At 48.3% G+C, this 57,671-nt stretch carries 50 protein-coding genes and 1 pseudogene (1 of these 51 running past the window's edge); 22 read left to right on the plus strand and 29 right to left on the minus strand.

The features are described from left to right. Nucleotides 1-405: 405 nt before the first annotated feature. Nucleotides 406-636 (plus strand): annotated as a pseudogene (locus ACWIP2_RS05060) (transposase); the annotation flags it as partial. Between the two features lie 134 nt (nucleotides 637-770). Here ACWIP2_RS05060 and trhO read toward each other — a convergent pair. The 7 genes from trhO to fumC all read right to left on the minus strand — a co-directional run bounded on the left by trhO (nucleotide 771) and on the right by fumC (nucleotide 5,519). Continuing rightward, a complete protein-coding gene (trhO, locus tag ACWIP2_RS05065; protein WP_448518820.1) occupies nucleotides 771-1,751 on the minus strand; it encodes an oxygen-dependent tRNA uridine(34) hydroxylase TrhO in 981 nt (326 codons plus the stop codon). 82 nt (nucleotides 1,752-1,833) lie between these two features. Then, complete coding sequence (locus ACWIP2_RS05070; protein ID WP_448518821.1) at nucleotides 1,834-1,962, minus strand: hypothetical protein; 129 nt, start codon at nucleotides 1,960-1,962, stop codon at nucleotides 1,834-1,836. Beyond that, nucleotides 1,950-2,567: a hypothetical protein gene (locus ACWIP2_RS05075; RefSeq protein WP_448518822.1), complete on the minus strand. Its 618-nt coding sequence runs from the start codon at nucleotides 2,565-2,567 to the stop codon at nucleotides 1,950-1,952. The genes ACWIP2_RS05070 and ACWIP2_RS05075 overlap by 13 nt, the downstream gene beginning before the upstream one ends. Further along, nucleotides 2,564-2,695, minus strand: coding sequence for a hypothetical protein (locus ACWIP2_RS05080; RefSeq protein WP_448518823.1), 132 nt, complete (start codon nucleotides 2,693-2,695; stop codon nucleotides 2,564-2,566). The genes ACWIP2_RS05075 and ACWIP2_RS05080 overlap by 4 nt, the downstream gene beginning before the upstream one ends. A 13-nt stretch (nucleotides 2,696-2,708) precedes the next feature. Then, complete coding sequence (locus tag ACWIP2_RS05085; RefSeq protein WP_448518824.1) at nucleotides 2,709-3,383, minus strand: ABC transporter ATP-binding protein; 675 nt, start codon at nucleotides 3,381-3,383, stop codon at nucleotides 2,709-2,711. Between the two features lie 9 nt (nucleotides 3,384-3,392). After that, nucleotides 3,393-4,046 carry an Ezrin/radixin/moesin family protein gene (locus tag ACWIP2_RS05090; protein ID WP_448518825.1) on the minus strand — a complete coding sequence of 218 codons (654 nt, stop codon included), beginning with the start codon at nucleotides 4,044-4,046 and terminating at the stop codon, nucleotides 3,393-3,395. Between the two features lie 75 nt (nucleotides 4,047-4,121). Then, nucleotides 4,122-5,519: a class II fumarate hydratase gene (gene fumC / locus ACWIP2_RS05095; protein WP_448518826.1), complete on the minus strand. Its 1,398-nt coding sequence runs from the start codon at nucleotides 5,517-5,519 to the stop codon at nucleotides 4,122-4,124. 79 nt (nucleotides 5,520-5,598) lie between these two features. Here fumC and ACWIP2_RS05100 point away from each other — a divergent pair, with 79 nt between their 5' ends. The 4 genes from ACWIP2_RS05100 (at nucleotide 5,599) to ftcD (ending at nucleotide 12,364) form a co-directional block, all read left to right on the plus strand. Beyond that, nucleotides 5,599-7,272 carry a VRR-NUC domain-containing protein gene (locus tag ACWIP2_RS05100; RefSeq protein WP_448518827.1) on the plus strand — a complete coding sequence of 558 codons (1,674 nt, stop codon included), beginning with the start codon at nucleotides 5,599-5,601 and terminating at the stop codon, nucleotides 7,270-7,272. Beyond that, nucleotides 7,269-11,054, plus strand: a complete 3,786-nt coding sequence (locus ACWIP2_RS05105; protein ID WP_448518828.1) for a hydantoinase B/oxoprolinase family protein — start codon at nucleotides 7,269-7,271, stop codon at nucleotides 11,052-11,054. Before ACWIP2_RS05100 ends, ACWIP2_RS05105 begins: the two co-directional genes overlap by 4 nt. A 143-nt stretch (nucleotides 11,055-11,197) precedes the next feature. Next, nucleotides 11,198-11,326, plus strand: a complete 129-nt coding sequence (locus tag ACWIP2_RS05110; protein WP_448518829.1) for a hypothetical protein — start codon at nucleotides 11,198-11,200, stop codon at nucleotides 11,324-11,326. Between the two features lie 21 nt (nucleotides 11,327-11,347). Further along, nucleotides 11,348-12,364 carry a glutamate formimidoyltransferase gene (gene ftcD / locus ACWIP2_RS05115; RefSeq protein WP_448518830.1) on the plus strand — a complete coding sequence of 339 codons (1,017 nt, stop codon included), beginning with the start codon at nucleotides 11,348-11,350 and terminating at the stop codon, nucleotides 12,362-12,364. 11 nt (nucleotides 12,365-12,375) lie between these two features. Here the strand turns inward: ftcD and ACWIP2_RS05120 are convergent, their stop codons facing one another. After that, nucleotides 12,376-13,818: a sensor histidine kinase gene (locus ACWIP2_RS05120; protein ID WP_448518831.1), complete on the minus strand. Its 1,443-nt coding sequence runs from the start codon at nucleotides 13,816-13,818 to the stop codon at nucleotides 12,376-12,378. 1 nt (nucleotide 13,819) lies between these two features. Continuing rightward, nucleotides 13,820-14,863: an endolytic transglycosylase MltG gene (gene mltG / locus ACWIP2_RS05125; RefSeq protein WP_448518832.1), complete on the minus strand. Its 1,044-nt coding sequence runs from the start codon at nucleotides 14,861-14,863 to the stop codon at nucleotides 13,820-13,822. Between the two features lie 362 nt (nucleotides 14,864-15,225). Here mltG and atpD point away from each other — a divergent pair, with 362 nt between their 5' ends. The 3 genes from atpD to carA all read left to right on the plus strand — a co-directional run bounded on the left by atpD (nucleotide 15,226) and on the right by carA (nucleotide 18,206). Further along, a complete protein-coding gene (gene atpD, locus ACWIP2_RS05130) occupies nucleotides 15,226-16,740 on the plus strand; it encodes a F0F1 ATP synthase subunit beta (RefSeq protein WP_448518833.1) in 1,515 nt (504 codons plus the stop codon). Nucleotides 16,741-16,751: 11 nt separating this feature from the next. Beyond that, on the plus strand, nucleotides 16,752-17,003 hold the full coding sequence (gene atpC / locus ACWIP2_RS05135; protein WP_448518834.1) for an ATP synthase F1 subunit epsilon: 252 nt from the start codon (nucleotides 16,752-16,754) through the stop codon (nucleotides 17,001-17,003). A 96-nt stretch (nucleotides 17,004-17,099) separates the two neighbouring features. Next, the gene (carA, locus tag ACWIP2_RS05140) at nucleotides 17,100-18,206 is read left to right on the plus strand and encodes a glutamine-hydrolyzing carbamoyl-phosphate synthase small subunit (protein WP_448518835.1); all 1,107 of its coding nucleotides are present in this window, start codon (nucleotides 17,100-17,102) and stop codon (nucleotides 18,204-18,206) included. Between the two features lie 5 nt (nucleotides 18,207-18,211). Here carA and ACWIP2_RS05145 read toward each other — a convergent pair whose 3' ends face one another. From ACWIP2_RS05145 to ACWIP2_RS05155, 3 genes are all read right to left on the minus strand, one after another. Beyond that, nucleotides 18,212-18,880 (minus strand): tRNA1(Val) (adenine(37)-N6)-methyltransferase, encoded by a 669-nt coding sequence (locus ACWIP2_RS05145; RefSeq protein WP_448518836.1) that lies wholly within the window; start codon nucleotides 18,878-18,880, stop codon nucleotides 18,212-18,214. Nucleotides 18,881-18,978: 98 nt separating this feature from the next. Beyond that, nucleotides 18,979-20,559: a hypothetical protein gene (locus ACWIP2_RS05150; protein ID WP_448518837.1), complete on the minus strand. Its 1,581-nt coding sequence runs from the start codon at nucleotides 20,557-20,559 to the stop codon at nucleotides 18,979-18,981. A 32-nt stretch (nucleotides 20,560-20,591) separates the two neighbouring features. After that, the gene (locus ACWIP2_RS05155) at nucleotides 20,592-20,993 is read right to left on the minus strand and encodes a hypothetical protein (RefSeq protein WP_448518838.1); all 402 of its coding nucleotides are present in this window, start codon (nucleotides 20,991-20,993) and stop codon (nucleotides 20,592-20,594) included. Nucleotides 20,994-21,138: 145 nt separating this feature from the next. Here ACWIP2_RS05155 and lysA point away from each other — a divergent pair, with 145 nt between their 5' ends. Beyond that, nucleotides 21,139-22,293: a diaminopimelate decarboxylase gene (gene lysA, locus ACWIP2_RS05160; RefSeq protein WP_448518839.1), complete on the plus strand. Its 1,155-nt coding sequence runs from the start codon at nucleotides 21,139-21,141 to the stop codon at nucleotides 22,291-22,293. Here the strand turns inward: lysA and ACWIP2_RS05165 are convergent. The 8 genes from ACWIP2_RS05165 to ACWIP2_RS05200 form a co-directional block, all read right to left on the minus strand. Continuing rightward, nucleotides 22,278-22,748 (minus strand): hypothetical protein, encoded by a 471-nt coding sequence (locus ACWIP2_RS05165; protein ID WP_448518840.1) that lies wholly within the window; start codon nucleotides 22,746-22,748, stop codon nucleotides 22,278-22,280. The genes lysA and ACWIP2_RS05165 overlap by 16 nt on opposite strands. Nucleotides 22,749-22,843: 95 nt before the next feature. Further along, nucleotides 22,844-23,569: an RDD family protein gene (locus tag ACWIP2_RS05170; protein ID WP_448518841.1), complete on the minus strand. Its 726-nt coding sequence runs from the start codon at nucleotides 23,567-23,569 to the stop codon at nucleotides 22,844-22,846. A gap of 4 nt (nucleotides 23,570-23,573) precedes the next feature. Continuing rightward, nucleotides 23,574-24,086 carry a YcxB family protein gene (locus ACWIP2_RS05175; RefSeq protein ID WP_448518842.1) on the minus strand — a complete coding sequence of 171 codons (513 nt, stop codon included), beginning with the start codon at nucleotides 24,084-24,086 and terminating at the stop codon, nucleotides 23,574-23,576. Nucleotides 24,087-24,121: 35 nt separating this feature from the next. Further along, on the minus strand, nucleotides 24,122-24,988 hold the full coding sequence (nadC, locus tag ACWIP2_RS05180) for a carboxylating nicotinate-nucleotide diphosphorylase (protein WP_448518843.1): 867 nt from the start codon (nucleotides 24,986-24,988) through the stop codon (nucleotides 24,122-24,124). Nucleotides 24,989-25,012: 24 nt separating this feature from the next. Then, nucleotides 25,013-25,483, minus strand: a complete 471-nt coding sequence (locus ACWIP2_RS05185; RefSeq protein WP_448518844.1) for a DUF4783 domain-containing protein — start codon at nucleotides 25,481-25,483, stop codon at nucleotides 25,013-25,015. A 144-nt stretch (nucleotides 25,484-25,627) separates the two neighbouring features. Then, nucleotides 25,628-26,539: an L-serine ammonia-lyase, iron-sulfur-dependent, subunit alpha gene (sdaAA, locus tag ACWIP2_RS05190; RefSeq protein WP_448518845.1), complete on the minus strand. Its 912-nt coding sequence runs from the start codon at nucleotides 26,537-26,539 to the stop codon at nucleotides 25,628-25,630. An 8-nt stretch (nucleotides 26,540-26,547) separates the two neighbouring features. Further along, the gene (locus ACWIP2_RS05195) at nucleotides 26,548-28,218 is read right to left on the minus strand and encodes an ArnT family glycosyltransferase (protein WP_448518846.1); all 1,671 of its coding nucleotides are present in this window, start codon (nucleotides 28,216-28,218) and stop codon (nucleotides 26,548-26,550) included. Then, nucleotides 28,208-28,546: a hypothetical protein gene (locus ACWIP2_RS05200; protein WP_448518847.1), complete on the minus strand. Its 339-nt coding sequence runs from the start codon at nucleotides 28,544-28,546 to the stop codon at nucleotides 28,208-28,210. The genes ACWIP2_RS05195 and ACWIP2_RS05200 overlap by 11 nt, the downstream gene beginning before the upstream one ends. Before the next feature lie 35 nt (nucleotides 28,547-28,581). On the opposite strand from ACWIP2_RS05200, the gene ACWIP2_RS05205 reads away from it, so the two are divergent. Continuing rightward, nucleotides 28,582-29,271: a LytR/AlgR family response regulator transcription factor gene (locus ACWIP2_RS05205; protein WP_448518848.1), complete on the plus strand. Its 690-nt coding sequence runs from the start codon at nucleotides 28,582-28,584 to the stop codon at nucleotides 29,269-29,271. On the opposite strand, the gene ACWIP2_RS05210 is transcribed toward ACWIP2_RS05205, so the two are convergent. Beyond that, nucleotides 29,268-30,242, minus strand: coding sequence for a zinc-dependent alcohol dehydrogenase family protein (locus tag ACWIP2_RS05210; RefSeq protein ID WP_448518849.1), 975 nt, complete (start codon nucleotides 30,240-30,242; stop codon nucleotides 29,268-29,270). The two genes, ACWIP2_RS05205 and ACWIP2_RS05210, sit on opposite strands and share 4 nt — an antisense overlap. Before the next feature lie 98 nt (nucleotides 30,243-30,340). Here ACWIP2_RS05210 and ACWIP2_RS05215 point away from each other — a divergent pair, with 98 nt between their 5' ends. Together ACWIP2_RS05215 and ACWIP2_RS05220 are read left to right on the plus strand one after the other, a co-directional pair. Further along, complete coding sequence (locus ACWIP2_RS05215; protein WP_448518850.1) at nucleotides 30,341-32,119, plus strand: DUF885 family protein; 1,779 nt, start codon at nucleotides 30,341-30,343, stop codon at nucleotides 32,117-32,119. Further along, nucleotides 32,116-33,447, plus strand: a complete 1,332-nt coding sequence (locus ACWIP2_RS05220) for a serine hydrolase domain-containing protein (RefSeq protein ID WP_448518851.1) — start codon at nucleotides 32,116-32,118, stop codon at nucleotides 33,445-33,447. Before ACWIP2_RS05215 ends, ACWIP2_RS05220 begins: the two co-directional genes overlap by 4 nt. Here ACWIP2_RS05220 and ACWIP2_RS05225 read toward each other — a convergent pair. Continuing rightward, a complete protein-coding gene (locus ACWIP2_RS05225) occupies nucleotides 33,401-34,210 on the minus strand; it encodes a patatin-like phospholipase family protein (RefSeq protein WP_448518852.1) in 810 nt (269 codons plus the stop codon). The genes ACWIP2_RS05220 and ACWIP2_RS05225 overlap by 47 nt on opposite strands. A gap of 82 nt (nucleotides 34,211-34,292) precedes the next feature. On the opposite strand from ACWIP2_RS05225, the gene ACWIP2_RS05230 reads away from it, so the two are divergent. The 5 genes from ACWIP2_RS05230 to ACWIP2_RS05250 all read left to right on the plus strand — a co-directional run bounded on the left by ACWIP2_RS05230 (nucleotide 34,293) and on the right by ACWIP2_RS05250 (nucleotide 40,330). Continuing rightward, nucleotides 34,293-34,508: a hypothetical protein gene (locus tag ACWIP2_RS05230; RefSeq protein ID WP_448518853.1), complete on the plus strand. Its 216-nt coding sequence runs from the start codon at nucleotides 34,293-34,295 to the stop codon at nucleotides 34,506-34,508. Nucleotides 34,509-34,864: 356 nt separating this feature from the next. Beyond that, a complete protein-coding gene (gene metF / locus ACWIP2_RS05235) occupies nucleotides 34,865-35,818 on the plus strand; it encodes a methylenetetrahydrofolate reductase [NAD(P)H] (protein ID WP_448518854.1) in 954 nt (317 codons plus the stop codon). A gap of 3 nt (nucleotides 35,819-35,821) precedes the next feature. Further along, on the plus strand, nucleotides 35,822-37,759 hold the full coding sequence (locus ACWIP2_RS05240; RefSeq protein WP_448518855.1) for a DNA methyltransferase: 1,938 nt from the start codon (nucleotides 35,822-35,824) through the stop codon (nucleotides 37,757-37,759). A gap of 25 nt (nucleotides 37,760-37,784) precedes the next feature. Next, nucleotides 37,785-38,378 carry a hypothetical protein gene (locus tag ACWIP2_RS05245; RefSeq protein WP_448518856.1) on the plus strand — a complete coding sequence of 198 codons (594 nt, stop codon included), beginning with the start codon at nucleotides 37,785-37,787 and terminating at the stop codon, nucleotides 38,376-38,378. A gap of 2 nt (nucleotides 38,379-38,380) precedes the next feature. Then, nucleotides 38,381-40,330, plus strand: a complete 1,950-nt coding sequence (locus ACWIP2_RS05250; protein WP_448518857.1) for a DEAD/DEAH box helicase family protein — start codon at nucleotides 38,381-38,383, stop codon at nucleotides 40,328-40,330. A 231-nt stretch (nucleotides 40,331-40,561) separates the two neighbouring features. Here ACWIP2_RS05250 and ACWIP2_RS05255 read toward each other — a convergent pair whose 3' ends face one another. From ACWIP2_RS05255 to ACWIP2_RS05280, 6 genes are all read right to left on the minus strand, one after another. Beyond that, nucleotides 40,562-43,414 (minus strand): triple tyrosine motif-containing protein, encoded by a 2,853-nt coding sequence (locus tag ACWIP2_RS05255; RefSeq protein WP_448518858.1) that lies wholly within the window; start codon nucleotides 43,412-43,414, stop codon nucleotides 40,562-40,564. A 187-nt stretch (nucleotides 43,415-43,601) separates the two neighbouring features. Next, entirely contained in the window at nucleotides 43,602-44,966 is a 1,365-nt protein-coding gene (locus ACWIP2_RS05260; RefSeq protein WP_448518859.1) for a glucoamylase family protein, read from the minus strand. A gap of 122 nt (nucleotides 44,967-45,088) precedes the next feature. After that, a complete protein-coding gene (locus ACWIP2_RS05265) occupies nucleotides 45,089-45,214 on the minus strand; it encodes a glucoamylase family protein (RefSeq protein ID WP_448518875.1) in 126 nt (41 codons plus the stop codon). A 210-nt stretch (nucleotides 45,215-45,424) separates the two neighbouring features. Beyond that, nucleotides 45,425-46,504, minus strand: a complete 1,080-nt coding sequence (locus tag ACWIP2_RS05270; RefSeq protein WP_448518860.1) for a LamG-like jellyroll fold domain-containing protein — start codon at nucleotides 46,502-46,504, stop codon at nucleotides 45,425-45,427. A 31-nt stretch (nucleotides 46,505-46,535) separates the two neighbouring features. After that, nucleotides 46,536-48,068, minus strand: a complete 1,533-nt coding sequence (locus ACWIP2_RS05275) for a RagB/SusD family nutrient uptake outer membrane protein (protein ID WP_448518861.1) — start codon at nucleotides 48,066-48,068, stop codon at nucleotides 46,536-46,538. Between the two features lie 12 nt (nucleotides 48,069-48,080). Further along, nucleotides 48,081-51,119, minus strand: a complete 3,039-nt coding sequence (locus ACWIP2_RS05280) for a SusC/RagA family TonB-linked outer membrane protein (protein WP_448518862.1) — start codon at nucleotides 51,117-51,119, stop codon at nucleotides 48,081-48,083. A 730-nt stretch (nucleotides 51,120-51,849) separates the two neighbouring features. Here ACWIP2_RS05280 and ACWIP2_RS05285 point away from each other — a divergent pair. From ACWIP2_RS05285 to fahA, 4 genes are all read left to right on the plus strand, one after another. Then, nucleotides 51,850-52,296, plus strand: a complete 447-nt coding sequence (locus ACWIP2_RS05285) for an A1S_2505 family phage non-structural protein (protein WP_448518863.1) — start codon at nucleotides 51,850-51,852, stop codon at nucleotides 52,294-52,296. Nucleotides 52,297-52,808: 512 nt separating this feature from the next. Then, nucleotides 52,809-53,447, plus strand: coding sequence for a GNAT family N-acetyltransferase (locus tag ACWIP2_RS05290; protein WP_448518864.1), 639 nt, complete (start codon nucleotides 52,809-52,811; stop codon nucleotides 53,445-53,447). Nucleotides 53,448-53,478: 31 nt separating this feature from the next. Next, nucleotides 53,479-54,807, plus strand: a complete 1,329-nt coding sequence (gene xylA / locus ACWIP2_RS05295; protein ID WP_448518865.1) for a xylose isomerase — start codon at nucleotides 53,479-53,481, stop codon at nucleotides 54,805-54,807. A 5-nt stretch (nucleotides 54,808-54,812) separates the two neighbouring features. After that, nucleotides 54,813-56,054 carry a fumarylacetoacetase gene (gene fahA, locus ACWIP2_RS05300; protein WP_448518866.1) on the plus strand — a complete coding sequence of 414 codons (1,242 nt, stop codon included), beginning with the start codon at nucleotides 54,813-54,815 and terminating at the stop codon, nucleotides 56,052-56,054. A gap of 3 nt (nucleotides 56,055-56,057) precedes the next feature. Here fahA and ACWIP2_RS05305 read toward each other — a convergent pair whose 3' ends face one another. Beyond that, on the minus strand, nucleotides 56,058-56,831 hold the full coding sequence (locus ACWIP2_RS05305) for a hypothetical protein (protein ID WP_448518867.1): 774 nt from the start codon (nucleotides 56,829-56,831) through the stop codon (nucleotides 56,058-56,060). A gap of 90 nt (nucleotides 56,832-56,921) precedes the next feature. Between ACWIP2_RS05305 and ACWIP2_RS05310 the strand changes: the two genes are divergently transcribed. After that, on the plus strand, nucleotides 56,922-57,671 hold the 5' portion of the coding sequence (locus tag ACWIP2_RS05310) for a tetratricopeptide repeat protein (protein ID WP_448518868.1). Its footprint extends 621 nt past the window's final position; 750 of the gene's 1,371 nt are visible here — the first part of the coding sequence; its start codon is at nucleotides 56,922-56,924; its stop codon lies beyond the right edge, outside the window.

The following is a 57,671-nucleotide window of genomic DNA, read 5'->3' on the forward strand; positions in this document are numbered from 1 at the left end:
TTGTTGGGCTTTTTGCATACAAACATGCCTCAAAGGTATGAATCCAACCTCTGGGACACCCAAAATACAAATTGAAAAATTGCAAATGTCTAATTATCAAATAGTTGTAAATTAGCGTCGTTTTTTCTGCGGAAGTCAGGAAAAGTGTAAATCCAAAGCTATCCGTTTTTCGCTAATCCTTACTTTTTTCCTCTCTTGATTCGTAAGCAACTAATTCAAGCTATCTCAAAACTCAATTTTGCGTGCTGACGTTATAGGGTGAGAACTTCAGGTGTTGGTTATGCATGGCTCTAACAAATATGCAGTTATAAGCTCCCCCAAAAGTAGTACGTTTGAGAAGTAGGCAAAAAAGCAGTACCTTTAAAACGTTATCAGATGAAAAAGAGCAAATTTTCCCCTGCATAGATTGCCGCGATTCTCAAGGAGTTCGACGGTGGCAAGACAGTTGAAGAGCTTACCCGTACCTACGGGATAAGCAAGGATTGTCTGTGCAAATGGCGACGGCACTACGGTGGTATGAAGGCCGGTGAATTGAAGCGAATCAAGGAACTGGAAGAAGAAAATGCGCGTCTCAAACGCATGTACGCCAATTTAGCTATGGAACTCGATGTGGCTAAGTACATCATCGAAAAAAAGCTTTAAAGTGCAAATCCAAAGTTAGCCGTTTTTCGCTAATCCTTAATTTTTCCTCTCTTGATTCGCAAGTAGTTGATTATCAAGTTATTCGCAAATAACTCGCGTTAGTAGAGTAAAGACGCTTTGGTCTGCCGTTACTCGGTAAGGCAATCTGCTCCTGAAACCTTCTTTTTAGCGCGTTTGGCGTTCAGGTACGGGTTGTAGCCGTTGGTTGCTTTTGCATAATAGCCTGTACCGTCGTAGGGGCGTTTTCTCGGATGCGCTTTGCATGCAGTCGAGCAGGCACCCTCCATTTCCCAACCGCATTTTTCACAAATCGGGACGTGGATGTTGCAATCCGCATTAGCACAGTTGACCATGCGGTCGCATTCGATGCCGCAAATATAGCACTTGGAAATAATCTTCGGGTTTACTTTGTTAACATCTGCAACTACGCGACCGTCAAAGACATAACATTTGCCTTCGAAATCCTCGCCGCCTTCTTCGATAGCGTATTTGATGATCCCGCCGTGTAACTGATATACATTATCGAACCCTTGTTCGAGTAGGTAAGCGCTTGCTTTTTCGCACTTGATTCCGCCTGTGCAGTAAGTAATAATCTTTTTGCCTTTGAACTGCTCTAATTCGCTGATCTTTTTAGGAAAATCGCGGAAGTTTTCGATGTCTAAGGTAACTGCATTCTTGAATTTGCCGACGGCATGCTCGTAGTTAGAGCGCACGTCCAGAATCACAACATCCTCTGCGTCTTTGAGTTGTTTGAATTCTGAAGGGGAAAGATGTACCCCTGTTTTTTGCATAGGGTTGATGTGGTGCAGGTCAGAATGGACAATTTCAGGTTTGACGCGCACGTGCAATTTGGCAAACGCATGCTTGTGGTAAGGCTCTACCTTAAAGTCAATGCCAGCAAAGCGAGGATCTGCCTTCACTGCCTCCATGTAACGCTCTGTGTCTGCCTTCAGCCCGGAAACTGTGCCGTTCAGTCCTTCAGCAGCAACAATAATGCGCCCGCGCAGATTCAGCGACAGGCACAGTTCGTGATGCTCGTCGCGAAAGAGTTCAGGGTCAGCTATCTGCGTATAGCAATAGTACAAAAGGATATTATAGGCGTGCTCCATACGGCAAAATTACGAAAAAATGAGGTCTGCAAATGAATCATGCAAACTTTTGAAAGATAAAGTTATGCAATAACGGATACTTTTACTTTGTCAGCCAGTTAATTTCGCTTTTGACATCGCCTGTAAGAGAGTCTGCCTGATAAAGGAATTTATAGGCAGTCATAATGGTGGTTTTTCGGTTAGAGATTTGCCCTTCTTTCAGCAGATCCATAGCATTTTGTCTGACCTCTTATCAGGCTGTCCGATTTTTAGGTAGCTTTCTGCCAAATTACCGTAGATACGAGGGAAAGTGAATTTAAAATTTAAATCATCGCGCTTCAGGTAAAGCGCTTTCTCACCTGTAGCAATCGCCTTTGCGTAGTTTCCTTGTAACAAATAAATATTAGACAACTCATCCGGCGGATAGATCGCCATGATAGGATTCCCCGCGGTTTCGTAGTTTAATGCTGCACCCTCGAGCACGGCAGTAGCTTCTGCTATTCTACCTTGCTTACTGAGCAAAATTCCTATTTGAGTGATCAGATTGGCCTCTTCAATCGCTAATTTGGCCGATTTGCTGAGAGCCATAGCTTCTTTGAGGTACGTCATTGCCTCTTCATAGATCTGCATCCTCATCAGGTAAGTATTGCGACTGTAGGCCATTCCTATGATTTGCGAGGTATCGCAGAGTTGTGTAGCAATCCGAAAGGCACGCGAGTATAAACTGTCCAATACTACTGTCTTTGTATCGCCTATTTGTTGTTTCAGGTTGGCAATGTTGATCATCAGAGCAGCCATAGAGCGCTTCGGCTGCTTGAGACGCTCAAAGGTATTCAATGCCTCAAGATAGATCTGCGAGGCTGGAACCAGTTCATCGCTCCGCCGGGCTTATCGCCTTTGCTGCGGGTAATGGATAAACTGCTGACGAAAAGTTGATAAGCCTGTTCTGTATCGGTTTCGTGCAAATGATTTTGATAATCAGATCAGTTTACCGTCTTTGAGCAACAGTTTGTTGTCAATAATCGGATGTTGCTGCACCAGTGGATCATGTGAGGTGATAATGATGGTTTTGCCTGCTGTTTTAAGTGCCTGCAATACATCCAACACCGCAGCAGCGGTACGGCTGTCTAAGTGCGCAGTAGGCTCATCGGCAAACAGAATAGACGGATCAGCAACCAAAGCCCGTGCAATAGCGGTTCTTTGTTGCTCCCCGCCTGATAGCTTTTCTATGGGGAAGTCTAATTTATGTGCAATGCCTGCATTTTCGGCTGCCTTTTCTACGGCTTGCTTGAGTCTGCCATGTTCGATGCCTCTGGGAACGAGGGGCACTGCAATATTGGCACGAACTGTCAGCCCGCGTATGAGGTGAAACTGCTGAAAGATCATACCGATATGCCGGCGGCGAAAGCGCGTCAGAAATTTCTCCGACCAGCGAGAGACCTGTTTGTCTAAGCAATAATAAGCACCTTCTGTAGGTTTGGCAAGGCAGGCAAGGATAGAAAGCAGCGTGCTCTTGCCCGAACCCGAAGGGCCGGATAAGAGCACACATTCACCTGCTTCAATCGTTAAGCTAATGTCGGTCAGGGCTTTGACTTCATTAGTTGCGCCGCTGTTGAAAACCTTGCTAATGCCTACGGTTTGTATGACAGGCATAGGCAGGGGTTATTGTTTGTTGGCATTTTGTATTTTCTCGATGTCTTTGGCCTCCAACACATCTCTGATGTTCATGCGTTGGTTGTCTTTATAGGCAACGATCCACGCATCTTTTACCCCCATTTTGCGCAGGTATCTTTTGAAGTTATCAGCTTCCCAGTAGTCGCGGAAATGACCAAGAGTGTATTTGAATGCGCCGTCGGCATCTTGTTCTACAGCAAAGTTCTTGTTGTTGTCTTTGAACATGCTTGCGTCTATTTTGCTGTAAACACCTACTTGCACACGATACCACACGCCTTTGGTGTATTCTGAATAAGAGCCTTCTACCTCGTTTTCGTCGCGGCTGATGCTGCCGTTGCTACCGCCGCTTCGTGCAGCTTCCAGTTCGTTGCGAAGCGCTTCTATTTCTGCATCTTTATCGGCAATAATTTTACCCATGTTGACCAACTGACGCTTCATGCCTTCATTTTCGCCTATCAGTTCAGCCTTGCTGTTGACTAAGTCGCGGTAGGCAAGCGGATCTAGCTCGTTCTTTTTCTTCTTCCACTTTTTCACTTCTTCCTTGCTTTTTTTATCGTTATTTTTTTTCTGCTGCGCCGCAGCGGGTAGCACAATTATCGAACTTAAAAAAGCAAACAGAAAAAAGACGTAAACCGGTTTCATAACTTGGGCTTTGGTTGGTGTGAATCAATACTTTGCTGCCGGATAAAGTAGCATATATTAAGCCAAAAACAAAATTTATTGCAGACTGCCTACCATATCGCGGGGTACTACCCACTGGTCGTACTGCTCGTTGGTGAGCAAACCCAGCGCAAGGGCAGCTTCGCGGAGCGAGATGCCTTCTTTATGTGCTTTTTTGGCAATTTTAGCCGCGTTGTCGTAGCCTATGTGCGGGTTGAGTGCAGTAACAAGCATCAACGAGTTTTCCAGATGGCGGGCAATGACCTCGTGGTTAGGCTCGATGCCGTCTGCGCACTTCTCAGCAAAGGAAACGCAGGCATCACCCAGCAAGCGGGCAGATTGCAATACGTTGGCTGCAATTAGCGGCTTGAATACGTTAAGTTCGAAATGTCCCATAGAGCCGCCTACGCTTACGGCTACGTCGTTGCCGATAACTTGGGCGCAAACCATGGTCAGTGCTTCGGGCTGTGTAGGGTTTACCTTGCCCGGCATGATAGACGAGCCCGGCTCGTTGTCGGGAATGATGATTTCGCCGATGCCGCAGCGCGGGCCTGAAGACAACATCCGAATATCGTTGGCTACTTTCATCAGGGCTACTGCCGCGCGCTTCAGTGCGCCGCTTAGTTCTACCATTGCATCGTGGGCTGCCAGCGCTTCGAATTTATTGGGTGCTGTTATAAAAGGATAACCTGTCAAATCAGCGATTTTTTGAGCAACCAATACGTCATAGCCTTTGGGCGTATTCAGCCCTGTGCCAACGGCAGTTCCGCCGAGTGCCAATTCGCGCACCGCTTCCAGCGCATTTTTAATGGCGCGGATGCTCATGTCAATTTGTTGTACATAGCCGCTAAACTCTTGACCCAGTGTAAGCGGAGTTGCGTCCATGAAGTGCGTGCGACCTGTTTTAACGATCGGCATAAAGGCTTGTGCTTTAGCTGCAAGGCTGTCGCGGAGGCGCTGCATACCCGGAATAGTTACTTCCATCACCTGCTTATAGGCTGCAATGTGCATAGCGGTCGGGAAAGTATCGTTAGACGACTGCGACTTGTTGACGTCGTCGTTGGGGTGTAGCACTTTCTTTTCATCGTTGAGGCTGCCGCCGCTGATCACGTGTCCGCGATAGGCAATCACTTCGTTGACGTTCATATTACTTTGGGTGCCCGAGCCTGTCTGCCAGATCACAAGCGGAAACTCATCATCTAACTTACCTTCCAAAATTTCGTCGCAGACTTTACCAATCAAATCGCACTTATCTTTGGAAAGTACACCCAATTCATAATTGGCGAGGGCAGCGGCTTTTTTCAGATAGGCAAAAGCATAAATCACCTCCTTGGGCATACTGCCTTCCGGTCCGATTTTAAAATTATTGCGCGAGCGCTCGGTTTGTGCACCCCAGTATTTATCGGCAGGTACTTGTACCTCGCCCATCGTATCGCGTTCTATGCGGTAGCTCATCGGTCAAACGGATTTTAATTCAGTCCAACAAATTTAGTGTAAGAAATTGGTATATAGATATGTTCTATTTTTGCCTGTAATGGGTACGCCGAAAAATACACTGGAACTGCCGCCCGACTATTACCTGCACTATTTCCGCTACATATTGGATTTTGCAGGGCAGCGCTATGCGGATTTTGCCGATGCGGAGGCGCGGCGCTTCGAGGCTACTTTTCGGGCGCTTTCCTACGAGGCGCAATGTATGTATATCCGGATCGCGAACCGCAAACCTGTTTTCTTTTTACCCGAAGAACTTCAATATGCCGAAATTACCGCACCGGCGGCGGCCTTAGACGAATTGTGCCAAAGCAAGTTGATCGAGCGCATCATGCCGCTTGCTATCAGCAATGAGTTGCTGCGAGCCGAAGCATTACAAAGCCTGACCAAAGTGCGATTGGAGCAGTTGTGCGCCGCCCTCGATGAGCCGCCGCCTTTTGCGCCTAAGAAAGTTCGCAAAAGCGATTTAATGATCTTTTTACAGAACTATCGAGGCTGTTTCCGTCCGCATTTTGAACTGATCCGGCAACTTGCAGAGCGGGAGCTTGCTTTTTGGACGTTCCTGTTTTTCGGAAACTTAGAGCAGAAAAATATGTCGCAGTTTGTTATCCGCGACTTGGGAAACGCGCAGTTTCACGATTGGGACGAAACCCAGCTTACCCCGCTGGCACATTCGGCGCAGGAAGCGCAGGAGCATTTTGCCGTCCATTGGAACTACCGCCATTTTAAGCAATTGGTACAATATGGTGTAGCTCCACAAGCCATTTTCGCATGGTTCGACGAGTTGCCAAAACCGGCTTTTGCCTTTCCTATATTCGATAAATTTTGCCTGCGGCTGGGCGAATGGTTAGAAAAAAACAAATTGCCCAACGAGGCGCTTTCCGTTTACAGAAATACCGAAAAGCCACCTGCCCGCGAGCGCTGCGTGCGTATCCTGCATCGCCAAGGAGCTACTGAAGAGGCGCTGGCGCTTTGTATGGCAATAGCCGCGCATCCGCAAACGGCAGATGAGCAACTGTTTGCAGAGGATTTTATCCGTCGTCATACGCAAGTCAAAGCTACTTTCCGCAAAACTGTAACTGAGCAACTGCTCAATGCGCCTGCCATCACAATAGAGGCAAGCCATAAAAACTATGTGGAGGGCGGAGTAATACGGCATTATCGGGCGCAAGGCTTTAATGCCATTCATTGTGAAAACTATGTTTGGCGCGGGCTTTTTGGTTTGATGCTGTGGGAGGTGTTGTACGACAGCCCGCAGTTTATCCACCACCCGCTGCAACGCCACCCGACCGATCTTTTTCACGGCGATTTTTACCGCCATCGGCAGGAGGCGATTCATGTACAGCTCAATCGGTTTGCTGACAGCGCCGCTGCGTGGGACTATGCGCAGCAATGCTATCGGCAGCAGGAGGGGATGGTAAACGCATTTATTGGCTGGCACGAGGCTTTTCTTCCCTTAGCAGAATTGTACTTTTCCCGCCTGAATTGGGAGCAAATCCGCGAGGTGCTGCTGCAAATCGCTCGCCATCCGAAGGAAAACGCACGAGGCTTTCCCGATTTGCTCGTGTGGAATGAAAGCGATTTTTTCTTTGTGGAAGTCAAATCGGAAAATGATCATCTGGCAGCGCAGCAGTATTTCTGGCTGCAATTTTTCAATCGCATAGGCATCGCCGCACAAATTCTGCGGGTATATTATGCGCCAAATACAAGCATATGAGCAATCACTGGCATCTTTGGGCAGATACGGGCGGCACTTTCACCGACTGCGTGGCGCTTTCCCCGCAAAATGAATGGCACACCTGCAAAGTATTGAGCAGCGGTGTGCTGCGCGGTACTGTTTTGCAAGCCGATGGCAACATCTGGCAAGTGCGGTTTCCTTTTTCCCAAGATATTTTTGAGGGATATACATTGCGACTGCTGCCTGGCGGAAGCGCGTACGCCATCGCGGGCAGTCGGCTTGCCGAAGGGCTTTTGTTCGTGCAGGCGAATTTGAGCGAAACCACGCCTGTAGCTGCCGGAACGCTGTTTGAACTCACTGCCCACGAAGAAGCGCCCCTGCTGGCAGCGCGTTTGCTGACACATACGCCTTTGGACAAGCCGTTGCCGCCAATTGCCATGCGATTGGGAACAACGAAAGGCACAAATGCACTGCTGGAAGCCAAAACCCCACCTGCTGCACTTATAGTTACCAAAGGCTTTGCCGATTTGCTGCGGATTGGCAGCCAGCAACGCCCCGATATTTTTGCACTGCGCATCCAAAAACCTGCCCTGCCGCCGCATGTCGTGCTGGAAATTGAAGAGCGGATAGATGCCGAAGGAAATATTATTCACCCACTTACCGAAACTGAAATCAAACGAGTGATTGATGAATTGCGGCATGTGGGAGTGCAGTCTGTCGCGGTTTCGCTGATGCACAGCTACCTGAACCCGCAACACGAGCAGCAACTTACAGCAGCATTGACAGCAGCAGGATTTACCTATGTTTCTTCGGGGGCGGCGCTTTTGCCTTTGATTAAATACGAGTGGCGGACGCAAACTGCCCTTGCCAATGCGGCGCTTGCCCCTGTGCTGATGTCTTATCTGGAATCAATCGGCAAACAAATGGCAGCGTTGCGCCTGATGAGCAGCAACGGCAATTTGAGCCGTTATCGCGAATTTCAGCCTAAGGACAGCCTTTTGAGCGGGCCTGCGGGAGGTGTAATCGGCGCGTGGAAGCACACACAGGGCAGTGCCTTTGCCAAACACATTACCTTTGATATGGGCGGCACAAGCACCGACGTAGCCCGCGTGAACGGCGCTCCCGAATGGACAAACGAGGTGCAGGTTGGCGGACTTTTGCTGATGAGCCGCGCCGTAGCGATTGAAACTGTAGCCGCAGGCGGTGGCTCTATCTGCTCTTTTGACGGACACAGACTGGCCGTTGGGCCGCACAGCGCGGGCGCATTCCCCGGACCGGCTTGCTATGGCAACGGCGGCCCGCTCACCATTACTGACGTAAATCTGCTATCGGGCAGGCTGTTGCCGCAAAATTTTTCTATTCCCATCAGCGAAACCGCCGCTGAACAGGCACTGGCGCAGCTACAACATCAGATAGCCGACGCAACAGGGCAGCACATCAACCGCGAAACCCTGCTTGCAACGCTGCTGCAATTAGCCAATGAAAAAATGGCAGAAGCCATTCGCTTGATTACTACGCGCAAGGGCGAAAATCCTGCCGACTATACACTGCTCGCCTTCGGAGGCGCGGGCGGGCAGCACGTTTGCGAAGTAGCAGACCTGCTGGGCATTCGCCGCATCCTTGTTCCGCGCTATGCGGGGCTGTTTTGCGCTTATGGCATCGGGCAGACGGACATTGCTCACACGCAGGCGCAGCAAGTCATGGAGCCGCTGCCGCAATTTTTCGCCCGTTGGCATCAGGTTTTTACACATATCAAAGAAGAGGCAATGCAGCCGCTGCTTGCCCAAAATTTGAGCAAAGAACTTATTCACATACGGGAAATCAGCGTCGAAATGCGGCTCAAAGGGCAGGAAAGCGCCATTTCCATTGATTTACAGGCAGACGAAACGCAGCATTCGGCAGGGCAAAAGTTCCGGCAAGCCTACACGAAACTCTACGGCTATTTCCCCGAACACACCGCCGATGAGCAAATAGAAGTTGTTGCTTTGTGGCTCACAGCAGCCGTTCCGCAGCATCGCTCCCTGCCTTCGCCGCAAGCAAATGAGCAGCGGCGGGAAGTTTCTGCCTCAGCATATTACCGCGAGGCTGCCGTTTTTCGCACCGATGAGCTGCCCGCAGGCACAACGGCAAAAGGCAGCGCCATTCTTTTGAGCGATTATCACACCGTTTTTGTGCCTGCACATTGGCAAATGGAAGTGTTGAACAACGGCGATGTTGCGCTGTATGCTTCGGATAATCAGCCGACTCATCAGGCGCAAGCACCCGAAGCTGCTGCGCTGGAACTGTTTTCTAACCGATTTACGGCAGTTGCCAATGAAATGGGAGCCTTGCTGCAACGCACTGCCTTTTCGGTGAATGTGAAAGAGCGATTGGATTTTTCCTGCGCCCTGCTGGATGCCGACGGCGAATTAGTTGTCAATGCGCCGCACGTACCCGTGCATCTGGGCAGCTTGGGCGTATGTGTGCGCGAGGTGCGCAAGGCTTTGCCTATGCAAAAAGGCGACGTTGTTGTTACCAATCACCCTGCGTTTGGCGGCTCGCACCTGCCCGATGTAACGCTCATTGCGCCCGTTTTTTTTGATAACGAATTGGTCGGCTACGTTGCCAACCGTGCGCACCACGCCGAAATCGGTGGCTCGCGTCCGGGTTCTATGCCGCCCGATGCCCGTTCGCTGGCAGAGGAAGGCGTAGTAATTGCCCCTGCCTATTTAGTCAAAAACGGTATGCCGCAATGGGCTGCGATGCAGCAATTATTCACCGAAGCGCCCTATCCGACCCGTGCGCTACACGAAAATATCGCCGATTTGCAGGCGGCATTGGCTTCTATTCAGGCGGGCATCGGCGGCTTGCAACAGCTTTGCAGCCTGTACGGAGCGGCGCAGGTTCGGCGCTACATGCAGCTGTTGAAACAATACGCACACAACTGCCTATTGCGGAGTTTGCGGCAACTGCCCGCGCAATCGTTTGCCGCTACGGAATACTTAGATGATGGCAGTCCGCTATGCGCCCGCATCCAAATCAGCCATGATAAAGTAAGCATTGATTTCAGCGGAACAGCAGCCACACACGCGGGTAACCTCAACGCAACTCCTGCGATTGTGAACAGCGTCGTGATTTACGTCCTGCGCCTGCTGATTGCCGCCAAGTTGCCGCATGAACACGTGCCGCTCAACGAGGGACTGATGCAATCGGTGGAACTGCATTTGCCCAAAGCTTCGTTGCTCAATCCTGATTTTACGGCAAATCCTGCGCAATGCCCTGCCGTTGTGGGCGGCAATACCGAAGTCAGCCAGCGACTGACCGATACGCTGCTCAAAGCGCTGGCGCTGGCTGCTTGCAGTCAAGGCACTATGAACAACCTGATTTTCGGAAACGATTCGTTCGGCTATTATGAGACTATTGGTGGCGGCAGCGGCGCATTGGAAGGCTTCAACGGCGCAGATGCTGTTCACTGCCACATGACCAATACGCGCATTACCGATGCGGAAATCATGGAAAAGCGCTACCCTGTGCGCGTAGAGCGTTTTGCTATTCGCCCCAATTCGGGAGGAAAAGGCAAATGGCGCGGCGGCAATGGCATTGAGCGGCATATTCGCTTTTTAGAACCTGTGGCATTAAGCCTGATTACCCAGCATCGCAGGGAAGTACCTTACGGACTATCAGGTGGCGAAGCAGGACAACCCGGCAGGCAGTGGTTAGTCCGCACCAATGGAGAAATCATCCCCTTACAAGGTATAGACCGTGCAGTTGTTCAGTCGGGCGATTTGCTGTGCCTGCACACGCCCGGCGGAGGCGGCTTTGGGGCAGCGGACTTATTGTGATGTAAAAACAATAGCGGCCTGTGCGGGTGAATAACTGATAATAAACAACAAGACGGCCAACTGATGCTTGCAAAGCGCCTAAGAATAGCGATATTGCAGTTTCAACCTACCTACTATTTTTTGATTGCTCAATCCTATAACGCATGAGAATACTTGCTACCCTTTTGCTATCTCTGTCCGGCTGGATTGCCAACGAATACGGCACCGTCTCCAAAGGGCGCGACCAGCAATTGGAAAAGGCGGTTGAAACTTTACTCAAGGAACTAAAGTAAATATATTTTTCGCCCAATCGCATGAAAGAACCGCTTTTAGAATGTATTCCCAACTTTTCGGAGGGGCGCAACGAGCAAACTATTCAGGCTATTGCAGCCGCCATCAAGTCAGTAGCTGAAGTCCAGCTTTTGGAAGTAGACAGCAGCTACGATGCGAACAGAACGGTTATGACTTTTGTAGGCCCGCCCGAAGCAGTTTGCGAAGCGGCCTTTCGTGCGATAGCTACCGCAGCCGATCTGATAGACATGCGCCGGCACAGCGGGGCGCATCCGCGCATTGGCGCTACGGACGTATGCCCGCTCGTGCCGCTGCATCATATCAGCATGGAGGAAACGGTGCAGTTGGCACACAGACTTTCCCACCGCGTCGGCAACGAGTTGCAAATTCCTGTTTATTGTTACGAGTATGCGGCTTCGTCGGAAGAACGCCGCAGCCTGCCCTTCTTGCGCAAAGGCGAGTACGAAGGGCTTGCATTGCGGATGCTAAAATTGCACCCTGATTTTGGGCCGAAAACCTTTCAGCCCAAGTGCGGTGCTACGGTTATCGGGGCGCGTAAATTCTTGGTGGCATGGAACTGCAACTTAGCTACACAGGATGTTGCTATCGCCAAGGCTATTGCGGCTGCAGTACGCACCTCAGGACGGCGGCTGCCCGGTAATTCCTATCCTGAAAAGCAATTTATCGCAGGTAAACTGCCGGCAGTTCGCGCCATTGGCTGGTTGATGCCTGCCTATCAGTGTGCGCAAATTTCTACTAATCTGATTGACATTGATGTTACGCCTATTCATATTGCTTACGAAGAAATCAGCAAGACGGCGCTCGATTATGGAACGAGCGTTACAGGTTCGGAGCTTGTCGGACTGATTCCGCTGCAGGCGATGCTGGATGCGGGACGCTACTTTTTTCATCGGGATAAGCAGCCTGTACCCAACGACGAGCGCCAACTGATTGCCAAAGCGGTGCAGGCAATGGGAATGGATGCGCTGCGCCCGTTTGAAACTGACAGGAAAATTATTGAGTATGCAATGAGCAGGTAGATGCCCTGCAATCAAAACTTCAGAATAAAATCCGTACCCTCGCCCACGACCGAGTGTACAGTCAGGGAGCCTTTGTGCGAACGCATGATTTGTCGGGAAAGGCTCAAACCAATGCCCGAACCTGATTTTTTGGTGGTAAAAAATGGAATAAAAATGCGTTCCAAAGCATCGGGGTCTATGCCCGGCCCGTTGTCGCGCACGATAATAAAGGGATGGCTTTTCTCGTCAAAACGCGCTATCAGAATAATTTGTCGCCCATCGCTGCGCTCCACATCGCTAAGTGCCTGAATAGCATTCTTAACGATATTGATTAGTACTTGCTCGATCATTTCGCGGTCTGCCGTAATCATGAGCGAATGCGGTTCTATATCTACCCGACAGCTAATCTCACTTGCTCGCATCTCCGGCTCCATCAGTGTAACTACGTGCGTAAAAATCTCGTGTACAGGCACATTTTTAAATCGCGGGATCGGTACGTGGGTAAGATTGCGGAAATCGCTCACAAAACGAATCAGCCCCTCGCTGCGGCGCTGAATGGTTTTGATCGCCATTTGCATATCATCCAGATCTTCGGGGTTGAGTTGCTTACTATTTGCCTGCAAATATTCTACCTCGCCTTCCAGCGTACCGGCTAGCGAGGCAATAGGCGTTACCGAGTTCATGATCTCATGCGTCAGCACGCGAATCAGCTTTTGCCAGGCATCCATCTCCTGCTCTTCCAACTCGTTGTGGATATTTTGAAGCGTAATGAGTTTGTACTCTTTGCCTTGCAAATTCAGCTCGATGGCATACATCGCCAATTGGATAATCTCTGTGCCGTGTACAATTTTGATCAGGTCGCGGTTGCCCGTGCGTAGGCGGACAAACTTTTCTACCAGTTCGGCGCTAAATGCGCCCAATTCCTGAATATTGCGCACGCTGCCTGTAATTTGGAACAAGCGCTTGGCAGCAGTATTCATAATCTGCACATTGCCCATTGCATCAAAGGAAACCAAACCAATGCCGATGTGATGGATGATTGTTTTCAGGTATTGGTAGTGCGCCTCTTTTTCGCTGCGGATTTCTCTGAAGTGGCTGACGACGTTGTTGAAAGCTGCCGCCAGTTCCTGAAAGGTTTCGCCTTCGGTAGCAGGGCGGTAGTGGTAGGAAAAATCATCGTAGCGAATGGCATTCAAGAAGTTAATGACTTCGCGATTGGTATTTTCTACTTTGCGGATCAGCCAGAGGGTTTGTGCAATAATCAGCCCTCCAAGTCCTATCCCCGTAATGGCATAACCCGACTGCCCAACGACATTGGTAAACGCAAAAATAGTAGCCGAAAGCGCTCCTACGCGTATGAAAATATTGGTGCGGAAATCATTAAAATGAATGTTGCGCTCCCGCAGCCAGTTGTTGATTTGCCGCCCGACACTGCGAACCGCAGGATGCCCCGTAAAGCGCTCGATCAGTTTCATGTTACTTCATAATTCCCGCCCGATTGAGCGCTTCGCGGTAGCGTGCCGCATTTTTCAAATGTTGGTCAAATGTTTCGGCGAAGACATGGTAGCCGCTAAAGTCCTCTTTGGCACAGAAAAACATATAATTGTGCTTCTCTGGATTGAGCGTCGCCTCTATGGCCTGCAAAGTCGGAACATTGATTGGCCCAGGCGGAAGTCCGGTGTATTTGTAGGTATTATACGGCGAATCGTACTGCAAGTCCTTGAGCAGCAGGCGCTTGATACCAAAGTCTCCGATCGCAAAAATTACCGTAGGATCTGCCTGTAGCTTTTCGTTAGCATTCAACCGATTGAGGTAAACTCCCGCAATGCGCGGCGCTTCGTCGCGCTTTTTGGTTTCTGCCTCAACGATCGAAGCAAGGATAGATACCTGCACCGGAGTCAGCCCCAGTGCGTCGGCTTGTGCTTTACGCGCCGCCGTCCAGAACTTCTCGTACTCGCGCTGCATTTTTTTGAGCAGCTCCTCTTCCGAAGTATTCCAATACATTTCATAGGTATTGGGAATGAACATAGCCACAATTGTTGCTGTGTCGAAGCCGTATTTGGCCGTTACGGCAGGATCGTTGAGCATTTGCAACAAGCGGGCGGAATCTGCCATCAGGTTGCGGGTGATGCGTCCCGCAAGATCTTTTTTGACGCGCACATTGTTGAACGTTACGCGCACCGGATCTTGCGAGCCACTCCGCAGTTTGCGAACCGCAACTAAGTTGTTCATGCCCTTCGTCATCACGTAGCGTCCGGGGCGAATCCGTCCTTCGTCCTGATAGTTGAGCATCTTGGCTACAAATCGAAACGAAATCTCGTCGTTGATAAACTCGCCTTTTTTGAGCGAATCCATCACCTGCGCAAAGTTTGCCCCAGTAGGGATGTAGAGCGCTTTGTCTTTTTTATCAACCAGAAAATTTGCAGAGAAGAAAAGCTGGTAAGCATACAGGCTGAACACTGAAGCCAGCACGGACAAGCCGATAAAAATACCCGCAATAATTTTCGTTCTTTTATCCATGGATGCAAAAATGCTTCCTCAAATATACGCGAGTCGCCCCGATTTTGATGCGCACACAGGTTTTACAGCACAAGGACGCACAAACTTAGGTACCGGCTGTACTTGCTGCAAAAAAGAAGCCGCTTACAGTTATTTTCCGCATCTTCCATATGGCATTTGTTGGTATTGCTGCTCGGTGAAAGGTAATCAATTCCAAACAAAATCCCTTCACAATTCAGATAATCAGGCAGTTTCCCGAAAATCTGATGACAGATTATTTGTAGGAAATAATATTGCACTCTATTTTTGCGAAACTTTGAGCAGCGGCATCTGCTGCTCCCTGAAAACCAAGGATTTTAGACGCATTCATTTATATACAATTCATGGCAAATATTGGCAAAATTACGCAAGTTATCGGCCCGGTAGTGGACGTTAGCTTCGAGGCAGAGGGTGCCAGACTGCCCCAGATCCTCGATGCGCTTACAGTAACCAAAGAAAACGGACAAACCATCGTGCTGGAATGTCAGCAGCACTTGGGCGAAGATCGCGTACGCACCATTGCAATGGACGGTACAGAAGGTCTGACCCGCGGTATGGACGTAGTTGATACCGGCGGCCCGATCAAAATGCCAATTGGCGAAGGTATTCGCGGTCGTTTGTTTAACGTCGTAGGCGAAGCAATTGACGGTATTCCGCAGCCTTCCTCAGTAAAAGGTATGTCTATCCACCGCGCTGCGCCTAAGTTTGAAGACCTTTCTACCTCTTCTGAAGTACTCTACACAGGCATCAAAGTAATTGACTTGATTGAGCCTTATGTAAAAGGCGGTAAAATCGGTCTGTTCGGTGGTGCGGGTGTAGGTAAAACCGTATTGATTCAGGAGCTGATTAATAACATCGCCAAAGCCTATTCAGGTCTTTCTGTATTTGCAGGCGTAGGTGAGCGTACCCGTGAAGGTAATGACCTATTGCGCGAAATGATCGAGGCAGGCATTATCAAGTACGGCGATGCCTTCAAGCACTCTATGGAAGAAGGTGGGTGGGATCTATCTAAGGTAGATCTGGAAGAACTGAAAAATTCACAGGCCACCTTCGTATTCGGACAGATGAACGAACCTCCCGGCGCACGCGCCCGCGTAGCGCTTTCAGGTCTGACAATCGCTGAATACTTCCGCGATGGCGATGGAGAAGGCGATGGTGTAGGACGCGACATCCTATTCTTTATTGATAACATTTTCCGCTTTACGCAGGCAGGTTCTGAAGTATCGGCTCTCTTGGGTCGTATGCCTTCTGCGGTAGGCTATCAGCCTACGCTGGCTACCGAGATGGGCGCTATGCAAGAGCGCATTACCTCAACTAAGCGCGGATCTATCACATCGGTACAAGCGGTTTACGTACCTGCCGATGACTTGACCGACCCTGCACCGGCAACTACATTTGCTCACTTGGATGCTACTACGGTATTGAGCCGTAAAATTGCCGAGTTGGGTATCTACCCTGCCGTAGATCCATTGGATTCTACTTCGCGCATCCTGACCCCGGATATCGTAGGCGAGGAGCACTACAACTGTGCGCAGCGCGTAAAAGAAACCCTGCAGCGCTACAAAGAACTGCAAGACATCATCGCCATCCTCGGTATGGACGAATTGTCTGAAGAAGATAAACTCGTTGTACACCGCGCCCGCCGTGTGCAGCGCTTCCTGTCCCAGCCTTTCCACGTGGCGGAAGCCTTTACAGGCCTGAAAGGCGTGCTGGTAGATATCAAAGACACTATCCGTGGCTTCAATATGATCTTAGACGGCGAATTGGATCACCTGCCGGAAGCAGCTTTTAACTTGGTAGGTACAATTGAGCAGGCCATTGAGAAAGGTGAGCGCCTTCTGGCAGAAGCGAAAAAATAACCAAAACAGACATGCAAGTAGAAATTATCACCCCCGACAAAAAATTGTTTGAAGGAACTTCAACGGGTATCCAAGTACCCGGCACGTCGGGTTCTTTCGAAGTACTGGAGAATCACACTCCTTTGATTAGTACTTTGGAAAAAGGTAAAGTGCGCATCCGCACACAAAACGGCAACTTCCAATATTTTGAAATTGACGGCGGAGTTATTGAAGTGCTGCAAAATAAAGTAATCGTATTGGCAGAATCTGCCGTTGCAATTTAACATGCGCAGTGCACTAACCCCATAAATACCTAAGGGGAAGTTGTCTGAAAAGCGGCAACTTCCCTTTTTTACAAAACCATCATTGAATTTGCACTTATGAATCCTAAAGTTTCCTCCCGCAAAGATGCCATCCTCATGCTGGCTGACGGTACAATCTTCAAAGGACAATCCATCGGCAGGCAAGGCACTTCCGGCGGCGAGATCTGCTTCAACACAGGTATGACGGGCTATCAGGAAATCTACACCGATCCTTCGTATTACGGGCAAATTATTGTCAATACCACGGCACACATTGGCAACTACGGCATTAAAAAAGATGAAGCAGAATCGGGCGAGGTACAAATCAAAGGTTTGGTGGTTAAGACTTTTTCCGATGTTTATTCGCGCCACAGCGCCGACGAGGCCTTGCAACAATACCTCGAAAAGGCAGGCATTGTAGGCATTTGTGGCATAGATACGCGTGCACTGGTGCGACATCTGCGCAACAAGGGAGCAATGAATGCCGTTATTACCTCCGAAATGACAGAAGAGGAAGCCATCCGTAGTTTCTTGCAAGATGTACCCGATATGAACGGACTGGAGCTGTCATCGGTAGTAAGCACACAGGAACCGTACTTTGAAGGCGACAGCAGCGCCCCCCTCCGCGTAGCAGTGCTCGACTTGGGCATCAAGGGCAGCATCATTAGTAATCTGAAGCAGCGCGGCTGCTACTGTAAGATATTCCCTGCCAAAACCTCTTTTGGCGAGATGCAGCAGTGGAACCCGGACGGCTACCTGATCTCGAATGGCCCCGGCGATCCTGCTGCAATGGAGTATGCAATCGAAACTGTCCGCCAAATTCTGGCAGCAGACAAGCCGCTGTTTGGTATTTGCCTCGGACACCAGATTCTCGCGCTGGCAGCAGGCGGAACAACCTTCAAAATGCACCATGGGCATCGGGGGCTGAACCATCCTGTTAAAAATCTAATCACGGGCAAAGGCGAAATCACCTCTCAAAATCATGGCTTTGCCGTTAGCATGGAGGGCATCAAAAATCATCCACAGATAGAACTGACTCACATCAACCTGAACGATAATACGGTAGAAGGTATTCGCATCAAAGGCAAGAAAGCGTTTTCGGTGCAATACCATCCCGAATCGTCGCCCGGGCCGCATGATTCGTACTACCTTTTCGAGGATTTTGTAGCCTTGATGCAGGATTAAACCAATCAAAGATACAGGTAATAATCAGCCAATAGTTCGCGCATTGCAGGCGAGTAAGTCCCATCGGGCAGGTAAATAAAATTATTCGCCTGTTGTAGATGCACAGCAGGCAACTTTCCAAATTTCAACAGCGCAATATGAGGCTTTTGTCCTTCGCGGGCTGCCCACAGTTGCAACTCGTGCAAAAGCAAAGCACACTTGGCTGCCTGTAAAGTAAACCCTGCCGCAAGATCTGCGGGCAGTAGTACAAAAAAATAACCCTCCTGAAGCACTCCGGCGGCAGCTATTGCTATGAGTTCCTTGTGTTGCAGAGTTACAGTATGCCTTGCTGCATTGCGCTGCTCCTGCGGTGATTGCAGGCTGCGATTGAAAAACGGCGGATTGCTAAAAATAAAATCATATATCCGGCGCTGCCGGTTCATAAACTCCTGCACCGTTTGCGCAAAGACTTCTATTTGCGAATGAAAAGGCGATCGGGCGGCATTTTCTGCCGCTTGCCGCGCAGCAGCAGCATCCATCTCTACTGCATGAATCTGTAGTTGAGGAGCCTGCTGTGCAATCATTAGTGCGAGCAGTCCGGTACCTGCGCCGATGTCAAGCGCAATGCCTGTGCGATTGTTCAGTTGTGCAGCCACCCAAGCCCCGAAGATGCAGGCATCAGTACTAACCTTCATCGCGCACTGATCTTGAGCAACCTCAAATTGTTTGAAAGTAAAATGCGAATTTTTAGGCATCGGCAAAATTACACCAAGCAAGTAACAGCAAATCGCCGCTACATTTGCAATATCTTTTTCAAATCTTCGCGCGTTTGCAGGAGGCTGCGGTCGTTTTTGAGTACAAAGGTGTGGCTTTTCTTTTGCGAAAGGCTGTACCAGTCCAGCTTTTTCCATTCCTCAGGCGGATAATAGGCCAGCGAATAGTCGGGCATGATGGCAAAAATACGCAGCGTCGGGTCGGGTGCCAGCATGATTTTGTCCCACTTATCTTTTGTAAGTTCTACCTTAGTAGAGTTAGCCGTACTGATATAATAGACCATCGCAGGTTGTTCGCCGTTGATGCGGAAATCTGCCCTGATCTCAGTTGCACCGGGCAACTTCATAATCAAGTCGAAGTTGTAGTAACCGAATTTTGAAATGTTTACTTGGCGAAAAACCTCTGCTATTTCGTCCATTTTGCGGCTTTGCTTGTCTATTTCTTCGGTCAGGCGTGCGTATTCCTCAGAAAACTGGTCGGGTTTGCGACGCAGAAACTCGCTGATGCGCATATAGGGCCTTGCACGGAAACTGAAGCTGTTCACCACGCGGTCAGTGTACGCATACTCCCAAAGGGACACTGCTCGGGGATTAATTTTACTAATGCGACGCGCACCTGTGCGGCGGTTTGTCTGCCAGGTAGTATCGTAAACCGTTACGTCTTTTCTGACTTTCTTGGTTTTGCGACGCTGGATCGTCAGTTTGTAAGAACCATCTTTTTGCAGTTCGGCTTTGGAATGCAGGTTGAAGTAAATATCAACATCCTCGCCTTCGCTGGCATATCCTTCGTTTTCATTGAGCCATGCAGGCGGCTGCACCTCCTCTAACTTTTCCCAAACCAACGAATACGCCGGGTAATAACTCTTTTTACCCAGCTTCACAGGCGTATTGATTTTCAGATTTTCATATACCGTCAGGTTGTAGGTTGCCAGCAAACGACGGAAATTACTTTGCATATTTTTGTCGTTGACTTTCTGGTAGTTGTCGTTGAAATAAACGTCTAAGGCCTCCCCGAAATGCAACACCATCAGATTCTTAGGATCAACTGCGCGTACCAAACGCAGGGAATCTGCCATTCGCTTTTTGGCAGGATTGGGTTTGGCAGCAGTAGCTCCTTTTTGGAATACCCAGCGCCCTGTTTGCTCGTCCCAGTAGTAGAAATTGAACTCATCGCCCGCCTGAAATGAGGCAAAATTGACATCTATTTCTTTTCCCGGTGCGATAGAAAGCGCCTGTTCGCCTTGCTGTGCCGAAATATCCATCATTCCTGCCGTTTTGAACTGATAGGTAGTCCCGGCACTGTCATAGTCTAAGGGTGCGCCTGCCGCAAAGGCATCTAAGGCACCGTGTAGTTCGCAGTACTTCAGCGTAACCTGTCCCTTCACAAGGTTGCCGTCTTCATCAACCAATGAGTTGGGTTGAATAACGATTTGTGTTCCCGTTGGGTGCTTAATCAGCGCCCCTTCTTCTGCCACAAACTGATAAAACGCATGGGGCACATCGAGCGCGGGGATTGGAGGCGTAAAACCTTTCTTTTTAGGGGAACATTGCCAGCCGCACAAAGCAGCCAAAGTCAGCAGAATCAAACAATAGTTTTTCATAGTGATTTCGGGTAGGGGGTATCAAATAAGTCTTAGCCATGCCTCATATGCGCCTGCCGGATATTGACATAATATTGTTCAATCTCCTGATTGGTCAGTTGTAAAGATGCCAGTGGGCGCAGTTTGCGCACGCCATTATCTTTATCGCGATAGTGTATAATGATCTCGTAAGGCTTTGTTACTCGTTTAAATAAACCCAATACTGGAAAAGTTGCCAATAAAACAAAGAGCAACCACTGATAGATATCTACGGCAAATGCCCATGCTAATAATGCAAGTAATGCAAGCAGCAACAGCATTTTTACAGTAGCTGATAGTTGATTGTTTTGCAGTTCTACACTGACGATCCGTAGCCAGTAGTATTCCTGATATCCGACGATCAGCCGCGATCGGGTCAAAATCACATGTGAAGAAGAAATAGCAGACGTTACCATGGGATAAATTGAGTTTTCAGTGTTTAATACTCCTGCCCCCTGCTGCGTTCCCTGTTTTTTCAAAAAAATTCTTGAAAGTTGAATATTAGTACAAAATCGTTCTGCCTTTGACAATGCGCATAAATCGTACGAACTTTGCAGCATCATGTTTACGACTGCACACGCTGCGCGTTTCGCTGCTATGGAAACGCCCTTCTTCTACTATGACCTCGAACTGCTCGAAAAAACCATCGCAGTTGCTGCTCAGTATGCACAAAAGCATCATTTCCATATCCACTATGCGCTGAAAGCCAATGTTAACCGCGAAATTCTGCAAACAATCGCTGCAGCCGGTTTTGGTGCCGATTGCGTTAGTGGCAACGAAGTACTTCGTGCATTAGAATCGGGATTCTCACCCGAAAAAGTTGTTTTTGCAGGTGTTGGCAAATCGGACAAGGAAATCCGAACTGCTTTGGCACACGATATTTTTTGTTTCAATGTAGAATCGGTCGAAGAGTTGCAGGTCATCAACCAACTTGCCGAGCAGGCAGGTAAAACTGCAACCATTGCGCTGCGCGTCAATCCGCTGGTGGAGGTCAATACGCACCACTACATCACCACAGGAACAGCAGAGAACAAATTCGGCATTCCGCCCCGCGACTTCGACGCACTGCTGCAATTGCTGCCGCAACTGGCGCATGTGCGCGTGATCGGGCTGCATACGCATATTGGCTCACAAGTCCGCGACATGGACAACTTTAAGAATACCTGCCTGAAATTGAATGAAATACGTCGCTGGTTTGAGCATAGCGGTCTGCAATTTACCGATCTGAACGTCGGAGGCGGGCTGGGAGTAGACTATCAGCAGCCCGATGAAAACCCGATCCCCGATTTTGAAAGCTACTTTGATACGATCAGCCGCTATTTGGAGCGCAGCCCGCAACAGCAGGTGCATTTCGAACTTGGGCGCTCTATTGTGGCGCAATGCGGCAGCCTGATTACGCGCGTGCTTTACACCAAACAAGGCCAAACCAAGCGCTTCGCCATCGTAGATGCAGGTATGACCGAGTTGATCCGTCCGGCGCTTTATCAGGCTTATCACAAAATAGAGGCAGTAGGCGTGGCTACAGGCGAATTGCTCAACTACGACGTAGTAGGGCCTATCTGCGAATCTTCAGACTTTTTTGGCAAAGAAGTGCCGCTGCCACCACTCAAACGCGGTGATTTGTTAGCTATCCGCACCGCAGGAGCTTACGGCGAGGTAATGACTTCGTTCTACAACCTGCGGGAGAAAGCACCGGCAATCTACCAAAGACCCTGATTAAAATCCGATTCGCTGACTGTTTTGTAGTGGATCTCTAACTTTCTGCGAATTGCCTTTTCAAAATCTTTTTGCGGGAAGGCAATCAGCGGTATGTCCACTCTTTTAGGGTTTAACTCTGCGGGGAGTGCAAACACCCACATATCCGTATTGCGCCAGCGCTCGGCATACACAACCACAATATCGCTTGCCGTAAACTGCAAGGATACAGCTACATTATTGTATTGCAGTTTTTCGGGTAACTGCTGCACCGAAACAATCATGCGTCGAATGCTATCCGGTTCGAAGCCTGTCAGCCGCGTACTGCGCATGGCTTTTACAGCACGGGGAAACAGTTTTACGGCACGGCGGTCATCCTGTTTTGCCAGATTGCAGGCAGCGAGCGTGCCCTCGCTCGTTACAGCTTGTGCAAACTCTAACCGGATAGTATTACGGCAACTTGCCGCAAGTAGCATAAGGCTGATTATCAGAAGAAATTGAAAAATGCAACGCATAAGGAATGTACGTGTTCCGATACATATTTACGCAAAAAAATCCGCTTTTGCGATGCTTATTTGACCAAGCGACTGTGGTCGGTTATTACCTGTTTGAGAAAATCAAGAGCTGTATTTTCTTTGAAGCGTTCCAGTTCGAGTTTTTCGAGTAATTTGTCAGCTGTAGCTTCGAGAAGTTTTCGGTTGCCTGTCCTGCTGTAGGTGTACAAGACTTCTTTGATGAGTCCGACATCGGCATCGGAGAGGTTAGTCGCCTGCGGATATATTGGCGGTATATCTGTAGGGATTGAGGGTAATGACATACTCATGGTTTTTTCATCACCTAAGTAAACAACAGTCGTTCCGGCAGCCATATCGCCTAGACGCTGTCCTTTGCCACCCATCACAATGGCAAGTAAAGCCATTATACCGCCCATTAGCTTTAGCTCAATCAGCCCTGTCAGCCAGCGGATCAGGTAATTACCAAGCGTAACAGACTCGCCGTCGGTACGCACCACCCTGATTTTCATGATCTTTTTGCCGAAACTTTGCCCTTCCATAAAGACCTCGCAGAGCAGATCGTACAAAAACCAGGGCATAATCAGGATCACCTGCAACCAAAGATGCTCCAATATACCAATCCCAAACATTTCGGTCAGCAGGTAATTGAAGCCGCTAAGCAAAATAAAGTAGGAGATGATCACCAGCGCATCGAACAAATACGCAAGCAGGCGGTCGCCAAGGCCTGCTAGACGATACTCGATCGTTACGTTTTGCGATGTCCTGATGCAGATGGTTTGCATAGGTCTAAGCAGCTACTTGCTCAACAGTTTTTTTGGATCCTGCCAGCAGATTCTTTCTTTTCAAGATGGTCTCAAGCAACTTAATTGATTGTTCGCCTTGAAACACATCGTACGGGAAATATAAGAACTGCGCTTTGGAAAGCACAAAAAGAAATCCTTGCTTCTTCTTTTCTACACGCATGATTTTGTTCCATTCAATCACAAAGCCTTCTTTGTCGGTCTTGAAAACCTTGATATGGCGGCTGTCAATTTCATAACGCAGACGATCGAACAGTAATTTGGACTGCTCCAACTGCGTAACTGCCGTAAACTGAATAAACCAGAACAGCAAATAAAGCACAATGAGCAACAAGGCAATAAACAGCGACCAGCCCAGCGTGTTTTTGTAAAAAATCGGAATCAGCATAACTGCTGCCGGCACTAACCATGCCCACCACCATTCCTTAGCAATATTGAGCAGGGCAAATTTGATATACTGGTTTTTGTTGAATTGAAACTTCTTGGTCTTGATAATCATAGGCTGGGTAATGATTGCGATATGGATGAAATGAATTAACAGGCTTTCAGGCTTAGATCTAATATGCGGGCAGAGTGCGTCAGCGCACCCATGGAAATAAAGTCAACGCCTGTAGCTGCAATCTGCGGCAGTTCTTCAAGCGTAATACCGCCCGATGCTTCGGTCTGGCAACGATTGCCTATAAGCAACACTGCCTCGCGCATTGTAGGGATGTCCATATTGTCCAACATGATAACGTCCACTCCACCCACTTGTAGTACCTCTTCTACTTCCGACAGGCTGCGGGTTTCTACTTCTATACGAACAGAGAGTCCCTTTTTGCGCCGGTATTGCTGTGCTGCCTGCACTGCTTTGGTAATCCCCCCTGCATAGTCAATGTGGTTGTCCTTGAGCATAATCATATCGTACAGCCCGAAGCGATGGTTCGTAGCTCCACCGATAAAGGTAGCCCACTTCTCAATTATACGGAAGTTGGGCGTGGTTTTTCTTGTGTCTAAGATGCGGGCTTTGTATCCCTGCACCATTTGCACAGCTTTGTGGGTTTGTGTGGCAATGCCGCTCATGCGCTGCATACAGTTCAATACTAGTCGTTCTGCCTTAAGAATAGATCGAGCATTGCCTTGTACGGTAAAAGCAACATCGCCGGGGCTGATTGGGCTACCGTCTTTCAGATAGGCGGTCATCTTAAGCCCACCTACGTACTCGAAAATGATTGCTGCCAGTGCAACACCTGCCAGCAGCCCCTCACTTTTGACTAACAACTGCGCTTTGCCCTCGGCATGGTCAGGAACTGCCGAAAGTGATGAATGATCGCCGGTATTACTACCTGTGCCTAGATCTTCTTCGAATGCGCTATCAATAAGCCGATGGAGGGCTTGCGGTGTTACGTAAGGAGGTATCACGCCGCAAAAATAGCGAATATCAGCCTAATTGTTGCTGTCCGAGCCGTCGTCCTTACTGAAGTCAATAGCGTCTATGACAAAGTTGCCGTTCTGCTGTTTGAGCTTCATAAACACGCGGAAGGAACTTGCCTTATTGTTGCGGTCGCGACAGGTATATTTGCCGATTGCATAGCGAAGGTTTCCTTCCTTAGATTGCCCCTCGTGTATGTACTCAAAATTTTGCGGGGGATTGTCGCGAAAAAATTCTTTCAAAATGTATTCTGCCTGCGTCTTGCTGTAATCTTTGTTTGTCTTGCTTAGGTTTGCGTCTTGAATTTTCAGCTCTACGAGGCTGTTGAAATGACGAGCCAACTCTCTGGAGTCGCCTGCTTTAATAGCAGATTTGGCAGCAGTGGTGATATCTTCTGTTTGCGCCACCAGCACTTGGGATGCAATCAGCAATATTGCAACCGGCAAAAAAATAATGCGAAGGCAATGTAGTGTTTTGGCATACATGATGTCACAGTAGTTAAGTAGGGGTAAAAATACGTCTTCTAAAATAGTGCCAATCAGGTTATTAAGCTACAGTAAGTTATATCATCGAGGACTTTTATCCAAATCTTTCCACGCTTCTGATTCTCAATAGATGGAAGACAATGATTACGGCTGCTCGTCGGGGTCGGAAAGCATTTCAATATCGTGTATTAATACTTTGCGGGCAATCGCCTGCCCGGTGGGGGTGGCTGCCAATCCGCCGAGTGCTGTTTCCTTGTAGCGGGTTTCCATACTCTGACCTACCTCGCCCAATACGTTTACACATTCGTCTACCGGAATTACAGCATTGAAGTTAGCTATTGCTATTTGCGCTGAGCAATAGGCGATAGCTGCTGCGCTTGCGTTGCGCACGATGCAGGGCATTTCTACCAATCCTGCAATCGGATCGCAGATCAGCCCAAGCATACACTGGATCGTAATAGCCACAGCATTGAAAACCTGATCAATATCGCCGCCGAGACTGTAAACGATTGCCCCTGCGCCCATAGCCGCTGCTGTGCCTGTTTCTGCCTGACAGCCCCCGACAGCCCCCGCAATAGAAGCGTTTCGTTCGATAATCAAGGCAATACCTGCCGCAACGAGCATGGCCTCAATAATTTTTTCATCGGAAATATTATGCAGCTCCTGCAAGGTGTAGAGAATACCGGGTAGAATACCTGATGCACCTGCCGTAGGCGCTGCTACAATCCGCCCCATGCAGGCGTTTACCTCTTTGGCAGCCAAAGCACGGGCAATCAATCGTTGAAATTCGGGCGAAAGTACAGTTATAGGGCTGTTGTACACTTTCTTACCACCATTTTGTACCATGCCGGAGCGGGAGGTCATGTCTTCGGTCAGCCCTGTCTCTACGGCATCGCGCATGACGCGATAGGCCCGCAGCAGCCCTTCGCGAATAGCCGGCTCTGTTGCTCCTTTTTGTGCAATTTCATAACCTATCACAGGCTCGAAGAGCGGCTGCCCTGTGCTGAGACAGTAGGCTTTCCAGCTTTGGAAGTCGTCGAATAAAATGCTGCTCATATGGGTAATTATTGTTTTTTCAGTTCTGCCAAAAATACGCGCTGTGTTACGGTAGATCGCGTTTGCGGATTGAGAAACTCGGCTGTCAGCATAGAAACGTGGTATTTCTCGAAAGTCTGTAAGATACGCATCTTTACGGGCAGTTGCGCAAGTTCGCGAATACCGACCGTATCGGTATATACATAGCAAGTTCCGCTCTTTATGTGTGTCAGTATTTCCTCAGGATTTTTCAGTTTAGGCACGATGCGCTGTACCTTGAAATCGAGTGCATGTGGAAATAGTTCCCTGTTCTCCCCTGTCAGCCGCGAAAGTATCCAGAGCCGCTCTTTAGGGATGTTATTCTCTATGACATAGGCACCAACAACGCTGCCGCTTTGGTAGCGAAAAAGTTCGGGGAAAATCTGTATATTCAATGCAGCACAAGCCGTAATGATACCAACTACAGCAGGCCCCAGCAGACTTTGCAAAACCGTGCGCGGGCTAAACGAAAGCCAGCACCAGACAAAGAACAAGCCCGTCCAGCCGGTCCAAAACCACCATTCGCGAGTTGGAGCTACCCAAAATACCAACAGCAAAGCAGCTACACACAACAAAAAACCCAACAGCGAATGGACAAAGCGCATGATTTTGAATGCTGCGCGATCGCGGTTTTCCATCAGATAGTCAGCATATACGCCCGCAAGCACCGCACCGAGCGGAAAGACGACGAAGGTGTAATGCGGCAGTTGGTAACGCGAAAGAGAAAGGGCAATGAAAGGCAATACAAAGCCTCCCAAAGCTATCATCTCTACTGCATTTCCGACAAGCGCACGGCGCACGTGAAAAACAAGTGCTACAACAAACAGAATGACCCAAGGTAAAAAGCTCCACAGAAAGTTTTGTGCCTGAAAGAAAATATCTACATCGTTCGCCCAGTCATTTTCGCCTGTGATGCGCCCGAAACTTTGCTTCCAGAAATAAAAGTAAGGGCCTTCATTGCCGAATTGGGCATATAGCCCCCAAACCATCGGGGCGAGCATAGCAGCTACGATCAGCAGGAGCAACAGCCACTGCGGACGCACAAAGTTTGCCCACTGCCGATGGTACACAAAATGTGTAGCCAAAGCCAATACGGGTACTGCCAAGCCGATTGGGCCTTTGGCGAGCAGCGCACAGCCCAAGCCAAACCCTCCACCAAGCAGATATAACCAGCCGCTGCCCTGTTCTTTGCTCTGCACTTGCAGCCATGCCGCTATTTGCCAGATACTGAACATCACCCATCCGGTGAGCATCGTATCGGTGCGAACGTCGCGGTGCATCAGAAAAAATGCCATAGAAGAAGCAATAATCAGCGCAGCGCTGTAAGCCGCCCGACGACTGTAATACAGCAGCGTAAAGCGGTAGGTAGCATAGACTCCCAGCAGCGAAACAAGGATTGGCACCAGCCTGTAAACAAAATTGCTGACCCCAAAAATGCTGAACATCAGGCTTGAAACCCAAAACAGAAGCGGAGGTTTGTCTAAATAGTCATTGCCTCTATCTTTGAGTTGGAGGTATTCTCCCGATTCCATCATCTCGCGCGAAATAGCCGCGTATTGCGCTTCATCTATGTCCATTACCTCGAGAAAGGCCCCTGCAACATATACTAATGCAATGATCAAAAACGGTATTCTACCGTCTGTCAAAAAGTTAGTTTTCATCATTTGCAACTTGCTGAATTGCACTGCAAAGTAACGCAGCTTTTTGTTGAAAGGCATGTAAAAGTTCGATCGGAGGGTCTTCACTGCCTTTGGACAGTTCTCTGACAAGCTCCTCCATTTCATGGGCTTGCAGGGCTTCAAGGTGGGGGGCGAGTTTGTGTCTGGCGCGTGTTATTTGCAGCCGATCGCCGCTGCGGACAGCTGCTGCAAACTGGTCAAAATATTGCTGCAACTCCCGCGCCGTCAGATTCAGGATATATTTCATAAATTTGTCGTCGCCGTTAGCCGACTCTCTGAAATAGTCAATGTTAAATTTGGTTATTTCCATCCAAATAGCTTTTTATCTGATCCAATCTTTCGCCCATGCGCTGTTTAGTTCTCGATGATGACGTAATTACTGCCGAAATGATTGCTGAATTTGCCCGCCGTGAAAACATCTTTCAACAGGTAGATACCAGCAACAACCCTGTAGAAGCGCTGGCAAGGCTCGAAAAAGGTGCTTATGACGTTCTCTTTTTGGACATAGAAATGCCGGAAATGACAGGGTTGGAACTCTTACAAGCGCTTAAAGATCCTGTATTCTGTATCCTGATTACTTCTAAAACCGAACACGCAATAGAGGCTTTTGAATACGGGGTAATAGACTATCTGGTCAAACCTGTACGCTACATGCGCTTTCATGCAGCTATGCAAAAGTTGCAGGAATTCCTCAAATCGCGCTTACAAACCGATCTGGACGAAGATAATGTATTCATCAAATCGAGCGGTAATCAATTTATCAAAATACAACTGAGCAAGGTGCTTTACTTAGAGTCGCTCGCCGACTATGTGAACTTCCACATGGAAGGCGGTCAGCAACACCTCGTGCTGACCACCATGAAGGCACTTATTTCAAAATTGCCTGCGCATTTTCTGCGGATTCACCGCTCATATGTGGTCAATTATCACAAGATAGATTCGGTAGAAGACGACTCGGTAACGATCCAAAAGAAAAAACTGCCTTTAGGCGGTACTTACAAGGCTATTTTGTTTAAGCACCTCAAAGTGCTTTAATAGGTTGTGATCAGGATTTTGCCGCTGCGCCCTTCTTTTTGCGAATCTACAACCGCCTTTACTGTATCTGTCAGCGGATAGGTGGCTGCTACCTGCACCTTGAGCGTACCATCGTTCAACATCGCAATCACTTCTTGTGCTGCCTGCTGCCGCACTTCGCGTGGTGCAGAACTCAGCCATTCGGTCAGCCAAAATCCCTGTATGGTTAGCCCTTTGAAGATCATCAGCCCGTTGTTTACGGGGGTTTCTTTAAGGCTCAACATGCCGTAAACAAACATTTTACCGCGCTGCCTGAGGCTGTTCAGCGCCAGCGCCGATACATCACCGCCTGTAGCATCGAAACAGCAGTCTGCCATTGCTCCGCCGGTGAGTTCTTTGACGCGCTTGGGTAAAAATTCCTTTTCGGTATTCACAACCGCAGCAGCGCCCAGCGCCAGCAACTGCTCTGTCTGGCTGTCGCGACGCGCCGTACAGATCACATTGATGCCTTTACTTGCCGCCATCTGGATAACGAGTTGCGCAAAAGTAGATCCTCCTGCGGTCAGGATTAGCCACTGCCCTGCCTGCAAACCCGAATCGTGCAGCATTGCCCAGGCTGTAAACGGATTGACAAAAATCTGAGCGCCTATTTCAAAAGGCATGGTCGGCGGCAGCGGGAAAATAGCTTTGGCAGAAGCAACTACATACTCTGACCATGCGCCAATAGTTGTGAAGGCAACGCGCGTACCCGCCGGCAGTCTTACACCTTCGCCCACGGCTTCTACCACGCCGCAGCCTTCAAAACCTGCACCCGAAGGCAACTGTGGACGGATGCCGTACATGCCCTGTATAAACATTACATCTGAAGGGTTGACCGGGCTTGCCATTACTTTAATCAATACTTCACCTGCGGCAGGTGTAGGGGTAGGAACTTCCTTGAGTTGCAGAACCTCTTCGGGGCGGCCTGCCTTTTCAAAAATGATGCTTTTCATGCGGTTTGGGTGTTTAGATCGTAGAGCGAGCAATGGTTCTGGCGCTCATATCGGACAAAGGTATTAATTTGCACGGGTTTGAAAAACCAATTGGGGCTATGTCCGGATGGAAGTGGTTATTGAAAACAGGATTGCTGACCGCAGCACTTTGGCTGCTTTGGTATGCGAGCATTTTCTGGTATAAACCTTTTGCAATAGAAGATTTCTATGAGCGCATTTCGGTGCGCTACTTGCTACCCCGCGAGGCATGGCTGACAGGCATAGTTCAGCAAACCCTACAGCCGAGGTTGATCCTGCAACCCAAAGCGCCCACGCCGATACGTTACTGGGAAATCAGTACTGCCGACCTTGCCGCCGATCTGAAAGTACTGCAAAGCTACAGGCGCGAAAAACAAAATACTGAACAGTTACTCTCTACTGATGTGCTAACATGGCAAATACAGCATTTGATCGAGGTTGATACATGTAAAGGTTTAGAACACCCGTTCAATCCATTTTCGGGGGTACACTTACTTTTTACCGAGCGGCTATTGCTAACACAAACTCCAAGAAACGCCAAAGAAATTGCCACTTATCTGGAGCAACTGGCGGGTTTTACAACAATTATGGCGCAGGCACTCCGCACATCTTTTCGTTTAGATACTCGTTGCGGCAGGCAACTGCCTTGCTTTGCTGCGGCAGCTACCAAAATGCAACTTATGCGCTTCATGTCAGTAAAGCCTGTCTCAAACCCGATCTACCTGCACTTTCGCAGGCATCTGGCACGCTTGGAAACAGGTAGAGATACTAAGCAGGAATTAGATGCAGAGGCGCTGCTGCTGTTAGAAACTTCCGTGTATCCTGCCTTTCGCGCAATGTACGACTACTTAGAAAAGTACGATTGCACCTCTCTTTTACCGCCTTTATACTCCACGACCGATACTACTCAGTACTATGAAGCGTTTCATCGGCTGTCGGGAAAAACTGTGCAGCCGCAAACACTTTTCCGCTATGCCAAGCAAACCACTGATAGTTTGTCCGCTGCATTGGCAAAACTACTAAACGCACCTATAGGGGCATGGCAACCCGCTTACCAAAAAATCAATGAGACCTATGGAAATCAACAAGGTCTATTGGGAAAAAAGAGTCTGGCAACTGCACTGAGTGCAGCGGGCAACTATCTGGATACCACAACACTTTATCTGTTTGAAAATATTCCCTTCGTCAGTTATCAGCTACACCGAATGCCTGTTGTGCTGGAAGGGTTCATTCCTACGGGAAAGCCCCACCCAACGGAGGCAAAACTGCTGTTCAATCCTACCGATAGTATTTACATTCCTCCTGCTGAAGTGATGGCTTTCGCTGCGCTGGAAATGGTTCCGGGCAGGCTGATGCAGCGGCAGTACCAGCGCGCACAAAATAAGTTACCTATTTTTCGTCGCTACTGGGACGATCCTGTTTTTACCAATGGCTGGAGCGCCTATGTGGCCGTGCTGATAGCAGAGGAAGCTATTTTCGAAAGCCCTGCCGACCGCTGCGGACTTTTACACCGCCAGTTGATCAGGTCTGCCTTTGCCGTTGCGGATCTGGGGCTGCATCTCTACGGCTGGAGTTACAACGAAGCTGTGGCTTATTTGGTGCGCCATACCGCCTTACCTGCTGCTGAGATCAATCGGAAATTGCATCATGTCTTATTGTTCCCTGCGCAAAGTTGTACGTACCTGATCGGTTGCCGGCAGTTATTATTCCTGCGAGAACAAGCACGGATAGCACTTGGCAACCTGTTCGACATCCGCCAGTTCCATCACCACATACTATCTGCCGGTTCGCTGCCGCCCCACCTTTTAGATCGGTCTGTAAAGTCGTATATTACAGCAACTAGAAAACTTCATCCATGATCAGGGTTATTTCTTTAGCGGCAAGCATTCTTCTTGCAATTGCCTGTAGAACGGAAACCAAAGCTCCTGCAGAAAATAGCGAGCGTCCTCTATCAACAACAGTCGTAGGCAGCACCAATGCCTCTCTGGAAAAACAACTACTTACCCCTGCGCCAGCCGAGCAAGCAGGAATGCTTGCCCGCCGCCTGAACTACATAGATACGCTCGTGCAGCAATATGTGGACAAACAGGTGATTCCCGGTGCGGTCTGCCTGATTGCACGCAAGGGTAAAATTGTTTATCACAAAGCATTCGGCTATCGCGATGTGGCTTCGCAGACCCCGTTAGACAAGGATGATATTTTCCGCATCATGTCCATGAGCAAGGCGATTACTTCGGTTGCCGTGATGATGCTCTACGAAGAAGGGCGCTTCCTGCTGGATGACCCCGTGTCTGACTTTATCCCTGAGTTCAAAAATCCCAAAGTACTCAAACAACTCATCCTCAACCGACGCGACACGAGTTTCACTGCCGTTCCTGCCAAGCGGGAAATTACCATTCGCCATTTGCTGACGCATACCGCCGGCATTCCCTATCTGCACCCGCTGCAATACAAAGCCCGCATACCACAGTTTCATAGCACGCAGCCACTCACGCTGGCGCAAACCATTCCGCAGTTAGCCCGTCTGCCGCTCCTCCACGAGCCGGGCGAACGCTTCACCTACGGACTGAATACCGACGTGTTGGGCTATCTGGTAGAAAAAATTTCAGGCATGAGTCTGGCGGAATTTTTTCAAAAACGCATCTTCAAGCCGCTGGATATGAACGATACGTTTTTTTATGTGCCTCAGGAAAAACAAAAGCGATTAGTAACACTCTACGAAGAAGGCAAAGACGGCAAAATCATCCCGCACACGCGTCCTTCGGAATATGCCGACTATGCTACACAAGGAGCGCAAACCTATTACAGCGGCGGGGCGGGGCTTTGCAGCACCATTTCGGATTATGCCAAATTTATGCAAATGCTCCTCAATGGCGGACGCTACAACGGCGCACAGTTACTGAGCCGCAAAACCATAGAACTGATGACACAAAATCAGATTGGCGACTTGACAACCCAGCGTGGTCGCAAATTCGGTCTGGGCTTTGAACTCGTAGGTACGACACAAACAGCAGAACTACTCAGTTCGCCGGGCGCTTATCGCTGGGGAGGCATGTACTTTACTGAATACTGGATAGACCCCAAAGAAGAGTTGATTGCCCTGTTTTTTACGCAGGTTTGGCCCTCTAAGCATCTTTTCCTCAGTAAACGCTTTCAGGTACTGACTTATCAGGCGATTGTGGACTGATAGAGCCGTGCAGCGCCTCAGCAAGCACCTGCTGCGTATGCCTGTAGCCAATTTGGAAAATCTCTTGTGCCTTCGCCACGTCAAAAACCTTGTAGGCTGCCATCTCGGGCGGCTCTATAAACAAATGGCATAGCGATTTACGCGATTCAATGTTAGCATTAATAATCAGGTGAAAAGTGCGCTCAATTACCTGCTTCATATTACTTACTTTAAGTTCGCTTACGGCATTGGAATGGATGCCGATAATATAGTCGCAGCGCCCAACGAGCGGCTCGGCAGGCAGGTTGTTCAAAATGCCGCCATCAATGTAAAACCTGCCGTCAATTTCTATGGGTGCAAAAAGAAATGGAATACAAGAAGCTGCCTGTATCGGTTTGATGAGTTCGCCGCTGTTGAAATAGACAGTTTCACCGCGCTCAATATCCGTTGCATTGATAAACAGCGGAATTTTCAGACTTTCAAAACTGTCTTCCTTTAAAAATAAGCGGAAGGCTTCTGCCGTTTTTTCCATGCGCAAAATGCCTGTCAGGTTGCTTGCGGGCTTAAAATAGCGCAGGATGTTCGTCTTGGTAATAAACTCCAGTACTTCGGCGGGGCTATGTCCGGCAGCATAGAGTGCGCCTACAATAGCCCCCGCGCTGGTGCCTGAGATAAAACGGGGCTTAATGCCCAATTCTTCTATTGCTTGCAGGGAGCCGAGATGCGAGATGCCACGCGCCCCGCCGCCTGAAAGCACAATGCCAATATTTTCAGGAATATTCATACGCAAAGTTAGGTATCAACTGGCAGCAAATTTGCTATCAGGGTCTCATTTGCATCAGTTTAACTTTCATTAAACCAATATCATGCTGCGAAAAAAAATCAACACGCTATTCATATACGGTTTTGCGCTTGCGTTGTTATTGAGTACAGGCGCTTGCAGAAGGCATCCACATGGAGCGCCTCCCGGACAGGTGAAAAAAGTAACAGGTGTACATCCTATTACGGGTAAACCCAACCAAGGCAAAGCTACTGCGCCCGGTCAACAGAAAAAGCGCAATAACAACGGACGCGTAAACTAAGCCGCAAGGCAATATTTTACCTTTCGGACGGTTATGCTATAAAGATAACCTCCACGACTATGGTAAAACGCAGCATCACCTCCCTTCTGATTTTCGGGTGTATTTTTTCACTCATGATTGGTTTTAGTTCCTGTTCAGGTGGCTCACGCGGTCGCTCGACGGCTCATATCAAAAAAAGTTCGGGTTTTAGTCCCGGCAAAGGAAAAACCAAATCGCCCGCTAAGCGCATAAAGAGCAGCAAAAAGTAAGCATGGCAATAAGTCTGAAAAGTCGGCATTGGCAAGGGTTTGAACTTTGCCAATGTTGATTGCAGTCCGTAACTTTGCTAGTGCTGTTCTATTCAACCTGTTGTTTTTGTGAAAGTTACCGAACATCTGAAAAACGCCAAATCCACGCTTTTTTCCCTTGAAATTATTCCGCCAATGAAAGGCGAAAGCATTGAATCTATCTTTCAGGCGATTGACCCGCTGATGGAGTTCAAGCCGCCGTTCATAGATGTTACCTACCACCGCGAAGAGTATGTGTACAAAGCCGGACCTAATGGTACGCTGACCAAACAGCGCATCCGCAAGCGCCCCGGCACGGTCGGGATTTGTGCGGCTATCATGCACCGCTACAAGGTAGATGCTGTTCCGCACATCATCTGCGGCGGCTTCAACAAAGAAGAAACAGAAGATGCGCTGATTGACTTGCATTATTTGGGGATAGAAAACGTCCTCGTGCTGCGCGGTGATGCTGTCAAATCGGAAGGTGCTTTTACGCCACAGCCCGGAGGACACGCTCACGCCACCGAACTGCTGGAACAGGTCAGCGCTATGAATCAGGGGCGCTACCTAGACGATGAACTGCAACACTCTACACCTACTAACTTCTGTATTGGCGTAGCAGGTTATCCCGAAAAACACTTTGAAGCCCCTAACATGGCTTCCGACCTTAGATACCTGAAAATGAAAGCTGATATGGGAGCAGATTTTATCGTCACCCAAATGTTTTTTGATAACCAAAAATACTACGATTTTGTAGCCCGCTGCCGCGAAATGGGCATCAACATACCAATTATTCCAGGACTGAAACCACTGGCTACCAAAGCACAACTCAACGTATTACCACGTGTATTCCACATAGACCTGCCCGAAGAGTTGGCAAGCGAAGTAGAAAAATGCAAAACCAATCAGCAGGTGAAAGAATTAGGCATTGAGTGGTGCATTAACCAGTCCAAAGAGTTGATCAAATTTGGTGTACCTTGTCTGCACTATTATACCATGAGCAAATCCGATGCCGTGCGGCAAATTGCTGCGGAGGTATTCTAAGCCATGAACGATATTGGTTTGAGGTTGGAGCGGGCGCTCCGGCAAGATAAGCGTTTGCAAGCCGCTGATGGCAGCCTGTTGCACAACAAAGCCGCTGATTTACTACTGGCAAACGATGCGGCGCTCTGGCATTGCATTTTTGCCGATGAACAACTCCGCCGCGTATTTACGACAAGCATAGGTAGCGAAACCCTCTGGGAAAAAGAACGCCTGATAGCCGCCCTGCGTGCCAATGCTTTCATGAGCGACAGCTTCACAGCGTTTCGCAATAAAATCGGGCTTGCCGACCGCGAACAGCGACTGCTTGCGCAAAGCCGCGAAGTTGTGCTGACTTTTCCCTACAAAGATGCGGTGCTGGAAGGCGGACAAACCAAAGCCGATGCCGAAAGGCAGGAGGAAGCGTTTTTGCATACCACACTGGCGGCGGGCAGCATAGACCGCCTGCTCGCACCCAAAGCGCTGACCAACTTTTGCCGTTACAGCGCCGCAGGAGCGCAACCGCTTACACCCGAACAGGCGCAGCAGTGGACAACAGACCGCCTGCCCAACCTGATTTTGCGCGGCAATAATCTGATTGGACTGCATACGCTCCTGCCCTTGCTGGCAGGTCGCATCCAACTCATCTACATTGACCCACCCTACAACACAGGTTCGGACAGTTTTGCGTATAACGATAATTTTACACATGCCACCTGGCTAACTTTTATGAAAAACAGGTTAGAGGCTGCCTGGCAACTACTCGCTCCGCAGGGCTGCATCTTCATCCAAACTGACGACAACGAGTTTGCCTATCTCAAAGTGCTTTGCGATGAGCTTTTCGGGCGCGAAAACTGCCGCGAAACCATTGTGCTCAAATCCAGCACCGAAAGCGGCGTAAATGCAATCAACGTCAAGCGCGGCGAGCGCCTGTTCAAGGTAAAAGAATACATTTTGTTTTACGCCAAATCACCCGCGTTTCGCTTCAAGCCCTTTTTCACCAAAACAGATTTCAATACCAATTACCGCTACGAACTCATAGAGGAAAACGGGCAGAAAGTCCTCCGCGATTTGAGTAAAACACTCGGTAAAGGTGAAGCATTGGAGCGTTATGCGCTTGCCAATCCTGAAAACATTTACTCGCTGGAAAAAAATATCAAAAAAGCAGGCGAAAAATTCAAGGCATTTGCCACGCAAAACAAGGGCAAAGGCATTGCCGAACCCTACGTGAACAGCAGCGGCGAAACGGTTTGGGTATATGACGGCGGGATGCTGGTGCCGCTGCGCGAGCGCATTGTATCGGAAAACGGACAAAACTACTTCGGCGTGCTGGCTTCCGACCTCTGGACAGACATCGGCACAACGCCCTCAACCGAAGGCGGCGTTTATTTTCCTAATGGAAAAAAGCCCGAAAAACTGCTGCAGCGCATTATTGAAATGACGACCCAACCCGGCGACTGGGTGCTGGATTACCACCTCGGCAGCGGCACAACCGCCGCCGTTGCGCATAAGTTGGGCAGGCGATACGTTGGCATTGAACAACTGGAGTACGGCGCTAACGATGCTGTTCAGCGTCTCCAACAGGTCATTCAGGGCGAACAAACGGGCATCAGCAAGGCGACAGGCTGGCAGGGCGGCGGTGAGTTTTTGTATGCAGCCCTTGCACCACTCAATGCACACTGGGCGGAGAAAATCGCCGCTGCCGATTCGGATGCTGCCGTTTTGGAGCTTGCGCAAGCCGTTGCCGCTTCCGATTTTCTGGATTATCGCTGTAATCTGGCAGCTTTCCGCAACTTCGGGCAGGAATTTGCCGCGCTGAGCCTGCCGCAGAAAAAACAGTGCCTGCTGGCGATGCAAGACATGAACGATCTCTACGTTCCACTCTCGGAAATAGCCGACCAAACGCTGGGCATATCGGCAGCCGACCGCGCCCTGAACCGCTGGTTGTATGGTTTGAGGGGGTGAACCAACAAAAAATCTGCGAAAATCTATGCCCAGCTACACAAGCGACCGCCAATTTACCGACCTTGTCCACCGCAAACTTGCGCTTCCGCTGATTTACACGCCTTTGCGCTGGCTGCCTTGTGAGTTGCCTGCCGAAGAGGCAAAGCGCCGCGACATGCAGGAGGGCATTGACTACGTATTTTGGGACGAGACCGAAACGCTGGTGCGCGTACAGGAGCGCTTTCGGGAGGCGAAATATGCCGCCTACTCGGACTTTACCATCCGCCGCCGCCGCGATGAAAACCCAAATCCCGACCGCCATCGCTCGGAATTTTACAAAATCAAAGCGGACTTTTTTGTTTATGGCATCACCAACGGGCAAAAAGACCAGCCCGAAAGCATCAGCGATTTCCTCAAATTTGCCGTGATTAATCTGGCGACGGTTTACCAAAAGATAGAAACAGGGCAAATTCAGGTTGCGCCCGTAGCTGCTGACCGCTGCTACGTACAAAACGGCAGGATGATTTGCCCGATTAAGAAAAATCGCGACGGTTCATCCGATTTTTTTCCGATAGATATTCCGCTACTGGTGCAACTTTGGGGCGAGGAAACCATCAAATTTCAAAAAGGCTTTTTGTAAGCATGTTGCACGAAGAAATCCGTCGGGCGCTGACATTGTTACCTGCGGAGGAATTTGCTCCGACGGCGTGGGTGCGCCACCACCTGAACCCGCGCTTTCCTTTGCGCAGTTATCAGGTTGAGGCATACCGTGCGCTCATGTATGCGCTGCAAACACCGCAGGCGCAGCGGCATTTGCTGTTCCAGATGGCAACGGGCAGCGGCAAGACGCTGCTCATGGCTGCCGCGCTGCTGGGACTGTACCGCAAAGGCTATCGGCACTTTATTTTTCTGGTCAACAGCACTTCCATTATTGAAAAAACGCGCTACAACTTCCTGCACCGCGAGTCGGAAAAGTACCTGTTTCAGGCACAGGAGACTGATTTCAGCTTGCAGGAAACCTCTTATTTTTACCCAAACAGCAGCGCAAATGCAGCGGCAGGCGTAGCATACATTCACTTTACGACCGTACAATCGCTGCACCGCCAGTTGCTTGCTGCGCATGAAAATGCTTTCAGTTGGGAAGATTTGCGGGATATTCCGCTGGTGATTATTTCCGATGAGGCGCACCACCTCAACGCGAGCACCAAAAAAGGCACAGTTCCCAAATCCGAACAGGCGGAAATACAGTCCTGGGAGGAAGCCGTGCAGCGCATTTTTTCCGCCCATCAGGCAAATTTGTTGCTGGAATTTACAGCGACTGCCTATCTGGAACATCCCGAAATAGCTGCCAAATATGCGGATAAACTGATTTATGACTATCCGCTCAGCCGATTCCGCGAGGAGGGCTACTCCAAAGAAGTGCGCGTTTGGCAAAGCAATGCTCCGCCTTTTGAACGGGCTTTGCAGGCGGCAATGCTCAGTCAGTGGCGGCTCAAAACTGCCGAACAATACGGGCAGGCATTGAAGCCCGTTGTGCTGTTCAAGTCCAAAACCATTCGCGAAAGCGAGCGGTTTTATGCACAGTTCACAGAGCAGATGCAGCAACTGACCGCTGAAAAGGTTGCGCCTTTGCTTGCGGCAGCGCCTTTGCAGCCCCTTGCCAATTATTTGCAGCAAATGCCGTCCGAAAATTCAATCAATCTGTTTATCAATGAGTTGCAGGATAGTTTTGCGCCCAATCGCTTGCTGATTGTGAACAGCAAAGACGACAGCGAAGAAAAGCAACTGCTGCTCAATACGCTGGAATCGCCCCGCAATCTTTACCGGGCGGTTTTTGCAGTGGACAAACTCAACGAAGGCTGGGACGTGCTGAACCTGTTTGACATTGTGCGCCTCTACGACACGGCAAACCCTACCCGACAGACGACCGTCGCCGAAGCGCAGCTTATTGGCAGGGGAGCGCGTTACTGTCCGCTTTTTTGGGAGGGGGCATACCGATACCGCCGCTGCTTTGACGACAACGCCGAACATCCATTACGGCTTTGCGAAACGCTGTACTATCACAGCGCCTATCACCCGCAGTACATCCGCAGCCTGCACGAAGCCATGCAATCCATCGGATTGGAAGCCAAAAAAACCGAACGCCAAGCTGCGCAACGGAAAGTTGTATCGCCGCGCCGTTCATGGGTGGAAATATGGGAATCGGTGCGAAATATGGAGCTGGTTGTGCGTGGGGACACGCACAACGGCGAAAATAATATGGAGCTGGTCGTGCGTGAAGACACGCACAAGGGCAAAGGTAATACCCGGCGCGGCGAAAGGGACACGCACAATAGCAGAACAGCCGTCAATCTTGGTCAGTTGCCTTATCCAATCTTGCGCAAGGCTGCCAAAATGCACCCTTTTTATCGCATGGAGCATTTGCTGCTGCACTTTCCAAACCTACATTCGGTGCAGGAATTTTTGACTTCCCCCGATTATCTGGGCAATATTCGCCTGTTGTGGCATGAGCCGGCAGCGCCTGATGCGCAATTAGCAGCAGTCAATCAGGCACTGGCAGCCATCGCAGATGCCTTGCAGCCCGCTTACTGATACATCAACCGATAATACTCATCCGCCATGCGGTCGGAATCAAAGCGCGGAGCGACGTTTTTCATGCTTTGCTCCCTAACTTCCATACCAGATACCCAAAGCAGAAGTTTACAAATTATGCTGAAATGAATCATATATGGAAAAATGTTTGCGAGGGGTGGGATTAGTATTAACTTTTTTGCCCTTCACATAAAATTTTTTGGCAAGTGGCTAACTATCAATTCGCAATACTTAAAGATCGAGCATAAATTCTACTAAGTTTTTGTCATGCGGGAGATCTAATTTGCGCCGCAGCCTGTACCGGCGAATTTCCACACCCCGTACCGACAAATTGAGCAAGGAGGCGATTTCCTTACTGGACATATTCATGCGCAAGTAGGCACAAAAGCGAAGGTCTTTGGGAGTAAGTGAGGGGTATCGCTTTTTCAGATTTTTAAGGAAGTGTTCGTGTGCCTGATCAAAATTGGACTCAAAAACATGCCATTCCTGCTCGTCGGTGAGGTTTTTATTGACAATCCTAAGCACCTTTTGCAATGCGTCGGCTTCGGGTAGTTTACCTTTTTTCCCGTCATTAATGGCTTCTTTTATTTCAATCAACACTTCGTTCTTTTTGATAATACCCATCGTAGAGTTAACCAACTGCCTGCTCTTGTATTTTACCTCCTCTTCCAACTTTTCTTTTTCCAGTTCCATGAGTCTTCGCTCATGTGCGAGCGCTTCTTTCTTCACCTGCTCTTCTTTTTCTTTTTCGAGTTTCAGTCTTATCTCCTCCTGCTGTTTCCGGTAACGCTCTTTGAAAAACGTGCGAATTAGCATCAGCATACCGAGACCTAACAGTCCGTACAGGAACAGCCCCATGCCTGATAAGTACCATGGGGGTAATACTTCAAAAGGATACGAAGCCTCTTCTGAAATATGACCTTGATGGTTCACAACCCTTACCACAAAGCGGTACTTTCCGGGCGGAAGGCGAGTGTACTCCTTTTCTGTCTGGTTGAGCGTTTCCTGCCATTCGCTATGCAAGTTCTCAAGCCTATGCTGGAATTTGAGATCTTTACGGGCATAAATAGGATTGGCAAACGAAAAGCGCATGAAATTGCCTGAGTAGGGTATGGTCACCATCGGCCGCCCGCTCACAACAAGCGGTAATGAACCTTCCTGACAGGTAACGGTAGTGATGTACACCTGCGACTTCCACAAATCCTTTGGTGTACCACTGTTTTTTTGATTGTACAGCGCGAATCCGTGATGCATGCAGAAAAGAAAGACGCTATCGCTCAGCGATACCACATTCTCAAAACCCTCAACCAATTCGTTGTTAAAAGCCCGAAACAGATGCTCTTCTAATACCTCTATCTGACCATTGCGAAAGCCAACAAGCGCAAAAGTTTGCGGGGTTACTAACCAGAAATCATCACCGTTTGCTTTAAGCGCCATCTTAGCTTGGGCATATCGGGCTAAAATCTGATTTAGCGACTGATAGGGCTTGGTTTTGCCTATCAGCGGATCATAAGTATAAAACTGCTGGCGTGTGGTGAAGATAAGCTGATTGCGCAGCAGAAAAACTTGGATGTTAAAGTCTGAGGGAAATCCTTCGTTCCGTCCAAAATACTTGATTTCCGTTACGGTTTTTAACGCTCTGTCTAATGTCAGTTTGTACACCCCTTTAAAAGCATGGCTAGCCCAAAGGTTTCCTTGTGTGTCATAAAGAAGGTAGTTAACCGGTTCGGAAAACCCTGCCACGCGATGGCTGAAAACCCAGCGTCCATTTTGAATCCGATACACCACTAAGCCGGTGTAAGTGCCCTGAACGAGGAAGGTTTCACCGTTTTGCGTTACCTGACACAAATGCCAGCCTCCGGTTACGTCCGATATTTTCTCGAGCTGGTTGGTCCGACTGATGGAAAACGTGCCTTGGTTATGCCCGCACAACAGTTGGCCGTTGCAAACCGCCAGTTCTAAGACATGCCCTTGTGAGCCTTTGATAAAGGTAAAATCTTCGGCGGTTTCCATCAGGCGGTCATCTTCCTGCCATTTTTTATAGAATAGCCCCTGATTCGTACCAAGGTACAGGTATCCGTTGTACACACAGGCGGTGTGTACTGAGCCAATCTGTCCCGATTTATCTACAAAAAATTCATAAGGCGAACTAAGTTCGATATAATCTATTCCATGGTTAAGCCCTGCCCAGAGGTTCTGCTCGCGGTCAACCAAAAGGCAAAGCACTGTATTGTCTTGTAGGCCGCGCGTTTTATTGACCTGTTTCACGATTTTCCCTTGCAAGTTTACCATGATAAACCCGTTGAGAATCGTACCAATTAGGAAATAATTGTCCCCATATGGTAGGGCGTTATTGAGCTGGAATGTTTTGACAAAGCGGCTGGCTTCACAGTCCCACGGCTGAAGGGTTTGTCCGTCGTAACGGTAAAGCCCTGAGGTGGAAGTACCAATAAGCCACTCCCCAGAACGAAAAGTAAAGATGCTAAGCACAAAGGTGGCAGCTAATATTTCGGTATCGGGCAAGGGTTTAAATGAAAACCCATCAAGTACGTAAAGCCCCTGCCCTACTACCTGACCAACTAAGGTCTGGTTAACTTGGAACAAAAATAGCAGCGGGGCAGGTGGTTTGATAGGGGTTACTTGTTGCCCATCAAACCGGAAAACAGTGCCAAAAGCCTGAAAAAAGACATGACCGCCATGAACGTAAATTTTCCAGATGTCCTCATTTTTGAAGTCAAAACCTCTCAGGCTGTCGCTAAGGGAAACGTAAATCATTTTTCCTAAAGCGTCTTTCCAGAAGTAGCCAAACTCTTCATAAGAACCCACAAAAACACGATTTCCTTCAATAGCTAAGGCATGCACTGGCATTTTATTGGGAAGAGGGTACAGTTTCCACACGATGCCATCAAAAGTGAGTAAACCCTGACTGTTGCCGACATACAAAAAACCTTGCGTATCCTGAACCATTGACCAGTTTGTACTTCCCCCGCCGTATGCAGCCTTTGTATAATTGTTCACTAATGGGGTGGCAATGCTGACAAAAGAGAAAAACAGATACGATAATATTGCCAGAATAAATTTCATCCGGTAGTTGGTCTCAAAGCAGGTTAACTTTGTTAAATATCATACATTTTCGGCATATTGGCAATTAGGAAAAATGGCATAATTAGCTGCTTGATAGCAGTTAAACATCTTTTGCCTTCTGAATAATCATATACAGTTTGAGTGAAATACCTTGAGGTCTTGCCGATACTTCCCGAGCAAGTCATTTTTATCGTTGCAAGTGAGGCGACTGGAAACCGAGTTTTCTGAGTCCCTCTTTTACCTCAGGGGCGCTCATAAAAAGATTCCACAACAGGCCTGATCGGTAGTTTTCAATCATCACTACGATAGGTCCTTGGTCAATAGCTAAATATCGTTGCGGAAACCAGTCAGCCTCTTCGCTGAAGGCATCATAAAAGCCATATTTGCCAAAAACTTTTTCACCTAGACTGTCATACCAATAGCGCATGGCCGCTATCGCTTTGTCTGGAGCATAGGGTATGGAAGAAATCGCCGCCGTGGGGGAAATCACTCCAAGGTCGTGTTCTTCACCGGGCGCGTGAGCTGCATAACCTTCTACCGAGTAGCTGGCGGTAAGCCCCCAGTTGTGCGGACCGTATCCTTTGTGCTGTAACTTATTAGCTACACACCACTCGTAGTTAATCATTGTATGATTAGTATTATGCTCCCAATAGTCGGCGTATTGATCTTTCAGCCCGCGAGGGTCGAGACCCAGAAAGGAGTAATGCGCCCAGAACAAGGGCCCGCCAAACTTTTCTGCCCCGTTATGGCGCAGGGCTAAGTGCCTGCCAAAAACCTGATTTTCAGGTTGCTGACGGATGCCTCCATCTCTTGCCCAGCCCTTATGATATACTTCCGCAGGCACGCCGTGAGTAGGCGAGGCAGCAGCCAATACATACGTAATCAGGCATTCGTTATAGCCTTCTATGGCAAAGTTCATGATCCAGCCATGATTGGGGCTCCAGTGCCAATATAGCACATCCTGTCCATTGCGATACCAGTTGAAATCAACGGCGCGCCACAGGGCATCAATCCGGGCAGCAAGTTCTTTTTCACGATTATTGCCCTGTTGGAAATACTGGCGCACAGTCAGAAGCCCTTGTAACATAAACGAGGTTTCCACTAAGTCGCCGCCGTCGTCTTTGGTACTGAACGGTTTCACTTTTCCGGTCTCCCCGTTCCACCAGTGCGGCCATGCGCCATGGAAGGTGTCGGCATTTTCTAAGAAACTAACGATTTTTTCTAGGCGCTCAAGCCCCTGTTCTCGGGTAATAAAACCCCTTTCAATCCCAACCAAAATAGCCATTACGCCGAAGCCACTGCCACCGGAGGTTACGATGTGCTTGTCGTTTTCAGGGTAATTGCCATCGACATGATAGCGTTCCCGCGCCAGACCGGACTTAGGCTCGGCCCCGTCCCAGAAATATTGGAATGTGTGGTACTGCACTAAATTAAGCAGTGAGTCATCGGATATAGTGGGAGCGGTAGCCAAAGCGTCTCTTTTTTCTTCATTTCGGGGAACGCAGGACAGGATAGCTAAGCATACCCCGATTATCAGTAATTGTTTGATCATATCAGTCTTATTTCGTAAGTGAAGCCCAGTCAGTTGAGACCTTGTTGCACGGCGGGTTCGGCCATGAACATGTTCCAGAGCAGGGCGGATCAGTAGTTTGCAATCATCAGGATAATAGATTCTTAGTCTATGGCTAAGTAGCTGCTGGCATACCACTGTTCGGTAATGTTGAACGCGTCGTAAAAGCCATAATTCCCCCATAGCCAGTCGCCTAAGGTATAATAAAAAAACCGGAGCGCCTCATTGATTCCGCTGGGTTAAAGGGGAAAGACGAGAGCCCGCCGTAGGAGAATAACGCCTAAATTGTTATTAGGGGCATGTGCCGAGTAGCCGATGTGGTTATCGCTGGCGGTAAGTCCCCGTTGTATCCAGCAAAGCCAAAAGGGTTATCGGCACAGTATGCCCGCTTAATTAAAGTGTAGCTGCATTTTTTGCCAATTCTATGCAACAGGGAGAAATTAGGGGCGCTCTTTATTGATAATACTCTGAATTTCCGCCTGCGTAAGTGCTCGGTTAAAGATTCTCAACTCATCAATGGCGCTTCTGTCGGAAAGGTGTCCCCACTCTGTAAAACGGGGTGCACCGGAGCCGATGGTAAGTATATCTGTCCCATTCCAACTCACGCCCGGGAAGTTTCCTTGGCTAACTATTCGCCCGTTCAGATAAACAGTTCCTTGTGTGCGAGAAAGCGAGAAAGCAATGTGTACCCAATCGCCGGATGCAGGGTCAATATCAGCATTAGCGCCACCATCGAACCAGTTATCGCCACTGCCATTGCCCACGTTAAGCTTTATCCGTTGCTTACCGCCCGCATTTTCGCGAAATAGACGGAAGCCGCTCTCTCTATTATTCATGTTGTTGGGGCGTGCCGGGTCAGGAGGGGACATTGTCAGTATGCCTGCGCGGTCGGGGGTGGCATCGAGTTTATACCAAAAAATGGCTGTGAACTCCGGATTTCGAATGCGGTTGGTTGGGAAGGTTAAAAAGGCATTATTAGCGCCTAAGTACGCCCTGCCCTTCAAGCCGTTAGTAAAGGATGGACTTCCCGTAACCAGCGGGTTGGTGATACTGACTAATTCCATATTGTCACCATCAAAAGGCACGTAGAAAACCTCCCCTGTGTACACAGGTCTATAAGGTGGAACTTTCTCAAAATTCACCGTTTTTGTAGTTGATTTTCCGGAAAGGTCGGTAGCTACTACGCTTAGGATGTGTTTTCCATTGCCCAAATTGGCAAATGGAACTGATTTAATAGCTCTTCTGTAGTCCCTAAAATGGTTAAAACTGGCGATTTGTGTACCGTTTAGGCGAACTGCAATACTGCTAATTTCAATATCATCGGTTACTTCAAAGTTGATGTTGATGGAAGTAACATCCTCAAGCACTCTGATTAGGGTGCCTTCAATCGGGTAATTGATGTTAACGACGGGCGGCTGAGTATCAACGCCCGGCTCAACACGCTCAATTCTATCAATGTACCCATCGGTGCAGCCCATGAAGAGGGCAGCCACGGCGAAAACTATATTTATTCTTTTCATATTCATTGGTTATTATTCGTGAAAGTAGAGATTATCCTTGTTGGGCGGCGCGTCTTAACTGAGGTAGGATATCAGTTTGCTCGAGCGGATAGGGTAAAAAACGATTCGTGAGTGGTTGGAAAGTTCTTCCTTCATGGTTGAGCGGCGTGAAACGCTGGTGGCGCATCAAATCATAGAACCGGATTCCCCATTCCATGCCAAATTCAGCAAATTTTTCGTCCAGCACATTATCAAGCGTTACGCTTGCCAGTGGCGCCAGCCCGGCTCTTTGGCGCACCTGATTAACAGCTTGTAAAGCTGACAACCCGACGGCGTTTGCGCCATTCACCGCAGCCTCGGCGTGCATCAGTAAGATTTCAGCGTAGCGAATGCAAATGAAGTTTTTATTTTCTCCGTAGGCAAAACGACCTAGTGTTAGTTGAGTAGAAGGCAAATAATGCTTACCACTAAGGAATTTATATCTTGGATGGTCATTGAACACATCTCCATCAGGGGTTACGTTAGAAACCCAAGCAGGCAGGTTGGCAAAATTAGGATCGGCTCGCAGCTCGGCAATGCCAGCAGGAGTAAACAGTACAGAGGTTTGCAGCCTGATGCGTTCGCCACGCCCCAGCATAAACTTGACATAGGTCAGACTTGGCTCCCAAAAGCCCCAGCCACCTCCTGCTCCAGCCCTTGCCGGAGTCCAGTTGGCAGGTCCGAAGAAATCCCAAAGATAACGGGTGCTAGTACCTGTGGCAGTGCCAAAATCGGAATATTGGAGTTCTAGCAAGTTTTCTTTGTTGAGCTTACCCGGAATTTTGAAGAGCTGATAGTAGTCGGGTTCTAGCTGAAAAACACCGCTATTGATGATCTGTCCGGTAGCTTCCGTTACGGCCGGATAGTTTTTTAGCTCTAAGTTGGCCATCGCTTTTACGGCCAGTGCAGTAAAGCGGGTAATGCCTCCTCGCACATCGGTACGCTGGTTGGGATGCACGTTAGGCAACAACGGAATAGCTTCATCCATCTGGCTGGAGATATGGGTCATCACTTGGTTAAAATCGGACAGTTCTATATTGAACAGGTCGCTAGGCCGAGAACTTCTTGGGATTAAAATCCGCCCCCATAGGCGAGCAAGTTGCAGCAATTCAAAAGCGCGCATCACCTTAATTTCGGCAACATACTGGTCGGCTAAAGCCGCGCTAGCACCTGCCTCCTTATACTTCTGGATTTCTTCCATAGCCCCATGCCAATAGAGAAGGTCTGAATAAAGGTTCAGCCATGTGGAGTTGTACATCCAAAAGTTGCGATTGTACCGGAACTGATCAGTTTCCGTAAGGGGGAACTGATCGCCGGCAGGGTTTACATCATCGCCTCTTACGGCAATAATTGGAAATGTTTCCCATTGCAGGTCGTTAAGTTCTGCATAGGCTCCATACAGCATCAGCACCATATTTTCCGACCGCGTATAATCAGTTTCTTGTGCTTTCTGCTGGTTTTGCAAAGGCTCGTCGAGTAGGCGCATACAAGAGGCGCTAAGCGCCATTATGGCTACCCATATACAGATTCTTGTTATTGATTTCATATCATTATCAGGTTAGAATTTGACTTGAAGTCCGAATGTGTAAATAGCAGGTATTGGATAAACCTGACGATCAACCCCATCGGGTACCTCCGGATTGAATCCATTATAGCTAAAGAAAGTCAGCGGTCTTTCTGCCGTGAAGGAGAATTTGGTTTCGGGCATCATCAGACTACGTATTTCCTTTCTGGGCAACGTGTAGGCTACTTTTACGTTTTGTATTCTAAAGTAAGAACCGCTTTCCACAAAGTAACTGCTCATATTTTGATTCCAACCTTTGCGTAAACCTACTGCCGAAGGGTATCTGTTAGAAGTACCTTCCCCACGCCACAGGTTGGTAGCCAGATTGGCATCAATGTTGGTATCGTTGGTGAAAATAAGCTCCCCGCGTTTGCGGTTCAGGATACTGTGACCTGACTGCCCTTGAATCAACACAGACACATCAAAATTCTTAAACAGGATACCCACATTGCCCCCATAGGTAAGTGTAGGCAGGATAGACCCCAGCACTACTCGATCAGCATCGTTGATAACCCCGTCTCCATTCTGGTCTTTGAAGATGAGATCGCCGGGTTGAAGTCTGTTATTGCTGATGAACTCCTGCGTGTATCCACTGTTCCGGATTTGTTGCTCGTTCTGAAATACGCCAACGACTTCATAACCGAAAAAAGCTTGGAAGGGTTGTCCGACAATAGAGCGCTGGCGGAACTCTGCCGAACCGGCATCAAGGTAAAGCGGACCGCCTAAGTTCATCACCTTGTTTCTGAGGGTTGCGAAGTTACCACCTATGTAATAAGAGAAGTTATCAGAAATTTTATCTTGCCAGTTTAAGGTAACTTCTAAACCCTGATTTCTGATTTCACCTACGCTACGGCGTTCAGTAGCTCTAAATACAGGTGGAATGACGCTCACGGCTAAGTTTCTGGTATCCCTGATGAAGTAATCAGCATCTAAGGAGAGGCGATTATTCAGGAAACGGGCGTTCAGACCGATGTTGGTTTCCACGGTGGTTTCCCAGCGGTCTATCAGGTCAAAAGTTGGGTTAAGCCTGCGACCAAAGACTAGTGTGTTGTTAATGGCTGTGCTGGTTTCCTGAATAGTAGGCGCGCCAATAGAAGGGTTAATAGCATCGTTGCCCATCTGCCCCCATGAGGCGCGCAACTTCAGAAAGTCAATACCAGAAACCTGAAAGAATTTTTCGGAAGAGATAACCCAGCCGGCACCAATAGTGGTAAATGTGCCCCACTTTTTCTGGAACTTGTTGTTCCCATCGCGGCGGACTGTGCCATACAACAGATAGCGGTCGTCATAGTTATAAGCCACTCTAGAGAAAAACGACTGGAAGAACAACTGATAACCTCCATCACCGATACCATTAATGTCAAAATCGGTTGCACGCGAAAGATACCAGAGATGCTCTTGGTCGCGGCTGGGGTTGGGATTCAGCGCAGTGCCACGAGCAAATAGCGATTCGCCACTTTCGCTCCTGAACGACTGGCCGGCAACTACTGTAACAGCGTGTTTACCGAAGCGGTTGTTGTAGGTCAGGAAATTGTCCCAAATTTGGTCGAACCGGGTGAGGTTTTCTCTTCTTAACGAGGACTGGTTTTGCAGCACCCCATCGCTAAAGTCAAAATCTACACCCCGGATGTTGACGCTTTCAATGTTGTAGTTATATGCCGTACGGAATGATAGCTTATCTGGCAACAGCTCCACATTTACGTATATATTGCCCATTAGCTTGGCAATATTGTTCCGGTTATCAGAAAAGTACAGGCTATACAAAGGGTTCTGTCTGTTCCGATAGCCCAACTGCTGCGCATTGGAGAGTTTTAATGGAGAAGCCGCTGTGTTTGAGTCATCAAATGGGGGCAAAATAGGTACTGCATGATAGGCCTGAAACCATGCATCATTGTTGCCATTATACTGGCGGGCCGTACTCAGGTTCAGGTTTCCGCCCACAGTAAGCCAGCTTCTAACGTCCGAATCGAGCTTTACCCGAAAGTTGGTACGCTGGTATTCATTTCGAGTAATATTTAGCAAACCTTGCTGATTGAAATAGCTCCCCCCAATTGAGTAACGGGTCTGCTTATTCCCGCCCGTAAAAGAGAGTGAGTGGTTTTGCATAGCTGCCGGATTCATGATTTCGTTGTACCAATCGGTATTGACATCCGGCAGGTTTGGATCAACTCGGCTCCTGCCAAAGCGCTGGATGGCATTGTTGATAAAGGCAATATCCGCAGAACTGCCTGTTTCGTTGATGTAACGCACAAACTGCTGGGCGTTAGCCATCTTCAATACGTTCTGAGGCACCTGCACCCCGAAGTAGCCGTCATAAACAATTTCGGCTTTCTGGTTGTATGCTCCGGATTTGGTTTCAATCAGTACTACCCCATTGGCAGCTCTTACACCGTAAATAGCCGAAGCTGAAGCATCTTTCAATACAGAGATGGTCTGAATGTCGTTAGGGCTAAGGAAATCAATATTGTCGAAGAACATCCCATCTACCACATACAGCGGCCCGGCATTACCCTGAAAAGAGCCTATGCCCCGCACCCTTACTGTAGGGCCTACACCCGGAGCACCACTGCTCACAATCTGCACCCCTGCTACTCTTCCTTGCAAAGCCTGCATGGCCTGAGCAGCCGGTGTTTTCACAATCAAATCCGATTTTACAGTGGTAATAGCAGAGGTAAGGTCTTTTTCCCTTTGCGTACCGTAACCCACCACCACTACCTCCTGAAGGCTTTTTATATCGGTAGCAAGGCTAATTTCAAGAGTGAGTTGAGTGCCAATCACAACCTCTTGAGTTATATAACCAATGGCAGAAAATATAATGGTCTCACCTTGTGAAGCCTGAAGCACAAACTTACCATCCATATCAGAAACAGTACCACGCGTAGTACCTTTGATAGAGATGTTAACACCCGGAATGCCCATACCATCCTCAGCGGAAACAACCTTTCCTGAAACGGTATTTTGGGCAAAAAGTAGAGGTACAATAAAAAGCCAACAGCATAAAACTGTTAAAAACATCTGAGTATTCATTTTCATATTTATTTAGATTAGAAAAGTATCGGTGCAAGCAGCAAAGTGCCACTTACACTTTAAACAAATTTATGAGCGATGCACTCAATCTCAAAAAAATGAACCCCAACATGAATACATCATGCTGAGAAAGCGTACAAACCGCTCATGAGTAGGTAAAAACAAACCTAATCTCACACGCAAAAATATGATTATCAATATTTTAAAAAATATGTATGAGATGTTTGCTCAAAAATCAATGACGTGTCTTTTTACAAGGTAAAGTGTTGTTTTTCCCTTTAACACGATATGATGAAGTGATGAAGTAGTAGATGCTTGCATTCTTTGCGAGAATGTTTGCCCGCTTTTACCGTCAGATTGGGTAAAAAAAGCAGTATTATGCGCACAAGAAGTATCTGTCTAGAAGCTATCTCAAAACTCAATTTTGCGTATATATGTTATAGAAGTGAGCTTTATGTGATTATCTATGGATTTAACAGATATGCAGTGGGAGCGCGTATCGGTTGTCTTTGAGCAACCTTATGCAGGAACTGGTCGTCCGCGTAGACGATGCGTAACCAGATACGAATATCATTTAGAAAATTTTGCAGGATTCGTCAAACTCGCTGCTATGATTATGTTACTTAGACAGTTTTGAGATGAGTTGTAGTGGGAATAACACTGAAGTTCCAAAAACTCAGGTGGCGGATACCGAAAAGCCAATAGAGTAGGTAGTGTTGATTAATCAGTTTCAATAATGGAAAATAAAAATGACAAAAACTATTTTGATAAAATGACAAAAAGAATTTCACCAAAATGGATTGACAAGTTAGAAGATAACGAAATATTTGTTTTCGGTAGCAATCTTGACGGATTACACGGTGGCGGTGCGGCAGCAGTTGCAACAAAATGGGGTGCAATTTGGGGACAAGGTGTAGGCTTACAGGGACAAACTTATGCCATTCCAACAATGCAAGGTGGCGTTGAAACAATTAAACCTTACGTTGATGAATTTTTGACTTTTGCTAAATCAAAACCTAACTTAAAATTTTTAGTAACTGAGATTGGTTGTGGTATTGCAGGTTTTACAGTTGAACAAATTGCACCTTTGTTTAAAAATGCACTTGACGAAAACATTGAAAATATATTTCTACCAGAGAGTTTTTATAAGATATTGACGAATGAAAAAACACCGAACTGCTAACACGGGTTTTGCGTCAGGCGGAGTGACGTGCAAACTTGGAGCTTTGTGCTTCTATTCAAGTGTATTGCAGGTTGACAGTTTTGTGCGCCGAAACCCGCCCGAACGCAAAGCCGCAAACTGTTAGTGGCAAGCATCAAAACAGAAAAACAGACGACAAATGGACTATATCAGAAAACAGATTGACCAACGAATAGGCTTCTTACAGACTGTGGGCGACAAAAACACTATCGCAAACAAAGAGGGCTTATAGAGACCGACCGTCTTTGGTTTGCTGTCTTTTCAAACCGATATTGACCACACGCGACATCGGTCGCAAATAGGTATGTTCGTTAACCTATTCAGCGGACTGACTGCTTACACTTATTTTGATAACCTTCCCAAAGCTAAAACTTTCCAATCCCACTCTCAAATAGCACTTTTCAAAGACCTAATCGCATAATTCGCGTTAAAAAAACAATATGGGATGCCTTGACTTGATGAACTACTTGCTTAAATTGCAAATAAAAGGGCTTATGCCTAATGAAGAGTTGTTAGCCCCTAAAGCAAGACTACTTTTAGCGCAAGTAAAGCGATGGCAGGAAAATCTGTTTTACGGAAAAAAATGCCATTATCCGTTTGCGGATTTGCCGCATAGCGCACACCTTCGGTACGTCCTTACCAATTGGACTAACTACACAATCTACTTAGATCTTTTTCAGAATGACCAATCGCTTTTTGTTGATGAACGATTCAAAAATAAGGCATTATTGGATGAGTATGCCGTCGGGCTGCTAGAAATAATGTATTACGACAACAAGCGCGCAGGTTGCGACTGGGTGCTGCAACTTCATTCCGGAGAACCGATAGGAATTCTTCACTTGTACGATCTCAATGGTGAAACCATAGCCGACAGGTATCCTCCTTGCTCGATTGGTTATGCCATCACTGCCAACCATCGGCAGCAAGGATATGCCTACGAAGCAGTTACACACCTATTGTATCACATAAAAAATACTTTCAATAGGGATGAAGTGCGAGCTAATACCCACTCAAACAATGAAGCCTCTATTCGCCTGTTGCAAAAGTGCAATTTTCAGCGGATTGGCATAAGCATAGGAGAGGAGTCTGACGATGCTGATACACTCCTGATTTTTAGCAAACAACTGACTTAAATATTGTCTCAACACTTATAAACAACGACCAATGATTACGCTGGGCGATAAAGAATACTTCTCCGGCATTGGCGCGATTGCTTATGAAGGCGCCGACTCCGATAATCCGCTGGCTTTCAAGTACTACGATGCCAATCGGGTCGTTGCCGGCAAAACGCTTAAAGAGCATCTTCGCTTTGCGGTCGCTTATTGGCACTCGTTCTGCGGCACGGGCGGCGACCCTTTCGGCAGCGCGACCAAAGATTTCCCTTGGGCAAAGGCTGCCGACCCAATCGCCCGAGCGAAAGAAAAAATGGATGCCGCCTTTGAGTTCATCACCAAACTGGGCGCAGGTTTTTACTGCTTCCACGATTTTGACTTGGTGGAAGAAGGCGCATCGGTAGCCGAAAGCGAGCGCCGCCTGCGCATCATGACCGACTACGCCAAAGCCAAACAGCAGGCTTCGGGCGTACAATTGCTTTGGAATACGGCTAATCTGTTCAGCCACCGCCGCTACATGAACGGCGCGGCCACCAATCCCGATTTTAGCGTGGTGGCTTATGCCGGCGCTCAGGTAAAAAACGCCTTAGACGTTTGCATAGAACTCGGCGGGGCAGGCTATACCTTCTGGGGCGGGCGCGAAGGCTACCTCAGCCTGCACAATACCGACATGAAGCGCGAACTGGCTCATGTGGGACGCTTCCTCAGTATGGCACGCGACTACGCCCGCAAGCAAGGTTTCAAAGGCTATTTCTACATAGAACCCAAACCCGCAGAGCCAAGCAAACACCAATACGATTTTGATGCGGCAACTTGCATCGGATTTTTGCGCGAATACGGCTTGCATGACGATTTCCGGCTTAACTTGGAAACAAACCATGCCACTTTGGCCGGACATAGTTTCCAACATGAACTGCGCGTAGCTGCCGACGCGGGTATGTTTGCCAGTATAGATGCCAACCGCGGCGACTACCAGAACGGTTGGGACACCGACCAATTCCCCACCGACCTGTTTGAACTCACCGAAGCCATGCTCATTATTCTGGAAGCAGGCGGATTTACCAGCGGAGGCATTAACTTTGATGCCAAAACACGCCGCAATTCAACCGATTTGGAAGACTTGTTCATCGCTCACATCGGCGGAATGGATGCCTTTGCGCGCGCGCTGCTGATTGCCCACAACATCTTGGAACAATCGCCGTACCTGCAAATGCGCCGCAACCGCTATGCGAGTTTTGACGGCGGCAAAGGCGCTGATTTTGAGCAAGGCAGACTTTCATTGGAAGATTTGCACCGCATCGCTTCGGAAAGTCCCGAGCCGAAGCTCATCAGCGGCAAACAGGAATTATACGAAAATATCATCAATCAATACATCCGCTAAACGCTATGCAAAGCTGGCTTGACATCCCTGAAAATTCCGATTTTTCTATTTACAACCTGCCTTATGGCATTTTTTCATACGGCAAAAAAAAACCGCGCGCCGGAGTGGCTATCGGCAATTTTATTATTGACCTGAAGCGCGCACACAGAAAAGGGCTGTTTGAAGACATCAAAATTCCAAAAAAGGTATTTGACAAGCCAACGTTAAACGACTACATCCGTTTGGGCAAACCTGTACACCGCGCCGTGCGCGAGCGTTTGCAAGCGCAATTGCAAGACCCGACAAGCCTGCTTTTCCACTATCAGCATAAATTGCTTGTTCCAATGGAGGCGGCTTCTATGTACCTGCCGGTCGAAATTGGCGACTACACCGATTTTTACAGCAGCGAAGAGCATGCGACCAACGTGGGCAGAATGTTTCGCGGCGAAGCTAACGCGCTGATGCCCAATTGGAAACATCTTCCCGTAGCTTATCACGGTAGGGCTTCTTCCATTGTAATTTCAGGTACGCCCATTCGCCGCCCGATGGGGCAATCGCGCCCGAACGACAACGAACCGCCCGTTTTCGGACCGTCCAAAGCCGTAGATTTTGAGTTGGAAGTGGCTTTTGTTGTCGGTAGCGATACCCAATTGGGCGAGCGCGTGCCTGCCGATAAGGCGGAGGATTACATCTTCGGGCTGCTCTTGTTCAACGATTGGTCTGCCCGCGATTTGCAAAAGTGGGAATATGTGCCGCTGGGGCCATTCTTGAGCAAAAATTTTGGCTCTTCCGTTTCGCCATGGATTGTAACGCTGGATGCGCTGGAGCCATTTCGCACACAGGGGCCTGTGCAAGACCCGCCCGTGCTGCCTTACCTGCAAACCCAAGGCGCGCGTACTTTCGATATTCAGTTAGAAGTCGCCATTATTCCCAAAGGTGCCGAGCAAGAAACCCTCGTTTGTCGCTCTAATTTTAAGCATCTTTATTGGAATATGTCGCAGCAACTTGCGCACCACACCGTTAACGGCTGTAACATTCGCGTAGGCGATTTGATGGCATCGGGAACGATTAGCGGCTCTGCTCCCGATTCTTTCGGCTCGATGCTGGAACTCACCTGGAACTGGAAAAATCCGCTGCCGATGAGCAATGGCAGCGTCCGCACTTCCATCAATGATTGGGATACAGTAATCATGCGCGGTTATTGTCAAAAAGACGGCATTCGGGTAGGTTTTGGCCAAGTAGAAACGTTGCTGCTGCCCGCAGAGTGAATTTTATTTGATGTTATTGCAAATAAATTCACCCGTCTCAATGGTTTTTTCTACCAATGAGGATAGCTTGAATTTTTGGATGAACTCATTGTCGTGGTGAAAGTCTATATTGCGCAAGCGCTTAACTGAGGCGCGGAATTCTTCACTTGGTTGAAGTTTTTCTGCGCCTACGTCGTTTTGCAGCATTTTGTGCATGTCGTTTAACTTATTGACAGTCAGTTGCAGATCCAAAAAAAAGCTTTCGTATTCGGTATAGCGCTTGCGCCAGCTATCTATTTTTTTCAGGTATTCGCCCGACATAGCTTCGTAATTGCGCGACTTGGCTGCAAGTTCTGTTTTGAGCATTTCATTTTCGAGTGCGAGAAAAGCCTTCTTATACTTAGCCGATTCGTCGGAAGCCTCAGTTTCCGCGATCCTGCGTTTGACGACGCGCATGGTTGCAGAGGCAAGCATTTCTTTGGCAGCCGGCCAACTGTTGATCAATAACTCTGGCTTGATTTTTTTGGCTGATAAAATGCTGCTGATTGTCTGATAGCGCTGCTGGTATTGTAGCAAGGCAGTGTATTGAATCGTACTGTCGCTAAGCTGCCGGTAAAGCAGAGCAATTGCACCAATTTCTGCGCCCAACAGTTGAGCGCTTTGCTTGTCAATGCCTCCCTGCTCTAAGGCAGTTGCTATTTTTGACGCGTCATCCTGCGCATATCCTTGCCCTTGCCATACAAAAAGTTGCAAAACCCAAAACAATATAAGAAGTGGGCGATATAATAGCTTGTCCATTGATGCGTTATCCTGAATAGCAAATTAAGTCAAAATCAGAAATTTGCAGCAAACATTTTGTAACAATACGGAATCAAATAATCTTTTTACATGCGCAAATATTTTCTACACTTTATTTTACACATCGCATTAATGATGCCGCTTTTTGCAAATCAGCTACAAGCACAGGCTGATGGCGGCGAGTCAGCGCTGGATTATTACATGAAGGCAGAAAAATTGCGCACAACAAAGCGTTTCATCGAAGCTATCGAACTGTACGATCGGGCGATCGGTTTAGATCCTACCAACTTTAAGTTCTATCATTCTAAGGCGATGTCCCACTTCGGTTTGAAGGACATTCCCAATACCATCGCTGCGATGGAAAAATGTATCCAACTGAAAAAAGATTTTGTACCAGGTTTGCTGCTTTTGGCACAGTGCTACAAACTTTCTCAAAAAAATAACGAATACATTAATACGCTCAATAATGCTTTTAAATACGAAACCGATATTGGCAAAAAAGTAGGGATCAAAACCAACATCATAACGGTACTGATGCGCGAGCGCGAGTTTGCACGTGCCAAACCCCACGTAATGGAAGCCAGAGAACTGGCACCCAGCGAGGTCAATCTGATGTATTTTGAGGGAAAAATCCACAACGAGCTAAACGATTTTAAGGCTGCTCGAGAGGTGCTCAACAAGCTCATCAATACACTGACCGAGAAAGACCCCAAAATTACTGCCAAGTACTATTACGAAATGGGTTATGCCTGCTACAAATTAGGACAATTTGACCTAGCTTTCGACTACTGGAAAAATGCGGACTACGGCTACTTCAGAAACCTGATTGCACGCTATAAT

It is taken from the genome of Rhodoflexus sp. (assembly GCF_053489755.1).

Excerpts from the sequence above, each read along its gene's own strand:
- ACWIP2_RS05250 (WP_448518857.1), top strand. The coding sequence starts at position 38,381 with ATGTTGCACGAAGAAATCCGTCGGGCGCTGACATTGTTACCTGCGGAG.
- sdaAA (WP_448518845.1), bottom strand. The coding sequence starts at position 26,539 with ATGAGCAGCATTTTATTCGACGACTTCCAAAGCTGGAAAGCCTACTGT.
- ACWIP2_RS05105 (WP_448518828.1), top strand. The coding sequence starts at position 7,269 with ATGAGCAATCACTGGCATCTTTGGGCAGATACGGGCGGCACTTTCACC.
- ACWIP2_RS05170 (WP_448518841.1), bottom strand. The coding sequence starts at position 23,569 with ATGCAAACCATCTGCATCAGGACATCGCAAAACGTAACGATCGAGTAT.
- lysA (WP_448518839.1), top strand. The coding sequence starts at position 21,139 with ATGTTTACGACTGCACACGCTGCGCGTTTCGCTGCTATGGAAACGCCC.
- ACWIP2_RS05290 (WP_448518864.1), top strand. The coding sequence starts at position 52,809 with ATGCCTAATGAAGAGTTGTTAGCCCCTAAAGCAAGACTACTTTTAGCG.
- ACWIP2_RS05150 (WP_448518837.1), bottom strand. The coding sequence starts at position 20,559 with ATGAAAAACTATTGTTTGATTCTGCTGACTTTGGCTGCTTTGTGCGGC.
- fahA (WP_448518866.1), top strand. The coding sequence starts at position 54,813 with ATGCAAAGCTGGCTTGACATCCCTGAAAATTCCGATTTTTCTATTTAC.
- ACWIP2_RS05155 (WP_448518838.1), bottom strand. The coding sequence starts at position 20,993 with ATGGTAACGTCTGCTATTTCTTCTTCACATGTGATTTTGACCCGATCG.
- ACWIP2_RS05240 (WP_448518855.1), top strand. The coding sequence starts at position 35,822 with ATGAACGATATTGGTTTGAGGTTGGAGCGGGCGCTCCGGCAAGATAAG.
- ACWIP2_RS05205 (WP_448518848.1), top strand. The coding sequence starts at position 28,582 with ATGCGCTGTTTAGTTCTCGATGATGACGTAATTACTGCCGAAATGATT.
- ACWIP2_RS05200 (WP_448518847.1), bottom strand. The coding sequence starts at position 28,546 with ATGGAAATAACCAAATTTAACATTGACTATTTCAGAGAGTCGGCTAAC.
- ACWIP2_RS05120 (WP_448518831.1), bottom strand. The coding sequence starts at position 13,818 with ATGAAACTGATCGAGCGCTTTACGGGGCATCCTGCGGTTCGCAGTGTC.
- ftcD (WP_448518830.1), top strand. The coding sequence starts at position 11,348 with ATGAAAGAACCGCTTTTAGAATGTATTCCCAACTTTTCGGAGGGGCGC.
- mltG (WP_448518832.1), bottom strand. The coding sequence starts at position 14,863 with ATGGATAAAAGAACGAAAATTATTGCGGGTATTTTTATCGGCTTGTCC.
- ACWIP2_RS05230 (WP_448518853.1), top strand. The coding sequence starts at position 34,293 with ATGCTGCGAAAAAAAATCAACACGCTATTCATATACGGTTTTGCGCTT.
- ACWIP2_RS05270 (WP_448518860.1), bottom strand. The coding sequence starts at position 46,504 with ATGAAAAGAATAAATATAGTTTTCGCCGTGGCTGCCCTCTTCATGGGC.
- ACWIP2_RS05285 (WP_448518863.1), top strand. The coding sequence starts at position 51,850 with ATGGAAAATAAAAATGACAAAAACTATTTTGATAAAATGACAAAAAGA.
- ACWIP2_RS05220 (WP_448518851.1), top strand. The coding sequence starts at position 32,116 with ATGATCAGGGTTATTTCTTTAGCGGCAAGCATTCTTCTTGCAATTGCC.
- ACWIP2_RS05070 (WP_448518821.1), bottom strand. The coding sequence starts at position 1,962 with ATGGATCTGCTGAAAGAAGGGCAAATCTCTAACCGAAAAACCACCATT.
- ACWIP2_RS05245 (WP_448518856.1), top strand. The coding sequence starts at position 37,785 with ATGCCCAGCTACACAAGCGACCGCCAATTTACCGACCTTGTCCACCGC.
- xylA (WP_448518865.1), top strand. The coding sequence starts at position 53,479 with ATGATTACGCTGGGCGATAAAGAATACTTCTCCGGCATTGGCGCGATT.
- ACWIP2_RS05210 (WP_448518849.1), bottom strand. The coding sequence starts at position 30,242 with ATGAAAAGCATCATTTTTGAAAAGGCAGGCCGCCCCGAAGAGGTTCTG.
- ACWIP2_RS05305 (WP_448518867.1), bottom strand. The coding sequence starts at position 56,831 with ATGGACAAGCTATTATATCGCCCACTTCTTATATTGTTTTGGGTTTTG.
- atpC (WP_448518834.1), top strand. The coding sequence starts at position 16,752 with ATGCAAGTAGAAATTATCACCCCCGACAAAAAATTGTTTGAAGGAACT.
- ACWIP2_RS05215 (WP_448518850.1), top strand. The coding sequence starts at position 30,341 with ATGTCCGGATGGAAGTGGTTATTGAAAACAGGATTGCTGACCGCAGCA.
- ACWIP2_RS05090 (WP_448518825.1), bottom strand. The coding sequence starts at position 4,046 with ATGAAACCGGTTTACGTCTTTTTTCTGTTTGCTTTTTTAAGTTCGATA.
- ACWIP2_RS05280 (WP_448518862.1), bottom strand. The coding sequence starts at position 51,119 with ATGAAAATGAATACTCAGATGTTTTTAACAGTTTTATGCTGTTGGCTT.
- ACWIP2_RS05225 (WP_448518852.1), bottom strand. The coding sequence starts at position 34,210 with ATGAATATTCCTGAAAATATTGGCATTGTGCTTTCAGGCGGCGGGGCG.
- ACWIP2_RS05275 (WP_448518861.1), bottom strand. The coding sequence starts at position 48,068 with ATGAAATCAATAACAAGAATCTGTATATGGGTAGCCATAATGGCGCTT.
- ACWIP2_RS05260 (WP_448518859.1), bottom strand. The coding sequence starts at position 44,966 with ATGATCAAACAATTACTGATAATCGGGGTATGCTTAGCTATCCTGTCC.
- ACWIP2_RS05110 (WP_448518829.1), top strand. The coding sequence starts at position 11,198 with ATGAGAATACTTGCTACCCTTTTGCTATCTCTGTCCGGCTGGATTGCC.
- trhO (WP_448518820.1), bottom strand. The coding sequence starts at position 1,751 with ATGGAGCACGCCTATAATATCCTTTTGTACTATTGCTATACGCAGATA.
- ACWIP2_RS05195 (WP_448518846.1), bottom strand. The coding sequence starts at position 28,218 with ATGAAAACTAACTTTTTGACAGACGGTAGAATACCGTTTTTGATCATT.
- ACWIP2_RS05145 (WP_448518836.1), bottom strand. The coding sequence starts at position 18,880 with ATGAAGGTTAGTACTGATGCCTGCATCTTCGGGGCTTGGGTGGCTGCA.
- ACWIP2_RS05085 (WP_448518824.1), bottom strand. The coding sequence starts at position 3,383 with ATGCCTGTCATACAAACCGTAGGCATTAGCAAGGTTTTCAACAGCGGC.
- ACWIP2_RS05255 (WP_448518858.1), bottom strand. The coding sequence starts at position 43,414 with ATGAAATTTATTCTGGCAATATTATCGTATCTGTTTTTCTCTTTTGTC.
- atpD (WP_448518833.1), top strand. The coding sequence starts at position 15,226 with ATGGCAAATATTGGCAAAATTACGCAAGTTATCGGCCCGGTAGTGGAC.
- ACWIP2_RS05185 (WP_448518844.1), bottom strand. The coding sequence starts at position 25,483 with ATGTATGCCAAAACACTACATTGCCTTCGCATTATTTTTTTGCCGGTT.
- fumC (WP_448518826.1), bottom strand. The coding sequence starts at position 5,519 with ATGAGCTACCGCATAGAACGCGATACGATGGGCGAGGTACAAGTACCT.
- ACWIP2_RS05175 (WP_448518842.1), bottom strand. The coding sequence starts at position 24,086 with ATGATTATCAAGACCAAGAAGTTTCAATTCAACAAAAACCAGTATATC.
- carA (WP_448518835.1), top strand. The coding sequence starts at position 17,100 with ATGAATCCTAAAGTTTCCTCCCGCAAAGATGCCATCCTCATGCTGGCT.
- ACWIP2_RS05165 (WP_448518840.1), bottom strand. The coding sequence starts at position 22,748 with ATGCTACTTGCGGCAAGTTGCCGTAATACTATCCGGTTAGAGTTTGCA.
- ACWIP2_RS05100 (WP_448518827.1), top strand. The coding sequence starts at position 5,599 with ATGGGTACGCCGAAAAATACACTGGAACTGCCGCCCGACTATTACCTG.